The organism is Psychrobacter celer (genome assembly GCF_016107555.1).
In the GTDB taxonomy this organism is placed as follows: domain Bacteria; phylum Pseudomonadota; class Gammaproteobacteria; order Pseudomonadales; family Moraxellaceae; genus Psychrobacter; species Psychrobacter celer.
In genome coordinates, this window is record NZ_JABASU010000015.1 from 1 (window position 1) to 57,671 (window position 57,671).

General features: G+C 46.1%; 45 protein-coding genes, 2 tRNA genes and 3 pseudogenes (1 of these 50 running past the window's edge). 31 read left to right on the top strand and 19 right to left on the bottom strand.

Annotated features, from left to right (window positions below; all coding sequences use genetic code 11):
- Positions 1 to 334: 334 nt before the first annotated feature.
- Both JFC05_RS08080 and JFC05_RS08085 read left to right on the top strand, forming a co-directional pair.
- The gene (locus JFC05_RS08080; protein ID WP_198336507.1) at positions 335 to 2,536 is read left to right on the top strand and encodes a leucine-rich repeat domain-containing protein; all 2,202 of its coding nucleotides are present in this window, start codon (positions 335 to 337) and stop codon (positions 2,534 to 2,536) included.
- The gene (locus tag JFC05_RS08085) at positions 2,529 to 2,912 is read left to right on the top strand and encodes a hypothetical protein (RefSeq protein ID WP_198336508.1); all 384 of its coding nucleotides are present in this window, start codon (positions 2,529 to 2,531) and stop codon (positions 2,910 to 2,912) included. The genes JFC05_RS08080 and JFC05_RS08085 overlap by 8 nt, the downstream gene beginning before the upstream one ends.
- Before the next feature lie 260 nt (positions 2,913 to 3,172).
- On the opposite strand, the gene JFC05_RS08090 is transcribed toward JFC05_RS08085, so the two are convergent.
- The 4 genes from JFC05_RS08090 to JFC05_RS08105 are packed head-to-tail and all read right to left on the bottom strand — an operon-like array spanning position 3,173 to position 5,278.
- A complete protein-coding gene (locus JFC05_RS08090) occupies positions 3,173 to 3,493 on the bottom strand; it encodes a hypothetical protein (protein WP_227697475.1) in 321 nt (106 codons plus the stop codon).
- A 10-nt stretch (positions 3,494 to 3,503) separates the two neighbouring features.
- Positions 3,504 to 3,797, bottom strand: coding sequence for a hypothetical protein (locus JFC05_RS08095; RefSeq protein ID WP_198336509.1), 294 nt, complete (start codon positions 3,795 to 3,797; stop codon positions 3,504 to 3,506).
- Positions 3,794 to 5,038 carry a tyrosine-type recombinase/integrase gene (locus tag JFC05_RS08100; protein ID WP_198336510.1) on the bottom strand — a complete coding sequence of 415 codons (1,245 nt, stop codon included), beginning with the start codon at positions 5,036 to 5,038 and terminating at the stop codon, positions 3,794 to 3,796. Before JFC05_RS08100 ends, JFC05_RS08095 begins: the two co-directional genes overlap by 4 nt.
- Positions 5,039 to 5,062: 24 nt before the next feature.
- A complete protein-coding gene (locus tag JFC05_RS08105; RefSeq protein ID WP_192994003.1) occupies positions 5,063 to 5,278 on the bottom strand; it encodes a hypothetical protein in 216 nt (71 codons plus the stop codon).
- Between the two features lie 196 nt (positions 5,279 to 5,474).
- Between JFC05_RS08105 and JFC05_RS08110 the strand changes: the two genes are divergently transcribed.
- Positions 5,475 to 5,699, top strand: coding sequence for a helix-turn-helix domain-containing protein (locus tag JFC05_RS08110; RefSeq protein ID WP_198336511.1), 225 nt, complete (start codon positions 5,475 to 5,477; stop codon positions 5,697 to 5,699).
- A gap of 428 nt (positions 5,700 to 6,127) precedes the next feature.
- Here JFC05_RS08110 and JFC05_RS08115 read toward each other — a convergent pair.
- Positions 6,128 to 6,202 (bottom strand) — tRNA-Gly (locus JFC05_RS08115).
- Between the two features lie 282 nt (positions 6,203 to 6,484).
- On the opposite strand from JFC05_RS08115, the gene JFC05_RS08120 reads away from it, so the two are divergent.
- Together JFC05_RS08120 and JFC05_RS08125 are read left to right on the top strand one after the other, a co-directional pair.
- Positions 6,485 to 8,155, top strand: coding sequence for an alpha-keto acid decarboxylase family protein (locus JFC05_RS08120; protein ID WP_198336512.1), 1,671 nt, complete (start codon positions 6,485 to 6,487; stop codon positions 8,153 to 8,155).
- Positions 8,156 to 8,571: 416 nt separating this feature from the next.
- Positions 8,572 to 10,362, top strand: a complete 1,791-nt coding sequence (locus JFC05_RS08125; RefSeq protein ID WP_198336513.1) for a potassium/proton antiporter — start codon at positions 8,572 to 8,574, stop codon at positions 10,360 to 10,362.
- Here JFC05_RS08125 and JFC05_RS08130 read toward each other — a convergent pair.
- Positions 10,359 to 11,276 (bottom strand): LysR family transcriptional regulator, encoded by a 918-nt coding sequence (locus tag JFC05_RS08130; RefSeq protein WP_198336514.1) that lies wholly within the window; start codon positions 11,274 to 11,276, stop codon positions 10,359 to 10,361. The genes JFC05_RS08125 and JFC05_RS08130 overlap by 4 nt on opposite strands.
- A gap of 185 nt (positions 11,277 to 11,461) precedes the next feature.
- Between JFC05_RS08130 and speB the strand changes: the two genes are divergently transcribed.
- From speB to JFC05_RS08150, 4 genes are all read left to right on the top strand, one after another.
- Positions 11,462 to 12,430 (top strand): agmatinase, encoded by a 969-nt coding sequence (speB, locus tag JFC05_RS08135; RefSeq protein ID WP_198336515.1) that lies wholly within the window; start codon positions 11,462 to 11,464, stop codon positions 12,428 to 12,430.
- Between the two features lie 85 nt (positions 12,431 to 12,515).
- The gene (locus JFC05_RS08140; RefSeq protein ID WP_198336516.1) at positions 12,516 to 14,219 is read left to right on the top strand and encodes a 5-guanidino-2-oxopentanoate decarboxylase; all 1,704 of its coding nucleotides are present in this window, start codon (positions 12,516 to 12,518) and stop codon (positions 14,217 to 14,219) included.
- Positions 14,220 to 14,355: 136 nt separating this feature from the next.
- Complete coding sequence (locus JFC05_RS08145; RefSeq protein WP_105245258.1) at positions 14,356 to 15,762, top strand: YjiH family protein; 1,407 nt, start codon at positions 14,356 to 14,358, stop codon at positions 15,760 to 15,762.
- A 90-nt stretch (positions 15,763 to 15,852) separates the two neighbouring features.
- Positions 15,853 to 17,352 (top strand): aldehyde dehydrogenase family protein, encoded by a 1,500-nt coding sequence (locus JFC05_RS08150; RefSeq protein WP_198336517.1) that lies wholly within the window; start codon positions 15,853 to 15,855, stop codon positions 17,350 to 17,352.
- Between the two features lie 123 nt (positions 17,353 to 17,475).
- On the opposite strand, the gene JFC05_RS08155 is transcribed toward JFC05_RS08150, so the two are convergent.
- Entirely contained in the window at positions 17,476 to 18,009 is a 534-nt protein-coding gene (locus JFC05_RS08155) for a DUF2058 domain-containing protein (protein ID WP_198336518.1), read from the bottom strand.
- Positions 18,010 to 18,250: 241 nt separating this feature from the next.
- Here JFC05_RS08155 and JFC05_RS08160 point away from each other — a divergent pair, with 241 nt between their 5' ends.
- The 5 genes from JFC05_RS08160 (at position 18,251) to fhuB (ending at position 24,748) form a co-directional block, all read left to right on the top strand.
- Entirely contained in the window at positions 18,251 to 19,114 is an 864-nt protein-coding gene (locus JFC05_RS08160) for a universal stress protein (protein ID WP_198336519.1), read from the top strand.
- Between the two features lie 452 nt (positions 19,115 to 19,566).
- Positions 19,567 to 20,493 carry a bestrophin family protein gene (locus JFC05_RS08165; protein WP_198336520.1) on the top strand — a complete coding sequence of 309 codons (927 nt, stop codon included), beginning with the start codon at positions 19,567 to 19,569 and terminating at the stop codon, positions 20,491 to 20,493.
- A 253-nt stretch (positions 20,494 to 20,746) separates the two neighbouring features.
- Positions 20,747 to 21,511: an ABC transporter ATP-binding protein gene (locus JFC05_RS08170; RefSeq protein WP_198336521.1), complete on the top strand. Its 765-nt coding sequence runs from the start codon at positions 20,747 to 20,749 to the stop codon at positions 21,509 to 21,511.
- Between the two features lie 175 nt (positions 21,512 to 21,686).
- Complete coding sequence (locus tag JFC05_RS08175) at positions 21,687 to 22,670, top strand: ABC transporter substrate-binding protein (protein WP_227697479.1); 984 nt, start codon at positions 21,687 to 21,689, stop codon at positions 22,668 to 22,670.
- A complete protein-coding gene (gene fhuB / locus JFC05_RS08180; protein WP_198336522.1) occupies positions 22,667 to 24,748 on the top strand; it encodes a Fe(3+)-hydroxamate ABC transporter permease FhuB in 2,082 nt (693 codons plus the stop codon). The genes JFC05_RS08175 and fhuB overlap by 4 nt, the downstream gene beginning before the upstream one ends.
- A 93-nt stretch (positions 24,749 to 24,841) precedes the next feature.
- On the opposite strand, the pseudogene JFC05_RS08190 reads toward fhuB, so the two are convergent.
- Positions 24,842 to 25,305: pseudogene (locus JFC05_RS08190) on the bottom strand (IS5 family transposase); the annotation flags it as partial.
- Between the two features lie 301 nt (positions 25,306 to 25,606).
- Between JFC05_RS08190 and JFC05_RS08195 the strand changes: the two are divergent.
- The 13 genes from JFC05_RS08195 to JFC05_RS08255 all read left to right on the top strand — a co-directional run bounded on the left by JFC05_RS08195 (position 25,607) and on the right by JFC05_RS08255 (position 39,093).
- Positions 25,607 to 26,278, top strand: a complete 672-nt coding sequence (locus tag JFC05_RS08195; protein WP_192994210.1) for a 2Fe-2S iron-sulfur cluster-binding protein — start codon at positions 25,607 to 25,609, stop codon at positions 26,276 to 26,278.
- Positions 26,275 to 27,267 carry an FAD binding domain-containing protein gene (locus JFC05_RS08200; RefSeq protein ID WP_198336525.1) on the top strand — a complete coding sequence of 331 codons (993 nt, stop codon included), beginning with the start codon at positions 26,275 to 26,277 and terminating at the stop codon, positions 27,265 to 27,267. Before JFC05_RS08195 ends, JFC05_RS08200 begins: the two co-directional genes overlap by 4 nt.
- Before the next feature lie 2 nt (positions 27,268 to 27,269).
- Entirely contained in the window at positions 27,270 to 29,783 is a 2,514-nt protein-coding gene (locus tag JFC05_RS08205; RefSeq protein WP_198336526.1) for a xanthine dehydrogenase family protein molybdopterin-binding subunit, read from the top strand.
- A 114-nt stretch (positions 29,784 to 29,897) separates the two neighbouring features.
- Positions 29,898 to 31,139, top strand: coding sequence for an XdhC family protein (locus JFC05_RS08210; protein WP_198336527.1), 1,242 nt, complete (start codon positions 29,898 to 29,900; stop codon positions 31,137 to 31,139).
- A complete protein-coding gene (locus JFC05_RS08215; RefSeq protein ID WP_198336528.1) occupies positions 31,132 to 31,839 on the top strand; it encodes a nucleotidyltransferase family protein in 708 nt (235 codons plus the stop codon). The genes JFC05_RS08210 and JFC05_RS08215 overlap by 8 nt, the downstream gene beginning before the upstream one ends.
- A gap of 143 nt (positions 31,840 to 31,982) precedes the next feature.
- Entirely contained in the window at positions 31,983 to 33,080 is a 1,098-nt protein-coding gene (gene moaA, locus JFC05_RS08220; RefSeq protein ID WP_227697481.1) for a GTP 3',8-cyclase MoaA, read from the top strand.
- Between the two features lie 96 nt (positions 33,081 to 33,176).
- On the top strand, positions 33,177 to 33,707 hold the full coding sequence (gene moaB / locus JFC05_RS08225; protein ID WP_198336529.1) for a molybdenum cofactor biosynthesis protein B: 531 nt from the start codon (positions 33,177 to 33,179) through the stop codon (positions 33,705 to 33,707).
- Between the two features lie 52 nt (positions 33,708 to 33,759).
- Complete coding sequence (gene moaC, locus JFC05_RS08230) at positions 33,760 to 34,299, top strand: cyclic pyranopterin monophosphate synthase MoaC (RefSeq protein ID WP_025645921.1); 540 nt, start codon at positions 33,760 to 33,762, stop codon at positions 34,297 to 34,299.
- Between the two features lie 98 nt (positions 34,300 to 34,397).
- The gene (locus JFC05_RS08235) at positions 34,398 to 34,664 is read left to right on the top strand and encodes a MoaD/ThiS family protein (RefSeq protein WP_226941024.1); all 267 of its coding nucleotides are present in this window, start codon (positions 34,398 to 34,400) and stop codon (positions 34,662 to 34,664) included.
- 102 nt (positions 34,665 to 34,766) lie between these two features.
- The gene (locus tag JFC05_RS08240; protein WP_198336530.1) at positions 34,767 to 35,297 is read left to right on the top strand and encodes a molybdenum cofactor biosynthesis protein MoaE; all 531 of its coding nucleotides are present in this window, start codon (positions 34,767 to 34,769) and stop codon (positions 35,295 to 35,297) included.
- Between the two features lie 385 nt (positions 35,298 to 35,682).
- A complete protein-coding gene (locus tag JFC05_RS08245; RefSeq protein WP_058023649.1) occupies positions 35,683 to 36,225 on the top strand; it encodes a hypothetical protein in 543 nt (180 codons plus the stop codon).
- A 90-nt stretch (positions 36,226 to 36,315) separates the two neighbouring features.
- Entirely contained in the window at positions 36,316 to 37,878 is a 1,563-nt protein-coding gene (locus tag JFC05_RS08250; RefSeq protein WP_058023648.1) for a Dyp-type peroxidase, read from the top strand.
- Positions 37,879 to 37,944: 66 nt separating this feature from the next.
- On the top strand, positions 37,945 to 39,093 hold the full coding sequence (locus JFC05_RS08255; RefSeq protein ID WP_198336531.1) for a catalase family protein: 1,149 nt from the start codon (positions 37,945 to 37,947) through the stop codon (positions 39,091 to 39,093).
- A gap of 187 nt (positions 39,094 to 39,280) precedes the next feature.
- Here JFC05_RS08255 and JFC05_RS08260 read toward each other — a convergent pair.
- The 10 genes and pseudogenes from JFC05_RS08260 to JFC05_RS08305 form a co-directional block, all read right to left on the bottom strand.
- Positions 39,281 to 39,796, bottom strand: a pseudogene (locus JFC05_RS08260) (IS3 family transposase); the annotation flags it as partial.
- A gap of 56 nt (positions 39,797 to 39,852) precedes the next feature.
- A pseudogene (locus JFC05_RS08265) lies at positions 39,853 to 40,047 on the bottom strand (transposase); the annotation flags it as partial.
- A gap of 59 nt (positions 40,048 to 40,106) precedes the next feature.
- Positions 40,107 to 41,282 (bottom strand): tyrosine-type recombinase/integrase, encoded by a 1,176-nt coding sequence (locus JFC05_RS12905; protein ID WP_198336533.1) that lies wholly within the window; start codon positions 41,280 to 41,282, stop codon positions 40,107 to 40,109.
- A 253-nt stretch (positions 41,283 to 41,535) separates the two neighbouring features.
- Positions 41,536 to 41,612: transfer RNA gene (locus JFC05_RS08275), tRNA-Ile, on the bottom strand.
- A gap of 97 nt (positions 41,613 to 41,709) precedes the next feature.
- Positions 41,710 to 42,522, bottom strand: coding sequence for a pteridine reductase (locus tag JFC05_RS08280; protein WP_198336534.1), 813 nt, complete (start codon positions 42,520 to 42,522; stop codon positions 41,710 to 41,712).
- 98 nt (positions 42,523 to 42,620) lie between these two features.
- Positions 42,621 to 43,808, bottom strand: a complete 1,188-nt coding sequence (locus JFC05_RS08285; RefSeq protein ID WP_198336535.1) for a tRNA nucleotidyltransferase/poly(A) polymerase-related protein — start codon at positions 43,806 to 43,808, stop codon at positions 42,621 to 42,623.
- A gap of 212 nt (positions 43,809 to 44,020) precedes the next feature.
- Complete coding sequence (locus tag JFC05_RS08290; RefSeq protein WP_198336536.1) at positions 44,021 to 46,342, bottom strand: NADP-dependent malic enzyme; 2,322 nt, start codon at positions 46,340 to 46,342, stop codon at positions 44,021 to 44,023.
- Between the two features lie 381 nt (positions 46,343 to 46,723).
- Entirely contained in the window at positions 46,724 to 48,190 is a 1,467-nt protein-coding gene (locus tag JFC05_RS08295; RefSeq protein WP_198336537.1) for a protein adenylyltransferase SelO, read from the bottom strand.
- Positions 48,191 to 48,648: 458 nt separating this feature from the next.
- The gene (locus JFC05_RS08300; protein WP_192994216.1) at positions 48,649 to 49,827 is read right to left on the bottom strand and encodes a fatty acid desaturase; all 1,179 of its coding nucleotides are present in this window, start codon (positions 49,825 to 49,827) and stop codon (positions 48,649 to 48,651) included.
- A 469-nt stretch (positions 49,828 to 50,296) separates the two neighbouring features.
- Positions 50,297 to 51,061, bottom strand: a complete 765-nt coding sequence (locus JFC05_RS08305) for a glycerophosphodiester phosphodiesterase (RefSeq protein WP_227697482.1) — start codon at positions 51,059 to 51,061, stop codon at positions 50,297 to 50,299.
- A gap of 344 nt (positions 51,062 to 51,405) precedes the next feature.
- Here JFC05_RS08305 and JFC05_RS08310 point away from each other — a divergent pair, with 344 nt between their 5' ends.
- Positions 51,406 to 52,371: a hypothetical protein gene (locus JFC05_RS08310; protein ID WP_198336538.1), complete on the top strand. Its 966-nt coding sequence runs from the start codon at positions 51,406 to 51,408 to the stop codon at positions 52,369 to 52,371.
- A gap of 104 nt (positions 52,372 to 52,475) precedes the next feature.
- On the opposite strand, the gene JFC05_RS08315 is transcribed toward JFC05_RS08310, so the two are convergent.
- Positions 52,476 to 53,087: a cob(I)yrinic acid a,c-diamide adenosyltransferase gene (locus JFC05_RS08315; protein WP_192994152.1), complete on the bottom strand. Its 612-nt coding sequence runs from the start codon at positions 53,085 to 53,087 to the stop codon at positions 52,476 to 52,478.
- A gap of 198 nt (positions 53,088 to 53,285) precedes the next feature.
- Between JFC05_RS08315 and cysS the strand changes: the two genes are divergently transcribed.
- The 3 genes from cysS to guaB form a co-directional block, all read left to right on the top strand.
- Positions 53,286 to 54,746 carry a cysteine--tRNA ligase gene (cysS, locus tag JFC05_RS08320; protein WP_198336539.1) on the top strand — a complete coding sequence of 487 codons (1,461 nt, stop codon included), beginning with the start codon at positions 53,286 to 53,288 and terminating at the stop codon, positions 54,744 to 54,746.
- A 319-nt stretch (positions 54,747 to 55,065) separates the two neighbouring features.
- Positions 55,066 to 57,027, top strand: a complete 1,962-nt coding sequence (locus tag JFC05_RS08325) for a mechanosensitive ion channel family protein (RefSeq protein WP_227697484.1) — start codon at positions 55,066 to 55,068, stop codon at positions 57,025 to 57,027.
- Between the two features lie 438 nt (positions 57,028 to 57,465).
- Positions 57,466 to 57,671, top strand: the 5' end (the start) of a protein-coding gene (gene guaB / locus JFC05_RS08330) for an IMP dehydrogenase (RefSeq protein WP_198336540.1). The gene runs 1,267 nt beyond the window's last position; only the first 206 of its 1,473 coding nucleotides appear in the window; its start codon is at positions 57,466 to 57,468; its stop codon lies beyond the right edge, outside the window.

Sequence of the window (57,671 nt, forward strand, 5' to 3'; positions counted from 1 at the left end):
TACCTAAGCTGTTTCATGATATGGGTTGTATCTCTTTTATTCTAGACTGACTATATAGTCGATACACTCTAAAAATGTCATAGCGCTACTGGGATGAATTTTGCGCAGCCTCTGGTAACGCAGCACGCAAGTAAAATCCATAACAGTTTTACATTCATCTAACTATAACTTCATTTGAGTAGTAAAATATGTTTACTAAAATAATTGATGATTTTAAGCATTTTTTCAAATAGAGTTATTGACATAAAGTTTAAAGTCCAGATAAATGATAGCGTGAAAATCAGATAAGAATACAATTTTTTAAAGTACATAACTAACTAATTAGGAAAGTATAATGTCAACTGAAAAACACACTGCTACAGAGCCATGGATGGAAGAACTTTGGACGTGGGCAGATAAAATTGAGCTATCAGAAGAAGATCTGCCACGCGATGTCAACGCTTTAATTGCCTTAGAAAAGTTAGACCTAAGTGGAAAAGCTATAATCGAAATACTCCCAGAAAGTATTTGTAACCTTAAATTTTTAGAAGAGCTACGTTTAGACTCTACGTCGCTTAAAAAGCTACCTAAAAATTTCAATAATCTTGTCAATTTAAAGAGACTCAATGTTGGATGGAATTATGAACTTGAAGCTCTTCCAGAAAGTGTATGTGACCTTATAAATTTAGAAGAGTTACATATAGATAGGACTTCAATTAAAAAGCTACCTAAAAATTTTAATAATCTTGTTAATTTAAAAACCCTCAATATTGGGGGAAATCCTGAGCTTGAAATACCTCCAGAACATATAACTGAACTAGCTAATTTAAAAGAATTATATCTAAATGGTATGCCCTTGAAAAACCTACCTAAAAACCTCAATAACTTGAATGTTCTTTATCTTGGAGAGAATTTTGAGATTGAACAGCTCCCAGAACATATAACTGAACTAGCTAGTTTAAAAGAATTATATATAAATGATATGTCCTTGAAAAAGCTACCTAAAAACCTTGGTAGTCTTACGAATCTAGAAAAATTAGATATTAGCGGAAATTACAACCTTAAAAAACTTCCAGATAGTATAACTCAGCTTGTCAATTTAGAAACACTTAATATGTTGATGAGTGGTGTTACCACTTTACCACTAGATATAGGAAATCTGAAAAAACTTAAGTCATTAGATATTAGTCATACTAAAATTAAAACTATACCTGATAGTATAAGCGAGTTAGATAATTTAGAAAATTTGTCATGTAGTTCTATCAGCTCAAATAAACTACCAAAAAACTTAATAAGTCTCTGGATTAGAGGCTCTAATATTGATGAAGTAACACAAAATATATTACAGTTGTCTAAACTAAAGTCATTAGGTGTCGATGAAACTAATTTAAAAAAACTACCAGAAAACATAGGTGACCTTAAAAGTATAGAGTATTTGTCACTTAGTTTCAATAAGTTAAATAGTCTCCCTGATAGTATTAGTAAATTAATGAGTCTGAAAGAAATTAATTTGACTGGCAATAAACTTAAGGTGTTGCCAGAAAATATCGGTAATTTAAAAGCACTGAAGGAACTTTATATTGGTGATAATAACTTAAAAATACTACCTGAAAGTATCGGTAATTTAAAAGCATTGAAAGAACTTAAGTTATACAACAACAGTTTGAATACACTGCCTGAGAGTATTGGTAACTTAAAAAAAATAAAAGAACTTGATATTGGTGATAATAACTTAAAAATACTACCTGAAAGTATTGGTAATTTAAAAGCATTGAAAGAACTTAAGTTATACAACAACAATTTGAATACACTGCCTGAGAGTATTGGTAACTTAAAAGCACTGAAAGGACTTGATATAAGCAATAATAACTTGAGCATACTACCTGATAGCATAGCTAAGTTAAAGGCATTAGAGTTTTTAAGTCTTAGTGATAACCAACTAACCGATTTGTCTAACAGAGTCATTCAATTCTTGGAAGGTTTAGGACTTACTATAAATGATTGGCAGCTAGATATTGACGAGCCAGTCGTAAGCCAAGAGCCAAGTCATGATATGTACTTAGATGAAGTGCCTGATAGTGTTGCTATTGGCGAAGTAGAGTTAGGTGAGGATGATATTGAGGCAATAGAGCAAGAAGTCATTAATGTTCTTGATAGAATTATTCAAGATAATATTGCTAGTTTTGATGAACATTCAGGCTATAAAGTACGTCCAGGTTATGGGTATGATAAGTTCTACTTAGACTTTGTTGATGGATCTTATGACATGAGCTTACAGAGTCTTGTACATTATATTATGTACGAGGATGGTCATTATCAAAAATTCTTGAATAAGTCGCAATACGCTAGACTTATACATATTGTACATCAGTATCCAGAGTCCATTTTTGGTCTTGATGAGGATTTAGATAATAATTATGAGCAGATACAGTATGAGTTAATCGATAGAGTCTATGCTGCATCTATCAAATTTGTAGCTATCACTTTAATTAATAGTGGTTTTGATGTTAGAAGTACTTTTGCAGATTATTTAGAAGGCTGGGATGATAATGAGTAATACAGATATCTTTATAGAAAATGAATCACTGCACGTGACTGAACCTGCAATGCTAATACGGATTAATGAGTTGTTTCGAGATGACATGTCTGCTAGCGAGCTTTATGACGCTACTCGTGGTTGCTGGAAAGTTAGTCTCAATCGAGCTAATAATGTTGAATATGCCTTATCAATATATAAGGGCATCGTACGTGAAGTATACCTGATAACTGCATGGCATGAGGCTGATCCAACAGCTCACGAAAAAAATAAGGGACGTTTCCAATTTATTGGTCACATTGCTGAGGATGCTGTCAGAGATAAATATAAACATAAGTCAGTAAAGCATTATTTTCAAAAAGGAAACTCAAACCCTGTGACGTACATCAATTGCTAATTCTATACATAAATTTATAAAGAACAATTCAAATAAGGCAAGCGCTATAATCAAACACAGTATAGCTTGTCTTATTTACGTTCTGACCCTTGCTGTCAAATCCGTACAGTTAAATTTGGGAGGTTTTATTTATGCAATTTAACTATAATAATTAAACCACACTTATTGTAGTGGCATATTAAAGTTGTACTGTGTTTAAAATATGTCTCATATAAAAACCCAGACAGCTTGAGCTGTCTGGGTTTTTGGATGATTAGTGCTTATTTGTTTGCTTGATCTGTCCGCCATAAAGCATGCTCACATATTGCGCATAACCAATTATCTTTTGCGCGCATATAACGAATATCAGCAGGTACTTCAATCGGACAAGCATAACCGCAGTACTCACATACAACATCGTCCAAGTAAGCATAACACTGAGCGACTGTCTCAAAGAGTACTTGAGGACTTACCTCATACTTCTCACAAAGCGTCTTCACATGTTTAATAAAGCCGCTCTGATTATCATATGCCCAGTAATCCTCACACATTTTGACATCGTATAGGCTCTGCGTCATATTAGGCTGAAGTTTTACACTCATAATACTCTCCTCAGTAGTTGCCATAATCAGAGTAAGGTAGTAGCTCATAAAGCTCGCTCTGAAGCTGACAACGCATATCCTCAACTACATAACCAAGACTCGAGTCCAAGCGCTTCTGCACCCATACTCGCAGTGCCATATGATTATCAAAACAAGATTTCACTCCTAAGAAACGCGCCAACCCCTTACCAGATTGAATACAAAGCTCACAAATGAGCATATTAGCAATTTCATTGGCATCCTCACTGATAGCACCATCGCGTTTGAATTCAGCAAACAGCTCTTCGTAATTGATGATTTTCATTGTGACGTCTCCTTGTCCGTTTGTGCGTCTAAGATTGGTTCTTCAGCCTCAGAGCTATTCGATACGCTGGTTAACTTCTCCTTGCTTGCTAAGAGCAAGTTATCTATCGCTGAGCCGTCTTGGCGAGTCACATCAGGAACATAGCGGCTATACACCCGAAACAGCATCTCCGTACTACTGTGCCCCATTTGCCGAGCTATCCATTCAGGGTTTTCACCAGCAGCGAGCCAAAGTGTCGCTGCCGTATGCCGAGTCTGATACGCGCGCCTATGTTTGAGACCGAGTAGGGCGAGCGTGGGTTTCCATATCCGCCGGTTCACATTGCGATACTCCAAAGGATTGCCTTGTGAATTGCAAAATACAAATTCTGACTTACCATAGGTGACAGCCTTTTGATCTTGCAGTGCGTTATATACCAACTGCGACATTGCAATCTCTCGCTGCGAGCCAAGCGTCTTTGTCGGCCCCATCTCACCATTGACTAATGCACCGCGAATACGAATCTCACGCCGATCAAAATCAACGCAGTCCCATTTTAGTCCATCAATCTCGCTGGTACGCATCCCTGTGAAGAACCGAGTCGTATAATAGGCCTTATAGTCAGCGCGAACATGCTTTAAAAACAGCCATAACTCAGTAAGTGTAAAGGGATTGACATCAGGCCGAGATTGCTTGAGCGTCTTGATGTTCTTATAAGGCATCTGAAACTCATAGCGATCAGCCGCCTCTTGTAGTATCATACGTAGTGGTACCATGATCTCGTTGATCCGTGCTACAGACAGACTTGACTGGGCATCTTTACCGTAGCGAACTTTGCCGAGGGCGCTACGAAAAGCCAGCAAGTCTGTTTTTTTTATGGCATGGACCGCTTTGCCACTAAACTCAGGTAACAGATACTTATTAAGGATAGTCTGAACCTTATCTTGATAACTCGGTCGCCACTCAATCTTCTTCTCCTCATACCAAATATCAGCAAACTGCTTAAAGGTAGGATTGCGACTGATATAAGCCTCTGCTCTATCAGCCAGTGCTGTCATTTCTTTGGCGCGTTCACTCTTTGGAAAATAGGCCGCATAATCAAAAATACCTAGGGTAATTTCAGCTTCCATCTTTTCGATAATCTTAGCCAGCTTCTTTCGATTAGCTGGAGTGTTTTCTAGAGTGGTTTTTTCTCGACACCTTACTCCTAAGTAGCGGAAATCTACTACTAGTTTGCCGAATCGTCCTCTCATAGTTGCCATGATAATTCTCCTTGTTTAGATATATTATTGAAGGGCCATACCATTGATAGCGCTCATAACCGGCTTACACATATCCTCTTCGATACGCTCCCAGACGTAGAGAATCTTACGACCACCGAAAGGGCGTATGTAGTGAATATTCTCAATCAGAACGGTGTCTTTGAGCTGGTTGCGAATGGTACGGGGGTCGTATTTGATACGGTCGGCCAGCTCATCAGTTGTCAAATAAGTGTTGCTCATAGTATTTACCTCTTTTCAGTTATTAAGTCATTGCATTAAGTGATAGAATAAAAGTTATTTCATCAACCTGTAAAAATGCATCTTGAAGTAATCAGCAATAAATTACCCGCTTAAAGGTAATTATTAACCGATTTGTGTACTATATTACCTTTTTACCTCAAAGTAAAGCATTTTTACCCGAAAAGAGGTAATTATTTTGATTGTATCTAGACTTCCTGTTATTTTGGCCGAGAAAAAATTACGTGTAGCAGATGTGGTAAGAGCAACTGGCATGAGTAAATCAACCCTTCATAAGCTATATAACGAAGAGTCATCAAGAATTGATTTCAATACTATTGATCAGTTATGTGAATTTTTGGACGTGCAGGTAGGTGACTTATTTGTGTATAAGCCAAACACTGAAGATGATGATGAAGCTTGAGGGTTTTTAAAACTTAAAATGGGTGCGTAGAGAAATAAGTGGCAGTGTCTTATATATAAGGCTTTTCAAAATATATAACTGAGGGTGGGGTTATTTATAATACTCACTTTTGCATGATTTGGTCACGTTTTGGTCACGCTATGAGCTCAACTTATAAAAGCAGTGTAAAAATAAAAATGGTGCTAAGAAAGTGTTTTTTAGCATCAATCTATATAAAGATTAGGATTGCAAGTTGGGGTCAACTATAAAATCTGTATTTATAGCGTGGGCACGAAATGGTCACGTTTTGGTCACGCTGCTGATTTCCGAGCTTTTAATATATTAGATAAACTTAACTATAAGAAAATAAATATTCGAAAAAATATTCTACAAGCCCCGAAAAATGGACAAAAAAAAGCCTCACTATTAAGTGAGGCTTTTTAAATATTTGGAGCGGGATAAGAGATTCGAACTCTCGACCCCAACCTTGGCAAGGTTGTGCTCTACCACTGAGCTAATCCCGCTGATTCATCGTTTGATTAACTATCATCAGATGATGAAGGCGTATTATACGCAGTTTTTTTGAGGTGTCAACACCCTTGACGAAAAAAAGTAAAAGTTAGCAAGACAGGTATGTCATCTTCTCATAAATGTATGTTATAACGGTTTCTTATAATATGCATTCCAAAAGCTTTGCATTGAAAAATAAGCTGGGATGCATTTTATAGTTTGTTTTTATGATGGTTTTCATCATAGATATCTACCAATTATACATACTTATAATGACAGGTCATAAGGATAAGGAAATGAGTCAACAATATACCATCGCAGATTATTTGTTTGATCGCATCGCAGAGGCGGGTGCAAGTGATATATTCGGTGTACCAGGGGATTTTAACCTCACGTTTTTAGACAATATCATCGCCTCTGACAAGTTGCGCTGGGTCGGCAATACCAATGAGCTAAACGCAGGTTATGCCGCTGATGGTTACGCACGTGAGCGTGGTTTTGCGGCCATGGTGACGACCTTTGGGGTGGGTGAGTTATCAGCGATAAATGCCACGGCAGGCTCTTTTGCCGAGTATGCGCCAGTGCTGCACGTCGTCGGTGCGCCGAGCACAGCGCTGCAAGATGCCAAACGCCGTATTCACCATACGCTTGGAGATGGGGTATTTAATCACTTTATCAAGATGGTAGAGCCTGTGACCGTCGCACGGGCACAGATTACGCCAGAAAACGCCGCTTCAGAGATCGACCGTGTGATCCGCGTGATCCTCAAAAAACACCGCCCAGGCTATCTTCTGTTGTCGCCAGATGTGGCAAAAATGCCGATTTATCCACCGACGACCAAGCTCGATGACAGTCAAGAAGACATCACCAGTCAAGCAGCGCTGGCAGACTTCAAGCAAGCGCTCACCGAGTTTTTGCCCAATAAGACCACCACGCTGATGGCAGATTTGATGGTGCATCGTTTGGGGTTACAAAACCAGCTAAAAGCGTTAATCGCTGAGACCGAGATTCCTTATACTACGCTGTCATGGGGTAAAACACTGCTTGATGAAAACAGCGAGCGCTGGGCGGGTACTTATGCTGGTGTCGCCTCACGTCCTGTGGTAAAGGACGCCGTAGAAAACTGTGAGTGTTTGATTAAAATTGGCGTGCAATATACTGATACGACGACGGCAGGATTTAGCCAAAATATCGATCAAAAAACAGTGGTCGACTTGCACTATGAGCGGGCGTCTATCAGTGGTCGCAACTTTGCTCCGATTGCGCTAAAGGACTCGTTGCAAGTGCTGCATGAAGTGATGACTTCTGGTATCGAAGTTGTACCCAAGCCATTTTGTAAAGAGATGACACCGCATGAGCAAAAAGGCAAAGATGATGAGGCTATTCGTCAAGACGATCTGTGGCATATCATCGCTGATCATTTAGATCATAATAATCTGGTGTTTTCGGATCAAGGCACCTCGTATTTTGGCATCAGTGATGTGCGCTTGCCAGAAGGAGTGACGTCTTATGGCCAGCCGATGTGGGGATCCATTGGTTATACGCTGCCGGCCAGCCTAGGCGCTGCCATTGCTTCACCAAATAAGCGTAGCGTGCTGCTCATCGGTGATGGTTCGGCCTTACTGACGGTACAAGAAATCGCGGTCATGATTCAAGAGCGTATCAATCCTGTGATTGTGCTGATCAATAATGATGGCTATACCGTTGAACGCGCTATCCATGGCGAAAACCAGCACTACAATGATATCCCTCGTTGTGACTGGCAGATGATGCCAAAAGCCTTTGGTGCTACCGAAGACAACAGCTTACTGCTCAAAGTCACCACGGCAAGTGAGCTAAAAGCCGCGCTCAAGCAAGCGGCTGCTACCACCGATAAGCTGGTGATGCTAGAGGTGATGGCTGATAAGCATGATATTCCGCCGCTATTGGCCGATATCAGTGCGGCGCTAAAACCAAAAAATGACTGATAGCATGGTAGTGCTATACGATAGCTAAAGCACTCATCTGCTCGCTTGTATTTACTCGTTACCTGACCTCACTTAGCATCTGTGCTGAGTGGGGTTTTTTGTGCACTTATCGATACGTGTCGATAGTTAAGATTTATTATCATGATAAATTAGACGGTTAACAGATTATAGGAGAGGCCGTATCATGATTTGGCTAAAAATGCTTATGGATGAATTGAAGGTATGGCTGACTAAAATAAATAGATATGAAAAGTATTTTTTAAAATAGGATTTTTGCTCTCGCTCGTAGATGTTATCCTTAGAGGCGCTTTGAGCATTTTATTTGCAGTATTATCGATCGCGTCACCATCTCGTCAGGTCAGTGCTATCGCACGCGCAACATTTGTCATCACCGATAACCATAGGGCTTAAAATAGATGGATACCTTAAATATCCTGTATCTCGTAGGAGCATTGTTGATTTTTGCCAGTATCATGGCAAGTACGTTATCCGCGCGTTTGGGTGTGCCATTATTGTTGTTGTTTTTGATAGTTGGCATGCTGGCAGGTGAGCAAGGTATCTTAGGCATTGAGTTTTCTCAGTATGGTATTGCCAATTTTGTCGGGCAGGCGGCGCTCGCTTGTATCTTGCTCGATGGTGGTCTGCGTACCTCTTTTAAATCATTTCGCGTCGGACTCAAGCCGGCGGTGACGTTGGCCACATGGGGCGTCCTGACGACGGTGATGGTGCTTGGGGTCTTTGTCACTTGGCTGCTTGATGTCGATTGGCGTTTTGGGCTGCTGATGGCCGCTATCGTTGGCTCAACCGATGCCGCCGCAGTATTTTCGCTACTACGTAATGGCGGGGTCAAGCTAAACGACCGCGTACAAGCCACGCTAGAGTTGGAGTCGGGTGCCAACGATCCGCTGGCCATTTTATTGGTGACAGGACTGATTGCTTTAAATGTCGATCCGGCAGGTCAGAGCGTTCTTGGTTTTTTGGGTTTGCTGTTGCAGCAGCTGGGCGTGGGTCTGGGCATGGGACTGTTATTTGGCTACCTGCTAGCGCGTCTGTTGCCAAAAGTGCATCTGGCCGAGGGTATGTATGCCATTTTGATACTGTCCGCGGGCCTTTCGGTCTTTGCTGCGACCAATTTGCTTGGCGGTAGTGGCTTTTTGGCGGTCTATTTGACGGGCGTACTGATCGGCAACCATAAGGTGCGCTCGACTGAGCACGTCATGCGCGTGATGGATAGCTTTGCTTGGTTGTCGCAAGCGGTTTTGTTTGTGGTACTGGGGCTGTTGGTGACGCCATCAAACGTCATCAACGTCTGGCATTATTCGGTGGCGATTGCAGCCTTTATGATACTGGTGGCACGTCCGATTGCGGTCTATACCAGCGTCAAGCCCTTTAAGTTTAAAGACAGAGAGATTGGCTTTATCTCTTGGGTGGGCCTGCGCGGAGCGGTGCCGATTACCCTTGCTATTTTGCCTGTGATGGCTGGCATAGAGGATGCCTTTATGTTGTTTGACATTGCCTTTGGGGTAGTGGTGCTGTCATTGATCCTGCAAGGGACGACGATTCCTTTTATGGCCAATGCATTTCGGGTGCGTATTCCGACCAATAAAGACCCAAAAGAAGAGCATGAAGTTTGGGTGTCAGACAAGGCCAGTATTACCCTGTATGAGTTTGAGGTGCAAGCAGGGGCGTTTGCGATAGGTCGCCATCCGCTCGGTATCTCCAACCGCATCAGCCCAGATGAGATCAGTGTGTTTGCCTTGGTGCGCGGTCAGCAAATTGTCGTGGTCGAGGAGGACACCAAACTCAGATATGGCGATAGCGTCTGGTATGCCATGCGCGGCAACCACGCCAGCAAGATCGCCAAGATTTTCAATGACACGACTTTAGACCGTAAAGCCATCGATGACTTTTATGGTGACTGGCTGTTATCACCTAGTGTCAAGCTTGGTGACTTGCCCTTTTTTACCGACATGGCGACCTCAGAGTCGCTGGCAGACACTCTCAAGTATAAAAAGCTAAAAAACACTGAGAGCAAGTGGGAGCAGACCGTCGCTGAGTATGTCGCACAAAGCTTAGAGACCGCGCCTGTGTCGGGGGATACGGTAGAGATCGATGATATGTGGTCATTGGTAATCAAGGAGGTCGATGACAAAGGCAAGCTCAGAACGATCGGTCTAAAACATGAAGAGCCGGAAAAAGCGCTTTAGTCGTTTGCCGGCTGTGATAGCAGACTCATCATATGCTGCAAAAAATCCGCGACATGCTTATGCAGGTTTTGCCGATATGCCCAGTGATGCTTGACCTCGTAGCTTGCCTCTTCGGGCAATAGTATCTTCATCATTCCTTTCTCTTCATAGCGCTTGGCCAAATCATTGGGCAGATAGCCGACGTGATGACCTGCTAGGATAAGCTGCGCGGTCGCCTCCATATGGTAAGTGGTGGCGCTTAAGGTTTTTGGCCGGATATGATTGATACTCAAGTCGGTAATATAACCGCGTTTTATCCAAGGATGGTTTTGTTCCAACGCCTCAAAACTCAGGCCTTCTGACTCATAAAACAGCTGATGCTCACGCCCGCAGCAAACCACTTGTTTCTCAATAAAGGCCGGCTGAAAGGTTAGTAAAGGCGGAAAACTGCCAAAATATCCCACGCCAAGATCACTCTCATTACTCAGCAGCTTATCTAGCATACTCTCAGGGCTTTGCACATCGATAGAAAAGTGTATCAATGGATTATGACGATAGCTGGCCGCCAAACACTGACGTAATGCTTCATAAAAAAACGTCGGCATCTGATCGATAAGGCACAAGCGAATATGGCCGCCGCGTACGGAGTCTAGTTGGCGAATATAATGCAGCTGATGCTGAAAGCTGGCCACCGCCTCGGTGAAGCTCAAACACGCCTCATAGACTGCCGCGCCATCCTCGGTCAGCTTAAACCCTGCGCGCCCGCGATGACAAAGCGTCATCCCCAAACGATCCTCTAAGTGTGTTAAGTGACCACTAATGACAGAAGGCGTTACATTTAAGCGCGACTGCGCTGCGGTTACCCCTTGGCACTCTACAATGGCCATAAAGCTGCGCAAGGTTTTGATGTCTATTTTTATCAGCTCATCTAGCATATATACGCCTCTCCCATATCAAATCCTTGTGATAAATCTTCTAATAATAACGAATAAATCGAAGTTACTACGAAAAACCAGAAGTTTACTTCTGAATTTTACCATGGTCTGTGTTCGGATATTTCGGTATTGTCAAAGCATCTGACAAACTGTCTATGACACCAATCAAAACAAGGATGTGAGTGATGAAATTTAATCAACCATTAAGCGGCAACGACATGCCAAGATTTGGCGGTTTTGCCTCTATGATGCGCCTGCCGATGCAAGCAGACGCCAAAGGCTTGGACGCAGCCTTTGTAGGCGTGCCTTTGGACATCGGCGCATCAAACCGTAGCGGTGCCAGACTGGGCCCAAGACAGATTCGTGATGAGTCGCGTATGATTCGCCCTTATAACGTCGCCACGCGCGCCGCGCCTTTTGAGTCTTTGCAAGTCGCTGACATTGGTGACGTACCTATCAATACCTTTAACCTGCAAAAAAGCGTCGACATCATCGAAAAATTTTACACCGATAATATCGTCAGTCATGGCGCGATTCCATTAACACTGGGCGGTGATCATACCATTGCCCTGCCTATCCTACGTGCACTTGCCAAAAAACACGGCCCTGTCGGGATGGTGCATATCGATGCTCATGCTGATATCAATGACGAGATGTTTGGCGAAAAAATCGCCCATGGCACGCCGTTTCGCCGTGCTATCGAAGAAAATCTAATCGATGGCAACCGCGTGGTACAGATTGGCCTGCGCGGCACCGGCTATAGTGCTGAAGAGTTTGACTGGTCAACTCAGCAAGGCTTTCGCGTGGTGCCAGCCGAGGAGTGCTGGTACAAGTCGCTGACACCGCTCATGGCAGAAGTGCGTGAAAAGCTCGGCGATGGCCCTGTCTACTTGAGCTTTGATATCGATGGCATTGATCCTGCGTTTGCACCTGGCACAGGCACGGCTGAAATTGGCGGCTTAACCTCCACCCAAGGCATCGAGATTATTCGCGGTATGCGTGGCCTTGACGTAGTCGGTGGCGATTTGGTCGAAGTGTCACCGCCCTACGATCCGTTTGGTAACACCTCGGTACTCGCAGCAAACTTGCTGTTTGAGATGCTTTGTATCTTGCCAGGTGTGCGCTATGACGATAAGGTCAAAGCGTTATATTAATTGGCCTGTGTTGGGCAGGGTGCTACTGCAGGCCAAATAATATTTAGGCCGTAAATACTATTGAAATTTTTAGGATGATCGACTCATGACGCAATCAATGCAAACGCCTTCTTTATCGCCAGACACCTCGTCTCTGACCTGTGGTGAGCTACTCGTGCAGTGGCTGGCGTATTATGGAGTGGAGACCGTATTTGGTATCCCCGGAGTGCACACGGTCGAGCTATATCGTGGCCTGCCGAGTACCAATATCCGCCATGTGACCCCGCGTCACGAGCAAGGTGCAGGCTTTATGGCCGACGGCTATTACCGCGCGTCTGGAAAAGTCGGGGTGTGCTTTATCATCACCGGCCCTGGCATGACCAACATCATGACAGCAATGGCGCAAGCCTTGGCAGATTCTATTCCGATGCTGGTGATCTCTAGTGTCAATAAAGTTAAAGACACGGGTAGCGGTGAAGGGCACTTGCATGAGCTGCACGACCAGCAAGGTATGGTCAGCAAGGTTGCGCTTGCAAGCAAAACCATCTGGCAACCTGAATCCTTGCCTAAGGTCATCGCCGAAGCCTTTGCTATGTTTGATGGCGCGCGTCCGGGACCGGTACATATTCAGCTGCCTATCGATGTGATTACCGCTGATGCCAGTCATGTCGCCAAGCCGCCTAACAATGATAATAGTGTAGCAAGTTTGGCGCGACCGCAGGTCACAAGACCGCTGCCCAATCCTGCGCAGCTTGATTTGATCATTGAGCAGCTAAACCGCGCAAAAAATCCAGTGTTGCTTTATGGTGGCGGCTGCGTCGATGTCGATCAGGACGCGCAAAAGCTGGCAGAGCGTATCGATACGCCGACATTTTTGACCATCAATGCCAAAGGCTTGTTGCCGCCTAGTCATCCGCTGAGCTTGGGGAGCAATCAGTCGTTAGAGGCGGGGCGCGCCGTCATTAGCGAGGCCGATGTGGTATTGGCGATCGGTACCGAGCTTGGTGAGACCGATTATGATGTGTTCTTTAATGGCGAGTTCCAAATCAATGGCACACTCATTCGTATTGACTGCGACGCTCAGCAATTGCAGCGGCCATTTCGTGCGGATATCGCGGTGTTGTCCGATGCACAAATGGCCATTAGCGGCCTATGCACACGTTTAGAGGATCATCAGCTAAATCATCAAGCCGCCGCACGCGTAACCGAAGCAAAGCAGGCATTGATCAAAGCGATGACACCTGACTTTGCCGGTCAAAACGCCCTGCTTCAGCTGATTCGAGATGAGGTGGAGGATGTCATCTTCGTTGGCGATTCGACGCAGCCTGTCTATAGCGGCAACCTTGGCTTTGAGGCGCGAGCCACGCGTCGATGGTTTAACTCGTCGACGGGGTTTGGCACCTTGGGTTATGGCTTACCTGCCGCCATTGGCGCCATGATTGGCTCAAGTGCGCCCGTTATTAGCCTTATCGGCGATGGCGGCATTCAGTTTACCATTGCCGAGCTTATCTGCGCCGCCGAGCTTGAGCTGCCACTGATCGTCCTACTTTGGAACAATCAAGGATATGGTGAGATTCGCCGCTATATGGAGGAAGGCGGGCTGCCACTGATTGGCGTCAATATCAAAACACCTAATTTTGAGCCATTGGCCACAGGGTTTGGCGCGGGCTACCGCCGAATTACCGATAAGCAGCAGTTATTAGAGGCTTTGCAAACAGACATAAGTGGCAAGCAGCCAATGATTTATGAGGTGGATGAAAGCGATGCGTTTTTGTCAAAAATGAGTCAAGACTTTACTTATTTTGGCTAACCATTTTTTGGTTAATCATTTGCATGGATTAAAAATAACCAACAAAACCGTATCAAGCTGTTTTTTCGCTGAAATGAGGGATCGGGCAGGCAGCAGAAAGGAAAGCTGGCGTCGTCGCCTATCAAGGAGGAATTAAATGACGAACTATATCGATAAGTCGCAGCAGCCGCTATTGGGTAATGATGCTGTCGAACCTACCACTCCACAAGGGGAGCGGTGGCGCGCCTCAATGTGGAAGTTCTTACTGTTTTCTGCGCTGGGTTTGGCGCTGTTTATCATCCCGTTTAAATGGGAGGGTAAGGTCACCATTTTATTGGGCGTGCTGACAGATACTCTGCAGGCCTCACTTGGGGACTACGTGGTGTATGCTGCACTGGCCATCGTGACTTTGTCTTTGGTTGGGGCGCTGGCAGTCAAGCTCGTTAGACCAGAGATTCATGCAGACTCCATGACGGCAAAGCTTTTTGATGTCGATTGGTTTTGGCTCGCCGCGCGGTTTTTTGGGGCGCTGTTTGCCTGGATGATTTATTTACAAGTCGGTCCTGAGTTTATTATCAATCGCAATACTGGCGGGGTGATTTTTGAAGACTTAATTCCCATTTTGATTCCTTTATTCTTTTTTGCCATTTTATCTCTACCTTTTCTCACCGACTTTGGTCTGATGGAGTTTTTGGGTACCTTGGCCAGCAAGGTGTTTGTAAAGTTGTTTAGATTGCCTGGGCGCTCTGCAGTCGATGCCATGTCTTCTTGGTTTGGCGCGGCCTCTATTGGCTTGCTGGTGACTATGCAGGAGTACAATAAAAGCTACTATAGCCAGCGTGAAGCAGCGATTATCGCTACCACTTTTTCGGTGACATCCATTGCCTTTACCTACGTCGTTGCCAAAACCATTGGCGTCGATAATAACTTTATCTTCTTTTATCTGACCATCGCCTTGACAGGGTTTATCGCCGCTATCATTATGCCGCGCATACCGCCATTATCGCTAAAACCAGATACTTATCATTCTGGCAAAAGCATGCTGGATGAAGGCATTCCTGCGCAGTATTCTACTTACCAATGGGCGGTCAATCGTGCCGTCACGCGCGCGCACTCTATGCCAAGTTTGGGTAGCGTGTTTAAGCATAGCCTAAAGAATTTGTTTGATATCTATTTTGGTTTGATTCCGGTGATTTTCGCTATCGGTACCATTGGGCTTGGTTTAGCAGAGTACACCCCTGTGTTTGATTGGCTGTCTGCACCGCTTGTGCCGTTGCTTGAATTGTTGCAAATTCCAGAGGCGACTAAAGCTGCGCCGGCGATGATTATGGGCTTTGCTGATATGTACTTGCCAGCCTTGGTCGGCAAAAGCATCGAGAGTGAGATGACACGCTTTATCGTCGGGGCGGCTTCTATTACCCAGATTGTTTATATGTCTGAGGTGGGCGCGCTGATATTAAAATCAAACATTAAGCTGAACGTCTTAGAGCTGTTTATGATTTTTATCTTACGTACGCTGATCAGCTTGGTGGTTATTACCTCAGTGGCGCATCTACTATATTAGTCGTGATGGCAACCATCATTTGGCATTAAAAAAGCAGCGAATATTTAGTGTAAAGATAGATTTATCAATAATATAAGGCAACTGAGTATCATGGAAACGACCAATTCTTTATCTTTAACAAGAGCCGCCGCTCAGCAAAGCATAAAAAACGAAGTAAGGTTAAACGCGGCCTATATCGATGGTGATTGGGTCATGGTTGAAGCCTCTGAGTCAGTAAGTGATCATGCTTTGTATGACCCAAATACCGGCGAGGTCATCGCAACGACCCGTTTGTGTCATAGCGCACAAGTAGAGATGGCTGTCACGGCTGCCGCTCGCGCTTATCCGTCTTGGTCACAAACCAGCGTGGGCACTCGGGCGCGCTATTTACAGGCGATTGCCGATACGATGGAGCAGCAGTTTGATAAGCTGGTTGCACTGTCGGTATTGAATAACGGCAAGCCGATTGCAGAGGCGACGATAGATGTCGGAGATGCCATCGCCTGTTATCGCTATTATGCCAATCTTATCATCGAGCAGAAAACATGGTCTAAGGTCAGCACCGACGAGACGGGCATCGGCTTATTGAAAACTTACGCCCCTGTTGGTATCTGCGCCCTTATTGTGCCTTGGAATTTTCCGATGGTGACTACCGCCTGGAAGCTGGCGCCCGCGCTGGCAGCAGGATGTACCGTTATTCTCAAACCGTCAGAGGTGACACTATTGCCAGAGCTGATGCTGGGTAATATATTTTCCGCTATACAGCTGCCAAAAGGCGTGGTCAATATCCTCCCTGGCGCGGCAGAGGTGGGCGCTGCGATGACCAGTCATCCGCTGATTGATAAAGTCTCCTTTACCGGTAGTAATAGCGTCGGCGAAAAAGTGATGCGCCAAGCTGCAGCAGGTATCAAAGACATCAGCCTAGAGCTGGGTGGTAAGTCCGCTATCGTGGTATGTGCAGATGCTGATATCGACTATGCCTGTGATTTGATCATAGGCGGTATCTTTACCAATGCTGGGCAGATTTGTTCAGCGACATCAAGGCTGCTTGTCCACCAAGACATTGCTGAGTCATTATTTGCAGTATTAAAAACAAAAACAGAAACTCTGAAAATAGGTGATGGTTTTGCGGCGAACACGCAAATGGGGCCATTGGTCAGTGCTCAGCAGCTGGCGCAGGTCAAAAAATATATCGATATCGCAACTGAAGAAAACCTGCACTGCCTAACGGGAGGCACCCTCTTAGCGCGTCAAGGATATTTTGCTGCGCCGACCATTTATACCGAGGTACCAGCGACCAGTCGCTTGTGGGCAGAGGAGGTGTTTGGTCCTGTGTTGGTGAGTGCGGCCTTTGCAGATAACGCGCAGGCGATTGCGCTTGCCAATGACAGTAAATATGCCTTGGCTGCGAGTATTGTCAGCGCTGATGAGCATGCAGCGTTAGAGATGGCACGGCACATTCGAGCCGGTCATATTTGGGTCAATGAGCAGCAAATCGTTGTGCCCGAAGCGGGCTGGGGCGGGTTTAAGCAAAGTGGTATCGGCCGAGAATTAGGGACTGATGGCTTATCTGCTTATCAAAAGAGTAAGCATGTTTTGCTACCGTCTTAATGGCCGTTTTGATGACAGTCTTTATGAGTGCTTTTATGTCTCTGTCAAAAAACCCCCTGTATAGAACGTCTATATAGGGGGTTTTGGTTAATGCTTAGTCAGTAGCAATTGAATAACTGCGACCTACCACATCAAGTCATCTGGAATCACGTAAGCGGCATAAGGATCGTCTTCTGCCAGCGCGTCTTCGGCAGTATCGTTTGATACCACCATAAAGCCTGTCATCTTAGCATCTATACGGTCAGCTAGTGGGCGTGGTAGCAGGGCATAGCTGTCCTCTAGGCGTGCTATGACCACATGGCCTGCGACGATTTGATCATAGAGCTTTTGGGTGATATAAATCTTTTTGATTTTCGTATCATCCACAAACTGATAAGTCATCTCACCTTGTGTATCAGTGATTTGATGCTGCTTAATCATCTGAATGATATTGGCTTTTCGGGTTTTTTCTTCTAACGCTCGTTGTTTTTCTTGATTGAGCTTTTGGTCTTTTTCCAGCTTTTTTGCTTGAGCTTCTGCCAGCGCTTTTTTGGCTGCTGCGCTGTCTGAGTCGCCAGTACGTTTGGCATGCTCTGCTTGTTTGCTGATCTTTTTGGCCTTTTTGCTATCGACCAAACCAGCTTTTAATAATTGAGCCTGAAGGGCGTTTTTTGCCATAATCACTCACCTAAATCCACTCATTGAAATCGCGATATGTCACTTACAACATCCAAGCCCTGTATTGTAGCAAAATTTGCTAAGAGATGGGGTGTGAGTCTGTCAGACGTCGCTGGATGATATAGGCCAAATTGGGTATCATCAAGGCAGTGGCTGAGGTTTTAGTGTTTGGCCATATTAAACGAGCTATATAGCTATAAATAGCGGTATCGGGGTAAATAACGATGATTAAGGACAGATTATGACAACATCGCAGCACATTTTGGCTTGTATCGATGGCTCGGCCGTGACCGCATCCGTCTGTGATTATGCCGCATGGTACGCCAGTCGAATAAACTTACCCGTTGGTCTGCTGCATGTCAGCGATGTGCCAGCGTCGTTTAGACGTGATCTGTCAGGGGCGATAGGGATTAATAGCCGTGAGTTTTTGTTAGAGGAGCTGGCGCAGTTAGATGAGCAAAGAGCCAAGGTGGTCAATAGCTATAGCAACGCGCTAGTGCAGGATGCCAAAAGCCATATTCGTAATAAGTTTGGTGATCTTGAGGTGCTTATTTATCAAAGACGAGGCAAGTTACTGCCAGCCATTGAGCATTTTGCCACAGCAAACCGCGCCATCGTGATGGGTCGCCGCGGAGAAGATCACAAATATAGCCGCATCAATATTGGTAGTCAGATAGAGACGGTCGCCCGCGCCTCTGATGTTCCTGTGGTGATTTGCTCAGAGACGTTTAAAGAGCCGCGCTCGTATATGATTGCGTTTGATGGTAGCAAGACTGCCATAAAGGCGGTACAAATGGTGGCTAAAAGCCCTATGTTAAAAGGTCTCGATAGCCATATCGTGATGATTGGCAATCATAATGATGCCGCCAAACAAAGCCTAAGCGCGGCCGCTGCCCAATTACAAGAGGCGGGTTTTAGCGTAAAGGCGCATCATTTATCGGCCTCCGATGCGGTCGATGGTCTATTAAAGTTTCAATTAGACAATGACATCGATATTATGGTGGTGGGCGCATACGGTCATTCAAAACTACAGCAGTTGTTTTTGGGCAGCACCACCACAGAGATCATCGCCAGCACGTTGTCGCCTGTGGTTTTGCTACGTTAGCCGTTTGCCTTTTTGGGAAAATACGCAGTTTTTGGACAGTATGCTATGTTGATTAATGCAGATTTTACTCGCGTCGCCACCTCACTACCCAAGCAGCAGCAATGGGTGATGATGCTGGCGTGATAGGGGTTGCAATTGGTGGGCGCGTTTCATGACCGAGTACCTCCATGAGTGAATAAAGTGACAGCGCATACAAAACAATGACGCACTGAGCATAAATATGATGCGTCTTATCAGCGGATCGTTAAATATTCTGTTTTTTAATAACCGTATTCTACTTATGACACAATGAGGCAGCAAAACGCAAAGGGTTTGATGCTAAAATCGCCAGTCAGTCATTACGCAGTAAGCAGCAATGCCCTAATAGACACTCAGTACGTGACCCTGTCTATCATTGTTCAACCCTGTGTTTGATGCCGCGTACACTACTTTTAACACCATAGGACACTGTCATGATCGTTTGGCAAAAACCGAATGCATTTAGAATACTTTTTACTTTGCGCGGCTCCGTTATTCCTCATATCTTTCCACAAGTTTTATTGATTAGCTTACTGAGTGCCATCATCTCGGCCATCCAGCACTGGGTTCCCAGCTCCTTCTCTTCTTATGGTGCGGCGCCTTTTACTTTACTTGGCATCGCTCTGTCTTTGTTTTTGGGTTTTCGTAACAATGCCAGTTATCAGCGTTGGTGGGAGGGTCGGCATTTGTGGGGGCAGTTGGTATATGATGCGCGCAGTTTTACCCGTCAGGTGCTCTCATTTATCAAGGACGATAGCGAAGCGGGACGACACATGCAGCAGGAGCTGGTGCGTCTGACTATCGCGTTTACTCATGCGCTCAGGCATCGGCTGCGAAGTACCGCGCCGTGGGAGGATGTTGAGCGTTTTGTGGCGCCTGAGTATCATGCAAGCATGCGTCAAGCGGGCAATTTGCCTGAGTATCTATTGCGCCTGCTAGGCAAAAAGCTGGGGCAGGTTCGACGCCAACAGCTCTCCTCTGATCTGATGATACAAAACATGGATGAGCGCGTCACCTCGATGACGATTGTGTTGGCGGCTTGCGAGCGGATTCATAATACGCCACTACCCTTTGCCTATACGCTATTGGTGCATCGTACCACTTATCTGTACTGCTTTATGCTGCCGTTTGGTTTGGCGACGTCCTTGGGCTGGGTGACACCGTTGGTGTGCGGCGTCATTGCTTATACGTTTTTTGGATTGGATGCGCTCAACGAAGAAATCACCGATCCGTTCGGCGTTGCGGCCAATCACTTGCCACTGAGCGCCATCTCGCGCACCATCGAAATAAACCTACTAGAAGCCTTGGGAGAGACGGATTTGCCGCCTGAATTGATGTCTCAGGGTGGTTATTTGCAATAATAACACTTGTACGGTTGGGGTCATCAAGAGCTGAGCGCTGTATGCATAGCGCTCAGTTTTTTGTTTTTTGGTGACAGAGATTTTTATATCGAATTAACGGTAACAGGCAGATTTTTAGTTAATGATAATTGTTTTCGTTATCATTCGCGTGTAAAATCGGCCACAGTGAGCGCGCAAGTGATGCGATAAATATGTGTGTCTATTGCAAAATGACAGGTAGCGCTGAGACATTGATAAGTAAAGAAGAGCCGTTATGTTACGTGTAGAGCAGATGACCATTCGCCGACAAGACAATACTTTGTTAAATGACGTCAGCTTTGAGGTAGGGGCGCGGCAACTGATTGCCTTGATTGGGCACAATGGCTCAGGAAAGTCGACCTTGATTAAAGCCTTGGCAGGCGAGATGGATTGTACGCAAGGCGGTGCGACTTTGGATGAGCGAAGCATTCATGAGTACGGGGGTAAAGCACTGGCGCGTAAGATGGCCTATTTGCCACAGCAGCTCCCAGAAGCGGCAGGCTTTAGCGTGCGAGAGCTGGTGATGCTCGGCCGTTATCCTCATCAAAAATGGCTACAAAAACCCAGTCAAGCGGACCATGACAAGGTCAGTGAGGCCATGCGAGTGACACAGGTTGAGCAATTCGCTGATCGCCTTACCAACACATTGTCAGGGGGTGAGCGTGCGCGGGTATGGCTGGCAATGTGTCTGGCGCAAGACACGGATTATCTGCTGTTAGACGAGCCGCTGGCTGCGCTTGATATGCATTATCAGATTGAGGTGATTGAGCTGATACGCCGCTTGGTCGATGAGCGGGGGTTGAGTGTGGTTATTATCATTCATGACATCAATCTGGCCGCGCAGTATGCCGATCGTATCATCGCCCTAAAAGGCGGACGCATCTGTCACAACGGCGATGTGCTCAGTACCATGCAGCCCAGCGTTTTACACGATATTTTTAATGTCACCATGCAGCTTATGACGCATCCTGTGACAGGGCGGCCGGTGGCTGTTGCTTAAGCTGTGTTTTCTCTTGTCGCTGCGATTTGCGCGGCGCTTCTGTCGGCGGTATGACAATTGTTTTAATACTCTGCCACTACCGTATCTTTTTTTCTAAAGACAATCTGCTATGTTTGCTCATTTTATATTTACTCTTTTATGTGCTGCGCCATCGTTACAAGTTAAGCGTGCTTTTTTGTCAGCTTTATCAATCGTCTCGTTTGACTCTCAGTCGCGCTCAAAGACAGCAATATCACTGACACTAATAACGCTGGTCATGACCATGAGCGGTTGTGATCACGCGCAACCTGTATCCAAGCTGTCATCTGCCGAGTCCAAACCATCTGCTAATAGCCTTAAAAATGATGCCTCACAGCGGGTGGTCAGTCCGGATTGGGGCAATGCTGCAACCCTGACGGCAATGGGCTATCCTCCTGTAGCGACGGGCGATGTACGTCTATGGGACAGATGGGTTGACACGCCTAGTCTGCCACCAGATATTGTCGATTTAGGTGGCCGCTATCAGCCGAATGCTGAGTTGGTCGCACAGTTGCCAATAGATATGGTGATTGATAATCCATTTTATGTGCATGCACGCCGTTTGTATGGCGATGTATCTACCGAGTCGGTGATGTTTTCAGCCAGTGGCAAGGTGGCGACGTGGGCGGATTATACTGAGCCGACGCGTACATTGAGCAGATTGATTGGGCAACCTACCGCCGCTGAGGCTTATATCAAACAAAGCAAGCAAGACATGGAGCAGGCTGGCGCTCAGTTGCAAGCCCGCTATCCTCACGTAAATAAGTTTGCCGTTGTACAGTTTTCTGATGCCAATAACGTGCGCATGTATGTCAATAACAGTCTGTTTAAGCCTGCATTTGCCGCAATGGGCAAAGAGCTTGTGGTCTTAGGTGAGGGCAATAATTACGGTTTTGTATCTAAGCGGGTCGGTGATTTGGCGGCGCTCGATGATGATGTGTGTTTGCTGATTGTGGATCCATTAAGCCCCATTACCCGCGCTGAGATGAAGGACAGTCTGATCTGGCAGCGCTTGGGCTATGGTCAGACACGCTGTATAGGAGAGCTGACGCCTATTTGGATCTATGGCGGGATGTCATCGTTGGTCAGTTTGGCCAATCAACTATCAACCGTACAATTACAAGGCGGGGCAGCATCATGAGTACGAGCAGCAAGCGCGCCAGCAGCACTTACACAAAGGTAGGTGACACAACACCTAGCAAACCGCAGCAGATGCCGCCCAATCCCGTCAGCACTCATGCGCACTTTGGGCGATTATGGGTGCTGTTTGCAGTCCTATGTGCTTTGGTCATGGCTAGCAGTTGGGCGCTGATTGCGCGTGATTGGCACAGGCCATTGATGGACTTGTTTTTGCCCAGTATGCAGCTGGACATGGGCAGTATGGTGGTACAGTTGACTTTGTTGGTCAGCTCATTGGTCGCGTTATTGGCTGGCGGGCTATTGGGGGCAGTCAGTATCTTATTACAGCAATTGGTCAAAAACCCGCTGGCGTCAGATACCACCCTCGGCGTCGGTGCCGGTGCGCAGCTGGCGATATTGCTGGTGAGTCTGTTTATACCGAGTCTGGCAATCTACGGCGGCATGTATGTGGCGTTTGTAGGGGCGCTGATTAGCATGGGTTTGGTGTTTGCGCTGGCGGCCGCCAGTCGTTTTAATGCGCTGATTTTGGTATTGGCAGGCTTGGTGGTCAATATCTTATTGGCCGCATTTGCCAATGTCTTATTGTTGTTTTTTGCTGAGCGTAGTAATGGCACATTGTCATGGGCGGCAGGATTTTTGACGCAAAACAGCTGGCATACTACAGCGCTATTGTCATGGGCGGCAGTGGGGTTTTTGATTGCTTGCTTACCTCTGCTAAAGCCGCTTGGCATGATGAGCTTGGATGACTGGCAAGCCAAGCGCTTGGGCGTGCCTGTACAAGGTATTCGCGCGCTGGTGGTGCTACTGGTGGCGCTGGTCACAGCGCTGGTGGTCAGCGAAGTGGGTCTGGTGGGTTTTGTAGGCTTGGGCGCAGCAAGCATCGTCAACGCTTTGGGCATTACCGCTATTGGTCAACGATTGCTCGCAGCCTTTGGCTTTGGGGCACTGTTGTTATTACTGACCAATCATGCCGCGCTCCTGCTTGAACCTATCATAGCGATGCCGATTCCTGCAGGGGCGATGACGGGCGTACTGGGTGCACCATTGATTATTTGGCTCATTTTGCGCCAGCGTCATGAGCGGCTCGAGACGGTGTCTGCGCCCATGGTCAATCGCACACAAACCCCTGTGCATCTATGGCGCTGGGTGCTTGGAGTGGTAGGTTTGCTGCTTATCACCTCGCTGGTGGTACAAGATATCAAGGGCTGGACGCTGCTCAGTACGGATTGGGCCATCACTCAGCAATACCGTCTGCCACGCAGCATCAGTGCGGCTGCGACCGGACTGATGCTGGCGGTGGCGGGGGTGTTGCTGCAAACACTCACGCGTAATCCGATGGCCAGCCCTGAGGTACTCGGTGTCAGCTCAGGCGCCGCACTTGGCGTCATTGGTGGGTTTTTTTGCTTACCGCTGCTGGGGTTGTCAGCAGGTGCAGGTACTCTGCTAGCGGCTGGCCTGATGGGTGCTCTTATAGTACTGCTGCTGGTGATTTGGCTAGCGCGGAAAGTCAGCTCAGGTTATCTGCTCTTGGTGGGGGTCGGTATCGCCGCGATGATGGATGGGGTCATGCACATGGTCAAGCTCTCAGGCGACCCGCGGCTTGAGGCGATGCTCAGCTGGCTGTCAGGGACGACCTATAGTGCCCAGCCCCATACCGTTTGGTATTTGATGGGGATAGCGCTGGTTTTGTTTGTACTAAGTTTATTGATTATCAAACCGCTTAGGGTTTTGGGGTTGGGGGCTAGCATGGCACGCAATCTAGGTGTGGCAGTCAATCTTGTGACGCTCGCGCTTTTGATATTGGTGGCAGCGCTTAGTACGGCAAGTACGCTGGCAGTTGGGCCACTTAGTTTTGTGGGGCTGATGGTGCCCCATGTCGCGACTTCTCTAGGGGCGGTAAAACTGGAGCATCAATTGCCCTTAGCCGCCATTTTGGGCGCTGGTGTGATGGTGCTAGCTGATTGGTTTGGTCGTTATGTGATATTTCCTTATGAGCTGCCAGCAGGTACGATCGCTGCGCTGATTGGCGGGACGTATTTCTTGTGGCTGATTGGCAAAGTGCCGATGACTGCGCGTTAAGAATACAATTAACCTATTTTAAAATAGGTACAGCTCTATTGGCATTCATGAATTTCTGAGGGAAATTGAATTGAAGACACGCCTTAATACTTTTAAAGGTTTAACGCCAGCCATGTCATGCTGTTGTCCTTTCAATAAAGTAAAATCAACAAGGTTGCCTAATGCATCAACCATTGCCATGATTTTAGTGGTCATCCCGCCTCTTGATTTGCCAATTATCTGATGACAAGCCCCCCTTTTGCGCCTTGTCCATGACGATGTACCTTAACAATAGTGCCATCAATCAGGGCATACTCTAAATCTGAGTCATTCAGAGCATTAAATAGCTTGCTGAATCTATCGCTTTTTACCCATCGACGGTAGCGCTTATAAACACTGTTCCAGTTACCAAATTCAGGGGGTAAATCTCGCCACGGTCTACCTGTACGGACAATCCATAGAACAGCTTCGATAAATAGTCGATTATTTACCGCTGTTCTACCAACATCGGTCTCTTTACCTGCACAATACGGTGCTATCTTTGCCCACTGGGCATCACTTAGTGTTAATCTAGTCATAACACTATGATTATCAATTATTTTCTATATATCAACACGCCTAATAATGCCGTTACATAAGTAAACAGTACGCCAAACTGCTATATCCTCGCTCATCGATAAAACCTATTCTACTTTTAGTAAGCCAATAGTAAGGTCTGTGCTTGATGCTGAGAGCTGAATTCATCGCTCTGTTCTACTCTCTTAACGCCAAGAGAGTAACATTTACTACACAGACGACCCAGTCTGCTGCTTCTACTATTTTATGGAGACTTATTAGTTATCCTTAAATTTAGCCATTATCTGCCAGCGGGAGGCCAGCATGAATACCTTGACTCTAAATATCAATAATCAAGATTACTCCTTTGACGATCTTGATCCGCGCACGACAATTCTAGATTTATGTCGTCAACATCTACAAATTACCGGACCAAAAAAAGGCTGTGATCACGGTCAATGCGGCGCTTGCACTATGCTTATCAATGGTGAGCGCATCAACTCGTGCTTGACCCTTGCGGTTATGCATGACGGCGATGAGATCACCACGATTGAGGGCATCGGAATGCCTGAGTCGTTATCAGCCTTGCAACAAGCCTTTAAAGATCATGATGCCTTTCAGTGTGGGTATTGCACGCCAGGGCAGATTTGTTCCGCCACGGCTTTAATAGAAGAGGTGAAACAAAACTGGCCAAGCTATGTGACGACAGATCTCAAAAACCCGAATGGGTTGTTAGTCCAAGAGATCGCTGAGCGCATGAGTGGCAATATTTGTCGCTGTTCTGCTTACCCCAATATCGTGGATGCTATCTCACAAGTGCTTGAGAGCGAAGTGTCAAATAAGCGTGCTTCTTCTAGTGAAGAGACGACTACAGGTTCGCTGCAAGACTCAGCAGTGACAGGTATTTGGTCACCGCCGCCCAGTCAGTCCCAACTTGGTAATCAATCAGTAAACCATAATAAAAATGCCAGTAGCACAGCAGGAGGCCGCTCATGAAACGCTTTGAATATATCCGTGCCCTTGAACCGCAGCAAGCGGTAATGTTTGCTACTCCTAAAGAAGCCTCGTTTATCGCAGGCGGTACCAATTTGCTTGATCTCATGAAGTTTGAGATTGAAACGCCAACCAAGCTGGTTGATGTGACACGCTTAGAGCTTGAACAGATTGAAGACACTGCCGATGGCGGCCTACGTATCGGAACCTTAGTAAGCAATAGTGATTTGGCCGCGCATCCTAGTGTGATTGCCAATTATCCGGTATTGTCTCGTGCGATATTAGCAGGGGCGACCGGACAGCTGCGCAATAAAGCGACGACTGGCGGTAACTTCCTGCAGCGTACGCGCTGCTACTACTTTTATCATACCGATAGCCCTTGTAATAAGCGTGAACCGGGTACTGGCTGTCCTGCAATTAACGGTGAGAACCGCCCCCTTGCAATTTTAGGCACAAGTGACGCTTGTATTGCTCAACACCCGTCCGATATGGCGGTCGCTATGCGTTTGCTTGACGCTACTATTGAGACTGCCAAAACCGATGGCTCGACTCGGCAGATTCCAATAAAAGACTTTTATTGTCTGCCAAAAGACACTCCCCACATCGAAAACGTTTTAGAGTCAGGCGAGCTTATCACGCATGTCGTGCTGCCAGCGCCTATTAAAGGTATACACACTTATGACAAAGTGCGTGACCGCGCCTCTTATGCTTTTGCGCTTGTATCGTGTGCAGCTGTGATAGACGCTGATGATAATGGTAATTTGGCGACAGTACGCTTAGCATTTGGCGGTATTGGTACTCAGCCATGGCGCAATGAAGATGTGGAAGATTTGTTGACGGATACGCAGGGCGACGATGACACTATCAATCAGGCAGCAGATTTGTTGTTAAAAGACGCCAAAGGTAGCGGTCAAAACGATTTTAAAATACCACTAACACGCCGTTTGCTAAAACAGGCCATTAAGCGTGCATTAGCGGGCGAGGGAGCATAATCATGTCATTATTAGATTCAGTACTACCGGCAGAGCCTACTAACAAAGAGAAGATAGATAAGCCGGTTGAGACGTTATTCGACAAAACAGCAAGTAATTTGGTAGGTAAACCAATTAACCGCGTCGAGGGCTCGTTAAAGGTTAGTGGTCAAGCTCATTATTCGGCAGAGATTCAACTAGACAATAAAGTGTATGGTGTCTTGGTTAGCTCAACCGTCGCCAAAGGAAAAGTTGAAAAAATTGATAGCGACTCGATTGCCCATATACCAGGTATTATTAAAGTCGTCACTGACCCTAAGCGCTTCTTACGTAACTCACAGCAAGGCACTGAGACCGAAGCACCGACTCAGGGCGTGAGTGAGATTTTTTATCATGGTGAGCCCATCGCAGTCGTTGTCGCTGAAACTTTTGAAGCGGCGACCGAAGGCGCCAAGGCTCTTAAAGTCACTTATAAAGACGAAACCGATCAAGCGGCTTTGGATTTTACTAAAGAGCTGCCTAACGCCCACGAGGTAAATGAGAAAAAAGGCTCGGATAAGAATGCTAAGCACGGAGATCCAGAGCAAGGCCTTGCTGATTCGGCGGTAACCATTGATAGGTTGTACCATACCCCAAGTCAGAGCAACTCACCGATGGAACCGCATGTTACTTTGGCTCATTGGGAAGATGACAAGCTAGTCTTATATACTTCAAACCAGATGATCGCCTCTTGTAAGCAGCAAGTAATGGACGCATTAGATTTGAAGAAAGATCAAGTCGAGCTGATCTCATACTATGTCGGCGGCGGCTTTGGTAGTAAGCTAGGTATCGCACCAGAATCTATTGCTGCCGCTATTGCTTCTAAAGAAGTCGGTCGTCCGGTACTGATTACTATGACGCGCCCGCAAGTGATGGAGGCGACGGTAAGACGCTCAAACACCCGTCAGCGTATTGCTATTGGTTGTAATGAAGAAGGTATTATTAATACCTTTATTCACGATACCACGACCAGCAACTTGCCAGGCGAGGCGTTCTTTGAACCAACAGCACTATCCACTCACTTTTTGTACCGCGGAGAGAATCGCCGCGTCAGCTATCAGATGGTGGATATGAATCACGTATTATCAGGCTCTATGCGTGCTCCTGGTGAAGCGGTGGGTATGATTGCTGTTGAGTGTGCGATGGATGAGCTGGCGACTAAGCTTGAGATGGATCCTATTGAGCTGCGCCGCCGGAACGAACCTGAAGAAGACCCTAGCGAAGAGATGCCGTTTTCCACACGTCAGCTGGTCGCCTGTATGGAAAAAGGCGCTGAAGCATTTGGTTGGGATGAACATAATCCCAAACCTGCCAGCCGACTAGAAGGCGACTGGTGGATAGGTACCGGTATGTCTGGCACTTCTCGTGGCAATATGCTGAAGCCTTCTGAAGCGCGGGCGATACTACAAGTCGATGACTCAAAAGAGCTTGGCGTCAAAGCCATCATCGAAACCGATATGACAGATATTGGGACAGGCTCTTATACCGTATTTACTCAGGTCGCCGCCGATTTGTTAGGACTACCTATCGATCATATCGAGATGAAACTTGGCGACAGTGATTTACCGCCAGCATCAGGTTCTGGCGGCAGTTTTGGCGCGGCCAGTGCTGGTAGTGGGGTTTATTTGGCTTGTGAGCAGCTACGCAAAATGCTTGCAAAAAAAGTAGGTCTACATGCCGATACGATTCGTATAGATAACGGTCAAATCAAAAAATCAGGTGAGCATCAGCCTAGTAAGGCAGAAGCCGCTATTGGCGCAAGTAGAGAAAAAGTAGCAGATTTTGTCGATAAAAACTTGGTGGAAAAAGGAGTAGTCGATAAAAGCGAGGTAGATAAAGTCTCAGGCTTGGTAGATAAGGCTGTAGACTTGGCAGATAAGGTGTCGGCAAAGACAGGTATGCCGCTTCCTGAATTAAAACCTGCAAATGAGCAATACGACTTTGATGATAATCAGTCCTATGCACTAGCTGATATTATTGCTAAGTTTGACGAGCAAGAAATCAGCGCCAAAGGCCAGATCAAGCCGGGTAAAAATGGCAAAAACCTTCGCCAAGCCTCGTTTGGGGCCAACTTCGCTGAAGTGGCGGTACATAAAGTCACCGGTGAGATTCGCGTCAAGCGTATGACTGGCGTGTATGCAGCAGGACGTATTCTCAACCATAAGCTTGCAACCTCGCAGTGTTATGGCGGTATGGTATTTGGTATAGGTTCTGCTTTGATGGAAGAGGTCATTCATGACAAGCACGATGGGCGCTTATGTAACCATGACCTTGCCGAGTACCATGTGCCGGTCAACGCTGACGTACCGCAGTTGGATGTGATTTTGTTAGAAGAGGATGACCCTTATACCAACCCTATGCATATTAAAGGTATTGGGGAAACCTCTATTTCAGGGTCAGCGGCAGCCATTGCCAATGCCATCTATAATGCAGTCGGCGTGCGTGTTTATGACTTCCCGATTACTTTGGATAAAATCTTAGCCGATATGCCTGAGTAATAGTCGACATCGAAGTATAGACCCTGTTGAATAAAACCTGCTAAATATTAACATTAACGTTAAGCAGGTTTTATTTATTTCTATCCCTAAAAGTATAAAAAGAAACGCAAAAATATGAATCAAGTCGCAGACATTCTACAGCTCGCCTTTGACGCACGGCAGCAGCACGTTGATGCGGTGCTCGCGACAGTCGTGCGCATTGAAGGCTCAGCTTATCGTAAACCTGGCGCTATGATGCTTATTTGCGAGGATGGTCGCTCAGTAGGTATGATAAGCGGCGGCTGCCTTGAACCGCACATTATTAAACGCGCCTTTTGGCTGACGCGTCATGGCGCAAGCGTGCAGGTCTATCAAACCGGTGATGAGCAAAAAGAAGACTTGGAGGATGAGCTGGAGGAAAAGTTAGATAATAATGCTATAGATTTTGCAGTAGACTTAGAAGACGAGCTGAACTTTGGCTTAGGCTGCAATGGTAAAGTTCATGTGTTATTTGAGCGCTTATCTTCAGCTATGCCGTATTTAGATTTAATTCAGAAAGTTCGTCAAAGTGGAGAGTCTACTACTGTCGCTACTTTAATACGCTCTAACAGCTCTGAGGTGACCGTTGGTACTAGGGTTCATTTAAACGCCAGTTTTTTAGATGACAATAAAAACTCACAAGAGATACCAGAGCAAACCACAAATTTACCAAAGCCGATAATCGATGAGTTATCTGCTTATAAAGTGAGTAAAAGACACGCTGATTATCTGGTTTTAAAAAGTCCGGTTGCAAATGACAATAGCTCAAAAAACGCTATACAAACCGAGTGGTTAGTGCAGCGTTTGCAACCGCAAATTCGGTTACTTGTTTGCGGAGCAGGCAATGATATCATGCCGCTAGTCACCATGGCAAAGCTGCAAGATTGGCACGTCACCGTGATCGATAGTCGGCCGCAGTATGCCACTCGCCAGCGTTTCCCGCAGGCTGATGCTGCGTTATACGTGGCTCTTAACGATAGCGAAACTCTACTTAAACTGAGTCAAAATGCAGCGGTAGCACTAATGTCGCATAGCCTCCGCCAAGATCGGGCACGCTTAGCTGTCTTGTTAAAGAATGCCAATCATTGTAATTACATCGGTCAGTTAGGCCCGCGCTATCGTACTGAGCGTTTGATTAAGGAGATTAGCGCAACTTGCGCTGACCCTACCGCCTTGGCAGACGGTATCAATCAGCTGCACTACCCTATCGGTTATAAGCTTGGCGGTGATGGCCCTGAAGCGTTAGCGCTAAGTATCATCGCGCAAATTAGCGCCGTCGTTTATGAGCAAGTTGCGGTTACTAAAGAGTTAGCGCAGCCAAAAGCCAGCTATGAATGACAAGAGTAGCTCATCATTCAATCAAAACAAACCTCCAAATCATGCGGTCATTATTTTAGCCAGCGGATTAAGTCATCGATTAGGTCAGCCAAAGCAGCTTCTAGAAAAACAAGGTAAACCATTAATTAACTATATGACGATGCTTGCTTTGGTGACTCAGCCAAAAGCTGTTATTGTCGTCATTCCTCAGCAAGATACAGCTATTACTGACGTTATCGAAACGGCTGTTAACCGTTTGACAGCGCCAAACTCAAGCATACAAATCGTTAGTAACCCTAATCCACAATTAGGAATGGCAAAGAGCTTATCTTTAGCTATTGATGCATTAAAATCTCAGCATGATTTAGCGATGAAGCGCGTATTGATTATGGGCGTGGATCAAGTATTATTAAGCGCTCCTCATTTAGATCAACTTCTAGCACAAGATAATATAGTCGTCGCCAGTCGTTACCCGAATTTGGATGAGAGATTTATTATTGATGATAATAAGCATGATATCGTGGGTGTGCCATTAGTTGTCAGTTATAAAGTACTACAATCATGGCAATCCTCGCTCAGTGGCGATAAAGGCTTGCGGCACTTTATTAGAGCGCTAGCTCCTGAGAAAGTCACCACGGTGGCTCACTCAAATCTTAGCTATGATATTGATACTCCTAAACAATTAGCTTATGCTCGACAGCAAGGATGGCTTGATTATTGATATAACTGCCTATAGCACAGTCATTATTGGCCGCTTTGTTTCGCTATTGAGTCTAGGGGCTGTTTAGAAATACATAATTTTGACGACAACAGTGCCCGTAATCGCTTATACTCTTTTATGACCCCATTATTGGGAGTACCTTTTTGTATTCACCTGTTTTAAAGCCTGATATTTTTGATCCGCAAGCACAGAATAGCTCAGTGTTATCCTCTGTCGACTCTGCTCGTGCCAGTCATTTAGTCGCTGATCATTCGGTGGTTGATAGTAAACCGCTAACCGATGGTTTTTCGCGGCGGCTGACTTATTTACGTCTTTCTATCACTAATTTTTGTAACTTTCGCTGTGAGTATTGCCTGCCAAACGGCTACCAAGGCAAACGCCCCTCCGATGAGCTCAGCGTCGCTGAAATCAAAACTTTGATTCAAGGCTTTGCGCAAGTGGGCACGCAAAAGGTGCGTATCACTGGTGGCGAGCCATCGATCAGACGCGATGTGGTAGAGATTATCGAAACGATCAAGAATACCGCTGGTATCGAGATGGTCGCAATGACTAGCAATGGCTACAAGCTTGGCAAGCACCTAGCCAACTGGCAGGCGGCAGGACTGAACCAGCTCAACATCAGTATGGATAGTTTCGATGCCGATACTTTTCATCAGATGACGGGCTTTAATACCCAGCCCCAGCTGATGCGCGACATGGACACCCTCCTAGCGACTACTGATATTAAGCTCAAAATTAATAGTATCTTAATGGCGGAGACTGCTTTTCAAAACTTAATTGACGCGATGGACTACGTCAAAGACCGTCCTGTGACCTACCGCTTTATCGAGTTTATGCAGACCAGTGACAACAGCGATTTGTTTTTTGCTCAGCATGCGCAGTCTGATATGATTACGGATTATCTGCTCGAGCGCGGTTGGCAGTCGCATGATCGTGGTAGCGCTGATGGCCCTGCAATAGAATACAGCCATCCTGACTATCTCGGGCGTATCGGTATGATTGCCCCTTATGCCGCGCACTTTTGTGATAACTGTAATCGTCTTCGCGTGAGTAGCCAAGGCAAAGTGCATCTGTGTCTGTTTGATGAAGGTAATTACGATATTCGAGATTATCTAAAAAACGACGATGTGCAAGGTCTAGTCAACACCTTGCATAGCTTTATGCCGATTAAGCCTGAGCATCACCATCTGCATGAGTCTAATAGCGGCATGATGCATAATTTATCGATTATCGGTGGTTAGAGCATTTAGATGGAGCTCTCATAGTAAAACGGCAAACTGTCAAACCGCAAAAATAAAATATTTAAACTTATCAAATGATTAGAATTAGGAATATCTATGTCTAAGCCTGCTGCAGAATTTACCCCGCTGAATATTGCTGTGCTTTGTGTCTCTGACAGTCGTACGCTTGAGGAGGATAGCTCAGGGCAGTACTTAGCCGATAGCTTGGTTGAGGCGGGTCACCACTTAGCTGATCGTCAGCTGATTACTGATGATATTTATCACATTCGTGCGGTCATTAGTGGCTGGATTGCTGATCCTAATGTACATGCAGTAATCACCACAGGCGGCACTGGGTTTTTTATCCGTGATAGTATGCCAGAAGCGGTCAGCGTATTGTTTGACAAGTCGATTGACGGTTTTGGCGAGATGTTCCGTTTGCTCTCCAAAGATGATATCGGTATGTCAACCATTCAGTCGCGCGCTATCGCTGGTATGGCCAATGGCACAGGCATCTTCTGCCTACCAGGTTCGACCGGTGCTTGCCGTACCGGCTGGAATGATATCTTAAAAGAGCAGTTCGATAACCGTACCCGTCCCTGTAACTTTGTTGCGCACTTTATGCGCGCCAATCCAGGTCACGACTAGCGTTTTGAGACTTATAAAATATAAGTAACCTTTAATGAGTTAAGAAAAATACATGTCTATATCTTCTGATTATAAAAATGCTCCGGCTAATACTGCAAACCGCTCGCACGCTACCCTATCGCATTTAGACAGCGATGGTGAGATTCATATGGTCGATGTGGGCCACAAAACAGCTACTACTAGAGAAGCGCATGCTGTTGGTCAGGTGTGTTTTCCAGCGGACATCTATGGTCAAATAAAAGCCGCTGATGGCATGACAAAAAAAGGCAGTATCACCCAAACTGCCCATATCGCAGGTATTATGGCAGCCAAGCGTACTCATGATTTGATTCCGCTTTGTCATCCATTGCCGCTAGATAAGATTGGCTTAAGTTTCGAGTATGACGACAGCTTAAATAGCATCATGGTCAATGCGACGGTGAAAGTCACTCACAAAACTGGGGTGGAGATGGAAGCGCTGACCGCTGTTAGCGTGGCTTGCCTGACTATCTATGACATGACCAAAGCGCTGTCGCATGACATCGTGATTGATGGAGTCAAACTCATGACTAAGACCGGCGGCAAGTCAGATTATAACCATCAAGTAACATAGTCTAAGTGTGATGTTTTATCAAAAATAATTTTAGCGAATAAACGATTTCAAGCAACGCCGCACTTTTCCATGCAGCGCCGCTCTATAGGAGTAGTAAGATGACTGACAATACAAATGATTTGATGAACATCAATGTACTGTATTTTGCCAGTCTTGCGGACGAAGCCAATTGTCAGCAAGAGCAAGTCACGCTTGCCCCTGATACTTCACTAGCTCAGCTATATGAGCAGCTTCGCGATAAACATCACTTTAGCCGTCCGCAAGCCGATCTGCGTGTGGCGGTAAATGATTACTTTGCCAAATGGGATGACCCGATTAATGATGGCGATAGCGTGGTGTTTATTACCCCTGTGGCAGGCGGCTAGTCGCTAATTATCTGTCGTAGACTACAACTCTAGCCTAGCAAAAATAACACAACTCAAAATAGTCGAACTAAACTAGAACCGATTCATAATCTGAGCATATCAATGACTGGTGAGAATAAAAACAACGAAATAAAAATTGGCGATAAAGAAGACGTACATAGCCAATCGATGCAAATCAAGCGCAGTGCTGATGACGCTTATGCTATCGCTGAGCGTGATGGTTTTGCGCTATTAGATGAAGCTATTGACGAGACGCGCCTTAGAGCCATGCTCGATGACGACAGCTGCGGTGCTTTTGCTTGTTTTGAAGGTCGCGTGCGCAATCATAATAATGCCAGCTGTGTCGAGCGTTTGACTTACTACGGCTATGAGGATTTGGCGATTAACCAAGGTCGGCAAATCATGGATGAGGCTAAAGAAAAATTTGAGATTACCGCTGCGGTTGCCATTCACCGTATCGGCGCATTAGAGATTGGCGATATTGCCGTTTGGATCGGTGTGATCTCCGCCCACCGCTATCCGGCGTTTGATGCTTGCCGCTGGATCCTCGATACCATCAAAGCCGATATTCCCGTTTGGAAGCAAGAATATTATGACAATGAGTCGCCCAAATGGCTAAGCAACAACGGTTAGCTCATGATGACTAATAACTATAAATAATTATAAAAACTCGAAGTATGATTTCAAAGCTTGGTTACCTAGAGTAGCTAAGCTTTTTTAGTATTTAATAACGAGTAAAAAAACAGTCATGCTTTTAAAGACTTAATAAGTACGACCAAGATTTATTGCGCCGGTAAGTGCGCCGTCTATCTTTGTAACCCTGCTGCAATCTAAAACGTTATTGTTAAACCTATGTTTTGTTTTGTGTGATTAGTCCGCTATTACTTGAGCCTTTTACCGTTTTTGCTATGGTAATAGCTCAACAGCAATCATATAGGAAAGACTTATGAGTAAAAACAATAATAAAGAGCGCATTATCGATAATTCAGAAGATCTGAAAGATAAAATCACTGAGTCTATGGATGCCTTTAAACTGCGCGCAGATCTGTTAGTGGCGAATTTAAAAGAGGGCGGCAATGATGGTTATGATCACTCAACCTCTAGCGCCGGCGAGAAAGGTCTAAAGTCAGGCAAAGTATCCGAGCTTACCGTTATCGCACCGCTAAAAGACGGCGGCGCTGCCCGTCTCAAAGAGATTCTAAAAATAGCAGGGGGCAATCTAAAAGGCGCGACAAGGGTAGGCACTTTGCACGATTTGCGCTTCGTCTTTTTAGATAATGATACAAGAGTGCTTTTTTGCACCGCTTATGACGGTGACTGGGATCCTTATATTGATGATTTCGCCACCAAAATTCCTGAACTCATGGATATTTTATTCGGCAATGTCGAGGGCTGGCCGGGTATCAAAGACCCAAGTGTTAAGCAGTTTATTCTTGATCATCAGATTACCGCTGCAGGCTGGTACGTAGGCGTCCCGCATCTGACGGTACAAGATATTCGCCGTCATGAGCGTATTGTTAAAGGCATCAATAAAGCTTTAGATGAAGCGCAAACAAACTAATTTTTTAGACATTGTATTTTTAAGCGCATAAATTTCAGGGCTTTGATACGGTCATACTTTAATAACGATAAAAAATGAATAGGGCGATGTATGAGTAATGATGATAACAAACCTTTAACGGGATTGACCGATAAGTTGCAAGACTTAAAAGATGAGTTTGGCAATCGCATCGAAAACAGTGATTTTGAGACGTGGCTTAAAGGGGTGAAAGAGGAAGTCGGTGACGGTATTGAGATGATGGCTCGTAGGGCGCGCGGGGTCTTTAACCCCAATCTCGTCACCATGCAGCTAAAAGATATTCAATCCATCGTTCTACGTGAGCGTCCCGCCCCATATTTTGGCACGGTAGTAGCACTAAAAATCAATAATGCTGACGTTGGCAAACAAATGCTAGCGCAGGTGTTGCCTCATGTAACCGGTAGTGAAGACTGGCACAAAGACATGCAAGCCACGCTGTCTATCGTCATGACTTACGAGGGTCTACAAGCGTTAGGTGTACCGCAGTCATCACTTGATAGCTTTCCTGAGTCTTTTAAAGCAGGTATGGCAGCGCGTGCTGAGCAGTTGCGCGATTTTGATGTTAATGCCCCTGAGAATTGGATGGCACCTTTTGGGGATAAGGGTGATATCCATGTGGGCGCGGCTATTATCGCTGATACCAAAGATAAATGGCAGGCCAAACTTGACGAGCTTCGAGATAATCTTACCGATCATATCGATGTGGACAATCCTGCTAATGGTGATGTAGAAATCCTAATCGAGCAGGACTTTGGTTCAAATGACAACGTCAAAAACGTCTTTGGTTATCGTGATGGTATCAGTAATCCTGAGATTCAAGGCAGTGGTATTCAGACGCCTTCGAACCATGACGGCGATCCTATTGCCGCAGGGGAGTTTGTGCTCGGTTACGAAGGGGAGGCAGGGCTGGTTGCGCCTATGCCGCAGCCTGAAGTCTTAGGCAAGAACGGCTCGTTTATGGTGTTACGTGCTTATCATAGCCATGTTGCTGCTTTTAATAAATACCGCAAAGATAATACCGACAGCGAGGAAGAGGCGGAGCTGCTGGGTGCAAAAATGTGGGGACGCTGGCGTTCAGGCGCGCCGCTCATTTTGTCTCCCGATCATGATGATAAAGCGCTTGGCGATGATCCTAGCCGCAATAACGACTTTGGTTATAAAGACGATCCTTACGGTAAAAAGTGTCCGTTTGGCGCGCATATCAGGCGTATGAACCCACGCGATAGCGAAGATTTTATTTTATCCGATGTGCGTATTCACCGTATCGTTAGACGTAGCGTGGGCTTTGGTGAAGTTGTGCCACCCGATGTAATAGAGGACGATGGCAAAGATCGCGGTCTGTTTTTTATTGGTATTAATGCTCATGCTATGGAGACGGTTGAGTTCTTGCAATCACAGTGGATCAACGATGGCAACTTTATGAGCTTAGGCGAAGAAAAAGATCCTATGGTTGGTCTGCACTCTGGTGATAAAGGAGGAAGTGATAAAGACAGCGATGCAGATACCTTTACTGTTCCGGCTGATCCAATTCGCAAACGCTACCATGGTATTGAAACCTTTAATACCTTGCACGGCGGCGAGTACTTTTTTATTCCGAGTTTATCGGCGCTAAAATGGATTAGCGAGCTGTCTTAACTCTCAGTACCATTTATAATAGTCACCACTTAACAATAATAATCATGAATAAAATTAGGAAATATAATGCTAAAAAAATTATTTAAACCCAAATACGTCCCTTACGATCCAAAATATATCGAATTAAATGCTGAGGACGAAAAAAACATTCGTACTATTACCGACGATATCAAAAGCTATATTGCGCGTAGTGATAAAGCCAGCAATATCGATTATCATACGCGTGATGCCCATGCCAAGGGGTACTGCGCACTAAAAGCCAAGTTTGAGATATTAGATGATATTCCCAAAGAGTACGCGCAAGGTTTGTATGCTAAAGCGGGCATTCATGATGCGGTGATTCGTTTGTCCAACGGTTCATCTCGAGTATTCGCTGATCGTAAGTTGGGCTTTGCTCAAGGTCTCGCGATTAAAGTCTTTGACGTACCGGGTAAGAAGCTCGCTCCCGGTGAGGAGGACAGTACGACCTTCGATTATAACTTTATCAATCATCCGGTGTTCTTTTGCAATAGAATTGAGGAGTATACCTATCTCTCAAAACTGTTTTTGGAATTACCTAAATACACGGAGAAGGGCGCGATCGGTAAAGCGCAGTTGGCGTTTAACTGGCTGACCAATTACGGCTCAAGATTACCAACCAAAGAGTCGATTAAAACCTTTAAAGCTATCGGCGGCTTTACGAGGATTGAACCAAAAAATACCTTGTTATACGACTTTCATTCGCAAGGTGTGGTGCGTCATGGTGATTATATGGCAAAGATACGGGCAACGCCAACAGCCGCTTCTGTCAAAAAAGTCACGCGCCGTGATGTCGATGTCGACGCCCGCGAAGAGGCGCTGCGACCGCTTATCATCGAGGAGATACGCGAACATGATTATCAGTTTGATATCCAGATTCAGCTATGCCGTAATCTCAAAAAGCAGCCGATTGAAGAGATTACGACGCAGTGGCAAGAGTCGGATACGCCCTTTGTCACCGTAGCGCGTTTAACCCTTCCTTGCCAGGACGTACCAGATGACGGTAATTTTGAGATTATGGAGAATCTATCCTTTACCCCATTTCGCTGTCTTGAAGAGAACCGTCCTATCGGAAACTTACAACAGTCGCGTCTCAAGGCCTATCAAGTCGCCTCCGAGACTCGCCATAAACTCAACGACGTCAAGCGCCGTGAGCCAAAGAGTTTAAAGGAGACGTTTGCTAAGTCTTTTTTTTAGACTAATCGTTTTTAGACTAATCATTTTAGGGTTTATAGATCAAAAAAAGCCAGTCATTATGTGACTGGCTCTTTTGTATCATGAGAATGTGTCTTGTACTAAAAACATCAGCTATTTAAGCTTGGCAATTTACGCTGTACTCGCGGTGTAAATACCCCATTCTTAACACAACATCATCGTAGAATAATTAAGCCACCTGCCTGTACTCGGCAGGTGTCATATCATTAAGTGAATCATGGGGTCTTTCGGTGTTATAAACCGTGATCCATTCCTCAGTCAGTTGACTGACCTCATTTAAATCATTGAATAAATAACAATCCAAGATCTCATTGCGATAACTACGATTAAACCGTTCAATATAAGCATTCTGATAAGGACAGCCAGGCTGAATATAATCAATATAGATGCCATGAGCTGATGCCCAATCAGTGAATATGCTGGATGTAAAATCACTGCCGTTATCCACACGAATTAGCTTAGGATAGCCATGCCACTCAGCCAACTGATCAAGGTAACGAATTACTCGGAGTGAAGGCATACTGGTACCAATATCAATGCCTAATATTTCACGGTTGTAATCATCAATCACATTAAAGGTTCGAAAGCGAATATTGTTGTGCAGCTTATCGCTCATAAAGTCCATAGACCAAGTATGACCCAATGCGTTTGGCATACTTAACGGCTGAGGATTACGTGTTGGTAGCCGTCTTTTAGACTTACGGCGTAGGTTTAAGTTTAACGCTGTATAAACACGGTGTAGTGCCCGTTGCGCTTATTAGGTTTATCGGTTTTCTCATGCTTGGGGTAACCGAGGTGGTCTTCCATCTCGGCTTCAAGTGCGGTGTCGATAAAAGATTGCATGAGCTGCCTCTGAAAGTCTTTGATGTCATCGAAGCTGTTCATGCTACCAGCCATTTGCTCGGCCAGTTTTTTAATGTCAGATTGAGTCGTCATTGCTTATTCTCCTGTTAGTGGATTATAAGCAGTTACACAAAGTTTGGGAAACTCCCGACCTAATAGATATGGTAAAGCCTTTCAATGACTTCATCTTGAGTCATGCCAGCCTCATTGAATATAAATACTTCAATATCATTCATAGCAGCCCGTAATCTTTTTTGACTGACTTGGATATATTGCAATGTCACATCATCTGATGATCTTGATGCTCTGTGATTAATCAGTCTCTTAATAACTGAGATATTCAAATTCAAATCATCTGCTACTGTTGAAAATGTTCTACGCAAATCGTGAGGTGTGATATGAATGCCTGCCAGCTTACCAATATTCGTGTATTGCTTTGATATATCAGTAAGATTGCCATCACACTCTTTTATCCGTGAAGGGAATAGCCACGGCTCATCTTGCTTGTACTTATTACGATTATTGAGCATAGCGACCATCACTTTACCAAGCGGTACACTCAAAATATCGCTATTCTTTGTATCTAAAATAGTCATACAGCCGTGCTGTAAATCTATTGAATCCCAGCGCAAAGTATAGCCCTCGTTGGCGCGTATTCCTGTACATAAAAATAGCAGCATGATATCGCGGGCATTATTGCTATGCGGCATCATATTGTGAAAATCCTCACTCTTAAAATCTAGCAGTACCTTCACGTAATGACCCATATTGTCATCACTCAGATGTCTGGTGCGCGGCTTAATAGTATTCCACGCCTTGTTAGCAGTCAGTATCTCAACGGGGTTTGGCTTAATGATTGGCATTTCATTTTTATCTAAAAAGCTGAGCCGTGAAAAATTCCATATTGCACTAAGCGCTCTAAATGTACCATTGGCTTGAGATAAGCTATGCTTGCTTAACTCTAAATGCTTATTAGTGATATCGCCTTGCATAATGTCATTCATAGAAATATCTAGCCAGCATTCTAAGTTCCTATTTATCTGACGATTATAAGACTTGATAGACGAAACCTTGAGGGTTGGCTTACTCGCTAAGTAATAAGCATAAGCCTCTCTTAGTGTAGGGGCGGTCAATTCTGGCGCTGGCTTGTCGAATGGATCAATCCCTTGCATAAGGTCGCTTATGATAGACATCGACCTGTCACGAGCATCTTGTAGCGTTATATGAGAGCAGTCACTAAATACTTTGCGCTGTAATTTACCATCGATGCGCTTGTTAACTAGATAGCTTTTTGACGTCTTATTAGTCCTTACAGCAAAACCATTCACAACCTCATCTTGATAGATGACTGACTTGTCAGAGTAGTCAAGACTGTCGATAAATTTCTTTGTGAACTTGATTTTAGCCAGGTCAGCACTGCCAATTTTGTTATATGTTGCATAGCATGATAATAGATATTTACTAAAATGAGAAGTATACGCAAAGTATACCTAGAGAGGGGTTAGGGGGTTTAATACTAGCCAGCTAAAAACAGCAGACAACAAAAAACCCCGTAAACATTACGCTTGCGGGGTTTGAATTTGGTGGGCCCAGTAGGACTTGAACCTACGACCAAAGGATTATGAGTCCTCTGCTCTAACCAACTGAGCTATGGGCCCTAACGTTAGACGCATAATGATACCTGATTTTTTTTAATTTTCAAGTAAAAGATAGCCTGTCAGACAGATATTATTCAAAATCAGCTGTTTTTTTTGATCAAACACTACCACCTGCCAAAGTCAAATGGCGTCCACCATCGATGGTGATGATCTCGCCTGTGACATAGCTGGCCTGTGCTAGATACAGCACGCTATGGGCTATCTCATCAGGGCGACCAATACGCTGCATCGGTATAGAGCTGAGAATGTTCTTTTGTTCATCATCATTGAGAGCCTGATCACTATCAGCGTCGGGCAGTATATTGACGCCTGGCGCGACACCATTGACCCGTACGCTAGGTGCCATCTCAAGCGCCAAGGACTGCACCATCATACGATGCGCTGCCTTTGCCATATTATAAGCGCTATAGCCTTTAAATGGCCTATCATGAGCATGGATGTCTAGCAAACTAATGATGCAGCCGTGCTGCGTTTGCAGATAAGGCAAGAATGCTTGACTGAGTAATAACGGCGCTTTGGCATTGGTCAAAAACAGCTCGTCCCACTGCTGAGTATTAATGCTACCAAGGAGAGTAGGATAAAAACGCGAGGCGTTATGCACCAATACATCCAACTGACCAAAACAGGATATGATGTTCGCTACAAAGTCGTTTAAGCGCTTAGGCTCATTGACCAGCTTTAAGTCAGCGACGATCATCGCCGCGCTATCAGGGCGGCGGCGATTGAGATCGGCAGTGAGCGCCTTTGCTTGCTGCTCACTGTGACGACAGTGGATAATGACTCGGTAGCCTTGAGTATGCGCCGCTTTAATAATAGCAGCTCCGATACGTTTGGCGCTGCCAGTAACGAGCATGACAGGCGCGTCTGCGTTGGCAGTTGCCGACTGAATAGGGATAACGGCTTGATTCATAGTCTATCTGTATTTTTGGTATAAAGGAGTAAAGTCGTAGCAGTACTATATCTTAAGAGTTATATCAGGACGCACTTTGACGGTTCGGTTATCCTCACTTAAGAGGGGTGCTGAGTGTCCAGATGATCTATGCGCGCTTGCCGTAATGCTGCACCAATTTCTGGCCCTCGAAGTCCGGCTTCGATGTCTTCCATACCAATCGCGTGAAAACTATTGAGAGCCAGCATCATTTGCCGATGCTGCTTTGCCAACTGAAAAGTATGACTACATACCAACAGCTGTGAGAGCTTCTCAGGTGCTTTATGAGCGCCGCAGGCTTGTATGAGGTCAATTCTTTCAGCGGCATCCAGATCATTGATAGCGGCTAGGGTAGGGAGCTGCTGGACAAATAAATTGGCAAATTGAGTATGTACTTTGGGCACTTTGACCATGTTGCCAATTTGGTTGATGTTTTTTGTCGCAGAGGCAGTCTCAACGCTAGAGTCTGTGAGAGCATTTGTAAACACATCAGCGCTCAGGCTCGTCATCAGTAGCGCCCAGCGCTGTGATAAATTCAGCTGCATTTGACCAGCAAAATATAGTGCCGTCTGCACCGTCTCTCTTATATGCGTATTATTCCAAGCCCCATGTAATGGCGCAAAATACTCGGTAAGTGCACCGATATCAAACAACTGCTGCCAGTACACATGCGGGGAAAGCTGCATCATCGCGCGGCTCGATTCTTGCCAAATACGCTCACTACTGAGGTGAGCAAGCTCTCCTGAGTGGACCAGTTGGCGCATCAATGCCAGTGTCTCCTCAGCGATGGTAAAGCCTAAGTCATAATAGCGCCCATAAAATCGTGCGGTACGCAGTACCCGTAAAGGGTCTTCACTAAACGCAGGTGAGACATGACGCAAGGTCTTATTCGCAAGATCATCCAATCCACCGTAGTAGTCGAGCACCTCGCCTGTCAGCGGCGTGTCATCGGTTAGGCTAGTGACTTCTATCGCCATTGCATTGATGGTCAGATCACGGCGCTGCAAGTCTTCTTGCAAAGTAACATCGATGCTGGCATGGATACTAAAGCCTTGATAGCCGACGCCTTGTTTGCGCTCAGTACGCGCTAGCGCATACTCTTCATGCGTTTTTGGATGCAAAAACACCGGAAAGTCTGCGCCTACTTGTACAAACCCAGCACTGAGCATCTGTGCTACTGTCGCGCCCACGACGACGTAGTCTTTGTCCTTGATAGGTCGTCCTAGTAGCTGGTCGCGGAGGGCTCCGCCAACAAGATAAATCTGCATGATAGCCTCGTATTATCGCGCAAGTTAGGACTGATATGTGGCATCAGTCAATGACAATAAAAAGCCAGCCATCGCACTGAAATGGCGATGGCTGGCTTTAGTATAACAGAGGAGCGCTATCCATAGAGGTTAGCGTCCTTTACGTTGGTACAATATTTGAAATTTGAAGTAACGAGTGAAGGGATGTCGATGCGACAAACATCATCAGCCCGTTATTGGTTTTCGTTTTCCAAATCCTGAGCTTCCGTCACGGCAAGTGCTGTCATGTTGACCACACGGCGCGCGGTTGCTGATGGTGTTAGGATATGGATAGGCTTACTGCTACCCAACAAGATAGGGCCGATAGAAGCGCTATTTGTCGCGGTTTTTAGTAAGTTGAAGGCGATGTTTGCGGCATCTAGCGTTGGCAATATCAGCAGGTTCGCCGCGCCTTTTAGTGGGCTTGATGGCATGTCTTCTAGGCGAATGTTTTCGTTCAACGCCGCATCACCTTGCATCTCACCTTCAAATTCAAAATCGACGTTCATGTCGGTCAAGATTTGATAGACTTTGCGCATTTTCACCGCGCTGTCACGGTTTGAGGTACCGAAGTTTGAGTGTGATACGAGAGCGACACGAGGCGTAATACCGAAGCGACGTAGCTGCTCAACGGCCAAGATGGTCATCTCAGCTAATTGCTCTGCTGTTGGGTCTTCGTGGATATAAGTATCCGCGATAAAGATGTTGCGATTTTGCATCAGTACGGCATTCATCGCATAAAAGTCGCTAACACCTTCTTTTTTGTCAATGACACTTTGGACATAGTCTAAGTGCAGTTGATAATGACTAAACGTACCACAAATCATGCCATCTGCATCGCCATTGTCTACCAGTAGCGAGCCAATTAGCGTGGTCTTGCGACGCACATCACGGCGGGCAAGCTCGATACTGACGCCGCGGCGTTTGTTTTTCTCGTAGTATCCTTGCCAGTAGTCTTTGTAGCGTGGATCGTCGTCTTGATTGACGATAGTGATGTTTTCACCATCTTTTAAGCGCAGACCGAGTCTTTTGATATGATCTTCGATGACAGCTGGGCGACCGACCAAGATAGGGTGGGCAAGCGCTTCGTCGACCACAACTTGCACTGCCAGTAGGACGTTGTTGTCTTCACCTTCACAGTAGACGATACGCTTTGGTGCTGCTTTGGCACGCGCAAAGACAGGCTTCATCACAAACGCTGAGTTATAGACAAACTCAGATAGGCTCTGGCGATAGGCGTTCATGTCAGTGATAGGCAAGGTGGCAACGCCTGAGTCCATGGCGGCTTTGGCAACGGCAGAGGCAATCTCGATGATGAGGTTTGGCTCTAGTGGGCCTGGAATTAAGTAATCACGGCCAAAGCTCTTCATCTGCTCGATGTTTTTAACGTTGCTGGTTGGGGTGGATTCGACATGTGCCATAGCAGCGATTGCTTTTACACAAGCGATTTTCATCTCTTCGTTGACTGCGGTTGCGCCTACATCTAGAGCGCCGCGGAAGATGTATGGGAAGCAAAGGGCGTTGTTTACTTGGTTTGGATAGTCTGAGCGGCCAGTCGCCATGATGACGTCAGGACGGACAGCATGCGCAAGCTCAGGCATGATTTCAGGGGTTGGGTTGGCAAGGGCAAAGACGATTGGGTCTTTTGCCATACGGCGAACCATATCTTCGGTCAAGGTGCCGGGCATTGATAAGCCCAAGAACATATCGACATCGTCCATGACTTCTTCGATAGACGTCGCGGTGATGTCACGAGCATAGCGCTGTTTGGTTTCGTCTAGATTTTCACGGCTGGTGCTGATGATACCGCGAGAGTCGGATACGATGATGTTGTTTTTATCGACGCCAAGCGCGCAGATGATATCTAGACAAGAGATGGCAGCGGCACCTGCGCCTGAGCACACTACTTTGATTTCTTCGATTTTTTTGCCAGTAAGTAATAAGGCATTGAGCATGGCGGCCGCGACGATGATAGACGTGCCGTGCTGATCGTCATGGAACACCGGAATGTTCATACGCTCGCGCAATTCGCGCTCGATTTTGAAGCATTCTGGGGCTTTGATGTCTTCTAGGTTGATACCACCAAAGGTTGGCTCAAGAGAGGCAACTGCTTCGATAAACTTGTCCGGATCGTTTTGGGCAATCTCGATATCAAAAACATCAATGCCAGCAAACTTTTTGAATAGTACCCCTTTACCTTCCATCACAGGCTTAGACGCCAAAGGCCCGATGTTACCCAGACCTAGGACGGCAGTACCGTTGGTGATGACGCCGACCAAGTTGTTGCGAGCTGTATATTTGGCAGCAAGCTTTGGATCTTTTTCGATTTCAAGACAAGGTACTGCTACCCCTGGCGAATAAGCCAAGGCTAAGTCACGCTGGTTTGCCAGCTGTTTGATAGGGGTGACTGAGATTTTACCTGGGCGCGGAAACTCATGATAGTGCAAGGCAGCTTGTTCAAACTGCTCTTTTTCTGAACTGTGGGTATCCGTATTCAAAGTGGTATCGTCATTCATAATAATTGCCATGGTTGGAATAAATTGGAATAAAGTAAATGGAGATAAAGAAATAACGCCGCCGTCTCAACGCTTATTGAATGATAATAATCAAAGAGAACATCGGCATTAAAAGGGTTATGATCGGCAGTTTAATATCAGGCCAAAAAAGCAATCGAGCGAAAACCGTTATTCTAGCACTATTGGCAATTCACTGCCTAGTCAACTCGGCCCAAATGTGCGAATAATATAATAAAATGATATTCGTTATTTCGCTGGTTGATAATGCCAAAAAACCCCATGACATATCAACCTTAATTTCATAATGTCTCAAAATATTACAGTCTATAAAGGCCAAAGACACTGTTTTGTGTGGCCTGAGGTGTTAAATGGCTAAACCAATTATGAAGAACAGCTAATCGGCATTTGCGGCGCATGAGGATCGGGTGGTAGGGTATCGAGCTCTGTTGCGATATCCTGTACCTGATAAGGATGCGCAAGCAAGGTGAAGACGCGATCCACTTCCTCAAACTGACCTTGTTCTGCAGCCGTAATGGCTCTTTGTGCCATGCTATTACGCAGCACATAGACAGGGTTATGCGCCTGCATGGTCGCCTGTGCCTCTGCGAGTTTTGAAGACTCGATGAGGCTAATATAACGCGCTGACCAATCTTGCCACACTTTCTGCGCCTCAGGGTTTAACTCAGCAGTCATGGTGGTCAATAATTGATGCTCATATGGATAATCCTCTGGCGCCAGCAGGCCAAGCAGCGCCCGAAAGCTGTTGGTGTAGTCGAGTAAGTTGTCTTCTAATAGAGTCAACCACTCAAAAGCCACACTGAGGCTCTCGCTTCGATGTGGCAGTCCAAGCTTTTGACACAGTCCTTGCTGATAGTGCTGCATAAACGTCGCTTCATAAGGCGCTAAGCAATCAGAAAGCGTCTCACGGGTGACGCCGTCCAAACGCATAAAGTGTGGCAACCAAACGTTTAGGTTCCAATGACCAATCGCTGGTTGGTTTTGATAGGCGTAGCGTCCCGTATGATCAGAGTGATTATTGATCCAAGCAGGATTAAAGCGCTCCATAAAACCAAACGGACCGAAATCCAAGGTGCTGCCGGTGATGGATAAGTTATCGGTATTCATCACCCCGTGGGCAAAGCCGATCAATTGCCAGTCGGCAATCATTCGTGCCGTCCGCGCAACGACGGCTTGCAAAAATGCGAGCACAGGTATCTCGCTCTCGCGGCACTCTGGATAATAAGTATCAATCATATAGTCGGTAAATTCACCGAGCAAATCAGGGGCAAAGCTTGCGATCCACTCGACATGGCCGAGGCGAATATGGCTGTCTGCCACCCGCATCAGCGCAGCGCCAGCCTCCATGCGTTCGCGGCGCACACGTGTATCAGAAACGACAAAGCCCAAAGCATTTGAGGAAGGGATGCCAAGCTGGGTAAGTGCGTGACCGCATAAATACTCGCGAATGGTACTACGAAGGACCGCGCGCCCATCTCCCATACGCGAGTAGGGCGTCAGACCGATACCTTTGAGATGTAAGTCTTGTCGCTGCTCATTATGATCAATGACTTGCGCCATAAGCAGCCCGCGACCATCGCCCAATTGCCCCGCCCACTGACCAAACTGATGACCAGCATAAGCCATGGCCAAGGGTCTAAACTCGGCAGGCACATATTGTCCGCCTAGGATCTCGACCCAGCGAGCCATGAGCGTATCATCCTCTGCCCAGCCCAATTGCTGCGCGACTTGAGTATTAAAGTGGCCGGCGCGCGGACGCTCTAAAGGCGTCGGCGGCTGTTCGTGATACAGGCGCGTGTCGAGCGTGACATAGGTGTTTTGATAGCGCATACAAGCCCTTCCTACTTTTAGAGTATTGGTTTTTTGATACCAGGTGATGAGTATGGATTGTTTGGTTAAGCGTTCGATTGATAGGCAGCTATGCGCACTATAGCACAGCACGGATAGCGCCGCGTTTCACTGTGTCCATCTCTTGTAATCAGGCATGTTTTTATAAGAGTCATCATCGTATGGTGTGCTGGCAAGCTCGTTTTACATAGTATAGTCAACCTAATTTAAGACAGGTATCGTCCTACTGGTATCAACAAGGGCGCTGTTATGTTGGATGGACTATCGTCGTTTGAATATTGCACTGTACGAATGATAAATGAATGATAAAAAAATCCCTCTATCCATGACAGATAGAGGGAAGGAGAAACTTCAGGTGGTTTGACTAATTAAGCTTTCAAGACTGAGTTTTAAAGGCCAAGCTTAGCGATCAAACTCAGTCGCTATATGATTAAGCGCAGTTAAGCAGCTTTTTTGCTAAGACCGATTGAGCGAAAAGCAGTTTTTAGGTTGCTATTGTGCTCAAGGATTTTTTGTTCAATCTTTGCATAATCGTGTTTTAGCTTCTCATCTATTTCATGCAAACGATCAGCACATTCAGTCTTTTTTAGCTCGATGGCTTTGGCTTTTAGCGCTTGCCACTCTTCAACGGTCTGCATAAAGGCATCGTATTCAGACTTAATGCGATCTTGAAAGTTTTTCATCGCATGAGGAATGTCGATGCCACCTGCCGTCGCCGTCTCGATCTGCTGCTGGGCTTTTTTAAACTGCATTTGCACTTCAGCATGCTTGATGGTCGTGTCATCGACCGTACGCAGCTCACTGGTCAGACCGATCTTTGATAGCCCTGCGATCAGCCATTTGGTTGGGTCATACTGCCACCATTTGACACCATTACGATAGTCGTATTGGAAGAAGTGATGGTAGTTATGATAGCCTTCACCCCATGTAAATATCGCCAAAAAGAAGTTGTCACGGGCACTGTTGGTATCGGTATACGGGCGCGTACCAAACATATGACACAAGGAGTTGATAAAGAAGGTAAAGTGATGCGTCAATACCAAACGCAGCAAGCCTGCAATGATGAGTGTGCCCCAAACATCCCCTAATAGCCAACCAATCGCAGCGACCATACCGACGTTCATAGCAACCACCCACAAGCCATAATACTTATGCTGGATTTGCAAGACGCGATCTTTGGTCAAGTCGGGGATGTTTTTGTAATCAAACTTACCACTAGGGTAGTTGCGTAGCATCCAGCCAATATGACTGAACCAAAAGCCGCGCTTGGCAGAGTATGGGTCATCCAAACGATCATCGACATGACGATGATGGCTACGGTGCCCAGATACCCAGTCAAATGCTGATCCTTGTACCGCTAGGGTTGAGCCAAGCAATAAAAAGTTTTTGACAATAGGATGGGCTTTATACGCACGGTGCGACAGCAGACGGTGATAGCCTGCGGTAATACTAAGGCCAGTCCATACCATAAAAGCGCCAAACACGCCCCAAACTGGTGCGCTGACGCCGTGAGTAAACAAATACCACGGCGTGATGATCGCAGCCGCAATCGGAGTGGCGACTAAGATAGTGGCTGGAATCCAGTTGATCGGCGCTTTGGTAAACTCAAACTCACGCATGTCGATACTCGCTTCTTGAGACCCTGCAACTGGCGCATCGATATGTGCATAGTTGCGCTTGGCAACTGGCTGCTCACCGAGCGAGCTTTTCGTTTTATTTTCATTAAAGCGTGTGATTTGAGTGCTGGCGGTCTTAATAAGCGTGTCACCAGATTTGATAGCGAAACGTAAGCCTTTAAGCGGTAAGCCAAGTGCTTTTTTTGCAATCATATAACATCCCTAACGGTATTCATTTAAGCGTCTATGGTACCCTAAAAAAACAATAAAGTGAACACTTATTCACTATAAAAATATTGCTAAATAACAACAACTTGTATGGATTATAGAATGGATGGGTCAAAATAGCGATAGACTTATCAGACATGAGGGAGAAGTGTAAGTGTTACAGCAGATATGTACAAGAACCCATGTCTCAGAGCTGACGGAGTATCAGAACCTACAGATAGAAAGTTAACAGCGCAACCGTAACCTATTGTCGGCCCAATACCTGACTGGGGAAGTCGGTGATGATGACATCAACCTGCCAGTCGATCAGCTGCTGTATGGCGTCGATATCATTGACCGTCCACGCACTCATAGGCAAGTTGTAACGGTGGCTATGAGCGATGATATCTCGACTCAGCAGCGGATAATGCACGCCCAGCTGTACACAGCCTAACTGCAAAGCAGTATTGGTCGCGGTAGCCAGTGCTTCGGCGGTGCGAATGAGTAAACCTCGCGGTAGGCGTTTTAGCTGCTGATGCCGCTGCAGACGCACATGCAGCTCGGTGTCAAAGCTGGTTAGTACAAGCGGTAAATGAATCAGCGGCGTGTCAATCAGATCGCGCGCCAGCGCTTGGATAAGCGCAGTATAATCGGTGCGCTCATGGGTCTTGATCTCAAGCTCAATGACAGAAAACTCGTGCAACGTCTGGGCGATACTCGCTAGGGTGATAATAGGATGACCAAGCTGTAGGTGTCGTCTGATCTCCGCTAGAGTCAGCTGAGCAATACGCGACTGCTGGCCACACATCCGCGCCAAATCCTCATCGTGAAAAACCACTAAATGACCATCAGCGCTTAGCTGGACATCGAGCTCTACACCAGCCAAACCATGGTTTTTTAGACGCCCGATATGCTGAAATCCAAGTAAGGTGTTTTCTAAGGCTTCACCGCGCGCGCCGCGATGACCGAGTAACAGCGTGTTTTTAAAGTTTATCATTAGATACAGTAACGAGTGTTTTAGGCTCATCATATCGCCTGAGATAGGCGACGTCTAACAACATTTACGACTGCTATCTGGGCAAATGCCGAACCAAAATGAATCAAAATGTTGGGCGCTAGATTTGACCTTTAATGAATCAAAATGTTCGACACGCCCTATATAAATATGTCATTGTTATGTTTTTGCAACCAAACGCAGGTTTTGTGGTGAATGAAGGACGTTATTTGTATATCCATGGCAGACACTAATGACCATTTCATCTAAACACCGTATAATAATCTGGTTTTAACCGCTGGCAGCTAGGGTTTTGGTTTGAACATCAATCACTGTCCGTCAGTGACGGTACGAATTAGTAAATTGGGAGCAAAATACATATGAGCGTAGCAAATAAGAGTGTGAGCAAGTGGCAAAAAGTGGCTGGTATTGGCATGGTATGTGGTTTAGCGCTTGTCGGCTGTGATCGCTCAGAAAAAGAAGAGACGACAGAGACCGCTGAGCTGACAGAGCAAGAGTCTGCTGCAGAAAACGCTGCTGCTACTGCGGTCAGCTGTGATGATCCCATGGTGCAAGATCGCCTCAAAACGACACTAAAAAATACGCTCAATCAACAAGCACAGACGCTCGCTGCCAATTATGCAAATGACGCCGAGATCAGCCTTGCAGGCGCTAGCATTGCTGATAAGACCAATGGTGTTGTGATTGATGTACAAAACGCAGCAGTACTACAAGCAGCCAACAGCAATGGCATGACGACGTGTCAGGCGAGCGTCAGTATGACGCTCCCAAGTGAGGATTTGTATCAAGCCAGTCAAGTGCAAGCGGCCAACAATCAGCCAAGCCTGCAATCTCGTCTTGCGCAAAATAACATTCGTATCAATAACAACATGCTCGTGGATGACGCTTTTACCTATGTCGTTGGCGCTCAAGGCGGGCAAGTAAGTACGCGAATCGCAGGTCAGCCCGCGCTTCTTACTGTCGTGGCTGATGTCATGGCAGGCTCTGTGTTTAAGTCGGCGATGGATGCCGCCCGCGCCGAGCGTGAAGCAGAACGCCGCGCTGCTGCACAAGACAATGAGCGTCAGTCAGCACCTGTGCGTCAGCCGCGCGCTGCCACACCAGTCGAGCCGATTCGTCCGATCCAGCCTACTACGCCGCCGACCATCGAGGTGCCAAGTACCAATAACCAAAATGAAAGCGCTGGTACTAGCTCGCCAAGCAGTACAGCAGCCAACAGTGCTGCGACTCCCAGTGAGCCTGCCGCACCTGCGACGCCAAAAGCAGTGCCAAAAGATGACAGCATCGATATGGTCATTATCGAAGATGAAAGCGCTACTTATTAATCCATAAAAATCAGTAATGATATTGGTTTTTAGAAAAAAGCACCCGCAACGTCTTTACGTTACGGGTTCTTTTTTGCTTGTATATATCAGATGTCTCGTGCCCGCTACTTATCACTGGCGAAGTTCTGTAACACCTGACTGTCCCAAAGTACCTCAGAGACCTGCTCAGGGTCTGTGCAAAAACGTGCCGCGACAAACAACCAATCAGACAAACGGTTGATTAAGCTGATGGCCGTTGCACGGATTGCTTGCGGGCGCGCTTGCTGTAATAGGACTGCTTGGCGCTCAGCACGGCGACACACACTACGTGCGACATGCAGCTGACTAACCAGTAACGACCCAGTGGGTAAGATAAAGTCTTTTAGTGGCGCTAAGGTAGCGTTCATTGCATCGATTTGCTGCTCTAGCCATTCAATGTGCGTGCTGTTCACGCCTTCATATTCTGGCATGGCAAGCTCGCCACCGATATTAAACAAAAGATGCTGAATAATCGCCAACGCCTCAGAAAGCTCGGACTCGTCCGTCTGCGTCTTAAATGCTGATAGAGCGCCTTGCTGCACGTACGCGCGTACCATACCGATGTGTGAGTTTAGCTCATCAATATCACCCATCACGCCAAACAAGATATCAGCTTTGCTCACGCGGCTGCCATCTGCCATGCCGGTGCTACCATCATCGCCGGTACGTGTATATATTTTACTCAAACGGTTGCCCATCTTGATATCCTTAGCGGTTTTTATCGTTCAGTGGTGTTAGTTATGTGCTCATTGTAGTATTTTATGGCGGTTTTCGCTAAGATAATGGGTTAAGTTTTATCGCGCTGCAGAGTTTATGAGTGTCCATGGATCGCTGCGCGTGATTTTTTGTCTGTTTTGTTTGTATTCCACTTAATTTATATCAAAGGCTTTTTAACTATGACCACACCACTTGCCGATGCGATGTCTCAGCTGGCCATTTATGATTCACTGACAGGTAGCAAGCGTCAGTTTGTACCACTCAAAGCAGGACAGGTCGGCATGTATGTGTGCGGGATGACCGTTTATGATTATTGTCATATTGGTCATGCGCGTGTGATGGTGGCCTTTGATATGGCGGTGCGCTGGCTTGCGCAGCTAGGTTATGATGTCAATTATGTCCGTAATATTACCGATATCGATGACAAAATCATCGCTCGCGCGAGTGAAAATGGCGAAGAGATTGGTGCATTGACCCAGCGTTTTATCGATGCAATGCACGAAGATGCGAGCGCTCTAGGCTGCCAGATGCCAAATGCTGAGCCACGCGCGACCGATCATATCGACGAGATGCAGCAGATGATTGGCAACTTGGTCAACAATGACTATGCGTATGCAGGGGATCATGGTGATGTCTATTATGCGGTCGATAGCTTTGCTGATTATGGCAAATTATCTAAGCGTAACTTGGATGATATGCAGGCAGGTTCGCGTGTTGAGGTCGAGACTGACAAGCGCAATCCATTCGACTTTGTCTTATGGAAAGCGGCCAAACCCGATGAGCCGCAGTGGGCGTCGCCTTGGGGACAGGGGCGTCCTGGCTGGCATATAGAATGCTCAGCGATGTCGACCAAATGCCTAGGTGATACCTTTGATATTCATGGCGGTGGTCACGACCTACAGTTCCCGCATCACGAAAACGAAATCGCCCAGTCAGAAGCCGCGACAGGCTGCGAGTACGCGCGTAACTGGATGCATGTTGGCTTTATCAATGTCGATGGCGAAAAGATGTCGAAGTCACTGGGCAACTTCTTTACCATTCGTGATGTGACCGCGAAATACTTACCTGAGACGGTGCGTTTTTTCTTATTATCGAGCCATTATCGCAGTCAAGTAAACTTCTCAGACAGCGCTTTGGATGAAGCGCATAATAGCCTAAGCAGATTATACAACGCGCTAAAATTGGCTGAGCAACAAAAAGGTCAGTCAATCGTAGTCAATGCAGAGCTAGTGGCTAAAGCTTACGATAGTGCTGCTGGACAAGACTTTATCAAAGCCATGAATGATGACTTTAATAGCTCAACGGCGATAAGTGTGTTGTTTGGCTTGGCTCGAGATATCAATAAAGCCGTTAAAGCTGAAGATGTGACGGCAGCATGGCAGTCAGCCCAGCAGCTCAAGGCCTTGGCACAAGTGCTAAATCTCTTGCAGCAGCCTGTACAGCAGTTCTTGCAAGCGGTGACCGGAGAGCAGGCGGATAATGGGCTAGATGATGCTGCTATCGATGCGCTTATCACTGAGCGTCATGATGCTAAAATTAGCAAAAACTTTGCCCGCGCCGATGAGATACGCGAGCAGTTAAAACAGGCGGGTATCGAGCTTGAAGACAGCCGCGCTGGTACCACATGGCGCCGCGCGTAAGCGGATTTGAGCGGACTTATACGACCATACTTGTTTTTTTACATATAAAGTCAGCTTGATGCTGGCTTTTTTTGTACTCAAAATAAATTTAGTCGATCCTAAATAAAGTTGGCATGCAAGATACTATGTGCCACGTGCTAAAGGTGTTTATTGTGCGCGGCGTTGGGACAGCACGCAAGGTAATAAATAAAATATCTATACGCCTTGTACCAAGACCAAACGGTTTTGATACCGCATTTACGGTATTCTTACGCTTGTACGATACGCTTATTTTTTATACAAATTCATACAACTTACGCAACTTACTGGCCGTCGATATATGAATACTTCTCACACGGATGCTGCTGAACATCATCAGACTGACACGGATAGAGTCATACCCTTTATTTGCCATCGCACTATTGGCCATCGGCTGATCAATGACAAGTCGCCGAAGAGCCGGCGCGCTATGATATGGCAAATACTGGTGGTGTTTTTTGTACTGACGCTCGGCGCGGCGATAGAGGCTGTTGCCCAGCCAGATAGTTTTGGCGAATACGCCGAGCAGCAGCTAGACTCGATGAGCGATGGCAACGTCAGTGTTTCTGCGATTGCAGAAGAGGTATTTGACCCCACTGAGCGTAGCGCGGTAGAGCAGGCAGGTGAGTTGCAGGGTAATGCGGGTCTAACGGGCGAATTTCATGAGAGCTATTACCTTTTGGATAGACTCAATACCGGCTTGCCGGCGTTATCTAAGCCGCCAAACCTGACCACGCCGCTTGCCACATTAGAGTTTTTTCAGTCGGCAGTGATGAAACAGCAGTATGACTTGGCCGCTTACGCGCTGAATATGAACCTGATCGACCAAAGCATTCAGCGCAGCCGCGCGCTTGAGCTCTCTAAGCGTTTGGATTTTTTATTGTCCGAAAGAGAGCTGTATGTGTTTGATGATTTGCCAGATCGTCCGGATGGGCTTATTGAGCCGCCGCTGGGTAACGACAGCAGCGTGATGGGCATCGCCAGACGCTCCATTCAGCTTGGCTATATCGACTACCGCGAGCGCCGCGTACCCATCTATTTGCAGCGCGTGAGAGTTGGGGAGGATGCACCTGTTTGGGTATTTTCCGCACAAACAGTAGGCAATATCGATAACCTATACGCGCAGTACCATCCGGCAGAGTTTGAGCGCTATCTGCCTGCCTGGTTAAAAATACAGTTTTTTAGTATTGCTTTGTGGGAGTTTTTAGCACTCGTTTTGTTTTTCTTGTTGACCATGGGGGCGGGCTGGCTACTGAGTAAGGGCACTGAAAAGCTCATCAGTCGCTACATCGATGATGAAAAGTATAGCAACTACGTCGGCAGTAGTCATGGTGTGGCAGACCTTGTCAGCAAATTGACGGTACCTTTGACCTTTACCATCAGTTTTTCATTGGTGTTTACCTTAGTGTCAGGGGGCTTTCCTTATCTAGATGCGGTGGCCTCATCGACCCGCCCGCTGATTTGGATTGGACTGGTATTTAGCACTTCATGGCTTGGTATTCGGATTATTAACTTTTTTGCCAATCGCTATCAAAATATGCAGATCGAAAATCTGGCCGAAGAGCATTTTGATAAAGAGCGTCGTCGCCGCACCTATGTATCGATATTTCGCCGCGTCTTTATCTTTGTCATGATTTTGGGCAGTATTTGGATTGGGCTTAGCGAATTTACCAATATGGAGGGTCTGGGCAAGACACTATTGACCTCAGCTGGTATCGCGGGGGTGGTCATCGGTATTGCTGCGCAGCCTATCTTGGGCAATATCATCGCAGGGGTGCAGGTGGCGGTGACTCAGCCTGTGCGTATTGGCGATACGGTGATGATGGAGGGGGATTGGACGACGATTGAAGATTTGCGTTATACCTATGCGGTGCTAAAGACGTGGGATGAGCGCCGATTGATCGTACCGATGCGCCGCCTGATTACCGAGGTTGTAGAAAACTGGTCTCATACCGAGGTGCATCAGACTTGCGTGGTCTATCTTTACGTGGATTATGGTGCTGATATCGAGGCCATTCGCGAAAAATTTATTTCACTGGTCAAAGATAACGACTTATGGGATGGTGAAACTGAGCCTGAGATGGTCACGGTATCGCTGAGCGAAAACACCATCAAATTAAGAGGGAGCCTAGCCTCTGACGGCCCGATGAATGCCTTTTATCTTGAATGTCAAGTACGTGAACAGATGCTACATTATCTCTATCGTGAGCAAAAATCATATCTACCCGCTGAGCGTTTTATCATGAAGCAACACGAAGCGTGAGGTGCGCCATCTGTGCTCGATACGCCAGTTAATCTCGTGCCGCTGTCTGAGTGATAGAGCAAATGCGCGCCTGTTTGTATGATATTGATCAATTCTACAAAATAAGCTGATAAATAAGCATGCGAGGTGCCTGCGTATTTGTTATAATATGGCGTTATTTTTACGGGATAAATGAGCGATTAAGAGATGAGTCTGCACTGTATTTGTGCAAATTTATCACTCATAAATCAATGGCAATTTTCAAGTACTGGTGTTTGTTTAGTGATAGAGGGTTTTTAGACAAACAACGACTGGCTCATTGTCTATTATCGAAAGCTCTATGATAAAAAGTCTGCAACACATAAGGCTTTGACTATCGTAAAGTCATACTGGTGATCTTGGTTGATTGTCTTATCGCGAAAATCCCACACATCAAAATAACCACCACTAGGGGTCTGTATGTTGCGAATTGTCGATGAAGCCTTAACCTTTGATGACGTTTTATTATTGCCAGCCTATTCTGAAGTCCTACCAAAAACTGCTGATCTGACCACCCGTTTGACCAAAAACATCACGTTGAATTTACCGCTGGTTTCTGCCGCTATGGATACGGTGACTGAGTCTGAAATGGCCATCACTATGGCGCAGCTAGGCGGCATGGGTAT

What these genes read in the sequence shown, in the direction of transcription:
- JFC05_RS08080 (WP_198336507.1), top strand. Translation starts at nt 335, where the DNA reads ATGTCAACTGAAAAACACACTGCTACAGAGCCATGGATGGAAGAACTT.
- JFC05_RS08085 (WP_198336508.1), top strand. Translation starts at nt 2,529, where the DNA reads ATGAGTAATACAGATATCTTTATAGAAAATGAATCACTGCACGTGACT.
- JFC05_RS08090 (WP_227697475.1), bottom strand. Translation starts at nt 3,493, where the DNA reads ATGAGTGTAAAACTTCAGCCTAATATGACGCAGAGCCTATACGATGTC.
- JFC05_RS08095 (WP_198336509.1), bottom strand. Translation starts at nt 3,797, where the DNA reads ATGAAAATCATCAATTACGAAGAGCTGTTTGCTGAATTCAAACGCGAT.
- JFC05_RS08100 (WP_198336510.1), bottom strand. Translation starts at nt 5,038, where the DNA reads ATGGCAACTATGAGAGGACGATTCGGCAAACTAGTAGTAGATTTCCGC.
- JFC05_RS08105 (WP_192994003.1), bottom strand. Translation starts at nt 5,278, where the DNA reads ATGAGCAACACTTATTTGACAACTGATGAGCTGGCCGACCGTATCAAA.
- JFC05_RS08120 (WP_198336512.1), top strand. Translation starts at nt 6,485, where the DNA reads ATGAGTCAACAATATACCATCGCAGATTATTTGTTTGATCGCATCGCA.
- JFC05_RS08125 (WP_198336513.1), top strand. Translation starts at nt 8,572, where the DNA reads ATGGATACCTTAAATATCCTGTATCTCGTAGGAGCATTGTTGATTTTT.
- JFC05_RS08130 (WP_198336514.1), bottom strand. Translation starts at nt 11,276, where the DNA reads ATGCTAGATGAGCTGATAAAAATAGACATCAAAACCTTGCGCAGCTTT.
- speB (WP_198336515.1), top strand. Translation starts at nt 11,462, where the DNA reads ATGAAATTTAATCAACCATTAAGCGGCAACGACATGCCAAGATTTGGC.
- JFC05_RS08140 (WP_198336516.1), top strand. Translation starts at nt 12,516, where the DNA reads ATGACGCAATCAATGCAAACGCCTTCTTTATCGCCAGACACCTCGTCT.
- JFC05_RS08145 (WP_105245258.1), top strand. Translation starts at nt 14,356, where the DNA reads ATGACGAACTATATCGATAAGTCGCAGCAGCCGCTATTGGGTAATGAT.
- JFC05_RS08150 (WP_198336517.1), top strand. Translation starts at nt 15,853, where the DNA reads ATGGAAACGACCAATTCTTTATCTTTAACAAGAGCCGCCGCTCAGCAA.
- JFC05_RS08155 (WP_198336518.1), bottom strand. Translation starts at nt 18,009, where the DNA reads ATGGCAAAAAACGCCCTTCAGGCTCAATTATTAAAAGCTGGTTTGGTC.
- JFC05_RS08160 (WP_198336519.1), top strand. Translation starts at nt 18,251, where the DNA reads ATGACAACATCGCAGCACATTTTGGCTTGTATCGATGGCTCGGCCGTG.
- JFC05_RS08165 (WP_198336520.1), top strand. Translation starts at nt 19,567, where the DNA reads ATGATCGTTTGGCAAAAACCGAATGCATTTAGAATACTTTTTACTTTG.
- JFC05_RS08170 (WP_198336521.1), top strand. Translation starts at nt 20,747, where the DNA reads ATGTTACGTGTAGAGCAGATGACCATTCGCCGACAAGACAATACTTTG.
- fhuB (WP_198336522.1), top strand. Translation starts at nt 22,667, where the DNA reads ATGAGTACGAGCAGCAAGCGCGCCAGCAGCACTTACACAAAGGTAGGT.
- JFC05_RS08195 (WP_192994210.1), top strand. Translation starts at nt 25,607, where the DNA reads ATGAATACCTTGACTCTAAATATCAATAATCAAGATTACTCCTTTGAC.
- JFC05_RS08200 (WP_198336525.1), top strand. Translation starts at nt 26,275, where the DNA reads ATGAAACGCTTTGAATATATCCGTGCCCTTGAACCGCAGCAAGCGGTA.
- JFC05_RS08205 (WP_198336526.1), top strand. Translation starts at nt 27,270, where the DNA reads ATGTCATTATTAGATTCAGTACTACCGGCAGAGCCTACTAACAAAGAG.
- JFC05_RS08210 (WP_198336527.1), top strand. Translation starts at nt 29,898, where the DNA reads ATGAATCAAGTCGCAGACATTCTACAGCTCGCCTTTGACGCACGGCAG.
- JFC05_RS08215 (WP_198336528.1), top strand. Translation starts at nt 31,132, where the DNA reads ATGAATGACAAGAGTAGCTCATCATTCAATCAAAACAAACCTCCAAAT.
- moaB (WP_198336529.1), top strand. Translation starts at nt 33,177, where the DNA reads ATGTCTAAGCCTGCTGCAGAATTTACCCCGCTGAATATTGCTGTGCTT.
- moaC (WP_025645921.1), top strand. Translation starts at nt 33,760, where the DNA reads ATGTCTATATCTTCTGATTATAAAAATGCTCCGGCTAATACTGCAAAC.
- JFC05_RS08235 (WP_226941024.1), top strand. Translation starts at nt 34,398, where the DNA reads ATGACTGACAATACAAATGATTTGATGAACATCAATGTACTGTATTTT.
- JFC05_RS08240 (WP_198336530.1), top strand. Translation starts at nt 34,767, where the DNA reads ATGACTGGTGAGAATAAAAACAACGAAATAAAAATTGGCGATAAAGAA.
- JFC05_RS08245 (WP_058023649.1), top strand. Translation starts at nt 35,683, where the DNA reads ATGGATGCCTTTAAACTGCGCGCAGATCTGTTAGTGGCGAATTTAAAA.
- JFC05_RS08250 (WP_058023648.1), top strand. Translation starts at nt 36,316, where the DNA reads ATGAGTAATGATGATAACAAACCTTTAACGGGATTGACCGATAAGTTG.
- JFC05_RS08255 (WP_198336531.1), top strand. Translation starts at nt 37,945, where the DNA reads ATGCTAAAAAAATTATTTAAACCCAAATACGTCCCTTACGATCCAAAA.
- JFC05_RS08280 (WP_198336534.1), bottom strand. Translation starts at nt 42,522, where the DNA reads ATGAATCAAGCCGTTATCCCTATTCAGTCGGCAACTGCCAACGCAGAC.
- JFC05_RS08285 (WP_198336535.1), bottom strand. Translation starts at nt 43,808, where the DNA reads ATGCAGATTTATCTTGTTGGCGGAGCCCTCCGCGACCAGCTACTAGGA.
- JFC05_RS08290 (WP_198336536.1), bottom strand. Translation starts at nt 46,342, where the DNA reads ATGAATGACGATACCACTTTGAATACGGATACCCACAGTTCAGAAAAA.
- JFC05_RS08295 (WP_198336537.1), bottom strand. Translation starts at nt 48,190, where the DNA reads ATGCGCTATCAAAACACCTATGTCACGCTCGACACGCGCCTGTATCAC.
- JFC05_RS08300 (WP_192994216.1), bottom strand. Translation starts at nt 49,827, where the DNA reads ATGCGTGAGTTTGAGTTTACCAAAGCGCCGATCAACTGGATTCCAGCC.
- JFC05_RS08305 (WP_227697482.1), bottom strand. Translation starts at nt 51,061, where the DNA reads ATGATGAGCCTAAAACACTCGTTACTGTATCTAATGATAAACTTTAAA.
- JFC05_RS08310 (WP_198336538.1), top strand. Translation starts at nt 51,406, where the DNA reads ATGAGCGTAGCAAATAAGAGTGTGAGCAAGTGGCAAAAAGTGGCTGGT.
- JFC05_RS08315 (WP_192994152.1), bottom strand. Translation starts at nt 53,087, where the DNA reads ATGGGCAACCGTTTGAGTAAAATATATACACGTACCGGCGATGATGGT.
- cysS (WP_198336539.1), top strand. Translation starts at nt 53,286, where the DNA reads ATGACCACACCACTTGCCGATGCGATGTCTCAGCTGGCCATTTATGAT.
- JFC05_RS08325 (WP_227697484.1), top strand. Translation starts at nt 55,066, where the DNA reads ATGAATACTTCTCACACGGATGCTGCTGAACATCATCAGACTGACACG.